General features: G+C 70.9%; 47 protein-coding genes (1 of these 47 only partly in view). 27 read left to right on the top strand and 20 right to left on the bottom strand.

Going from position 1 to position 49,923, the window contains the following annotated elements; genetic code table 11:
• Positions 1-191, top strand: a 191-nt coding sequence (locus G537_RS0110955) for a hypothetical protein (RefSeq protein WP_026870165.1), incomplete at its 5' end; no start/stop codon positions are given.
• Between the two features lie 220 nt (positions 192-411).
• Here the strand turns inward: G537_RS0110955 and G537_RS0110950 are convergent.
• Both G537_RS0110950 and G537_RS0110945 read right to left on the bottom strand, forming a co-directional pair.
• Entirely contained in the window at positions 412-1,323 is a 912-nt protein-coding gene (locus tag G537_RS0110950) for a dihydrodipicolinate synthase family protein (RefSeq protein WP_026870164.1), read from the bottom strand.
• A 24-nt stretch (positions 1,324-1,347) separates the two neighbouring features.
• Positions 1,348-3,054: an IlvD/Edd family dehydratase gene (locus G537_RS0110945; protein ID WP_026870163.1), complete on the bottom strand. Its 1,707-nt coding sequence runs from the start codon at positions 3,052-3,054 to the stop codon at positions 1,348-1,350.
• 156 nt (positions 3,055-3,210) lie between these two features.
• Here G537_RS0110945 and ftsH point away from each other — a divergent pair, with 156 nt between their 5' ends.
• Complete coding sequence (gene ftsH, locus G537_RS0110940; RefSeq protein WP_425402285.1) at positions 3,211-5,064, top strand: ATP-dependent zinc metalloprotease FtsH; 1,854 nt, start codon at positions 3,211-3,213, stop codon at positions 5,062-5,064.
• A 2-nt stretch (positions 5,065-5,066) separates the two neighbouring features.
• Here ftsH and G537_RS0110935 read toward each other — a convergent pair whose 3' ends face one another.
• Complete coding sequence (locus tag G537_RS0110935; RefSeq protein WP_026870161.1) at positions 5,067-6,026, bottom strand: helix-turn-helix transcriptional regulator; 960 nt, start codon at positions 6,024-6,026, stop codon at positions 5,067-5,069.
• A gap of 88 nt (positions 6,027-6,114) precedes the next feature.
• On the opposite strand from G537_RS0110935, the gene G537_RS0110930 reads away from it, so the two are divergent.
• The gene (locus G537_RS0110930; protein WP_051248291.1) at positions 6,115-6,648 is read left to right on the top strand and encodes a hypothetical protein; all 534 of its coding nucleotides are present in this window, start codon (positions 6,115-6,117) and stop codon (positions 6,646-6,648) included.
• On the opposite strand, the gene G537_RS0110925 is transcribed toward G537_RS0110930, so the two are convergent.
• A complete protein-coding gene (locus G537_RS0110925) occupies positions 6,620-7,423 on the bottom strand; it encodes a class I SAM-dependent methyltransferase (protein WP_211230351.1) in 804 nt (267 codons plus the stop codon). The genes G537_RS0110930 and G537_RS0110925 overlap by 29 nt on opposite strands.
• 142 nt (positions 7,424-7,565) lie before the next feature.
• Between G537_RS0110925 and G537_RS0110920 the strand changes: the two genes are divergently transcribed.
• Together G537_RS0110920 and G537_RS0110915 are read left to right on the top strand one after the other, a co-directional pair.
• Positions 7,566-8,060, top strand: a complete 495-nt coding sequence (locus tag G537_RS0110920; RefSeq protein ID WP_026870158.1) for a GNAT family N-acetyltransferase — start codon at positions 7,566-7,568, stop codon at positions 8,058-8,060.
• Positions 8,057-8,566 (top strand): GNAT family N-acetyltransferase, encoded by a 510-nt coding sequence (locus G537_RS0110915; RefSeq protein WP_026870157.1) that lies wholly within the window; start codon positions 8,057-8,059, stop codon positions 8,564-8,566. Before G537_RS0110920 ends, G537_RS0110915 begins: the two co-directional genes overlap by 4 nt.
• Here the strand turns inward: G537_RS0110915 and G537_RS0110910 are convergent.
• Positions 8,557-9,258 (bottom strand): glutathione S-transferase family protein, encoded by a 702-nt coding sequence (locus G537_RS0110910; protein WP_026870156.1) that lies wholly within the window; start codon positions 9,256-9,258, stop codon positions 8,557-8,559. The two genes, G537_RS0110915 and G537_RS0110910, sit on opposite strands and share 10 nt — an antisense overlap.
• 95 nt (positions 9,259-9,353) lie before the next feature.
• Between G537_RS0110910 and G537_RS0110905 the strand changes: the two genes are divergently transcribed.
• The 9 genes from G537_RS0110905 to G537_RS37390 all read left to right on the top strand — a co-directional run bounded on the left by G537_RS0110905 (position 9,354) and on the right by G537_RS37390 (position 20,676).
• A complete protein-coding gene (locus tag G537_RS0110905; RefSeq protein ID WP_026870155.1) occupies positions 9,354-9,935 on the top strand; it encodes a TetR/AcrR family transcriptional regulator in 582 nt (193 codons plus the stop codon).
• Between the two features lie 114 nt (positions 9,936-10,049).
• A complete protein-coding gene (locus G537_RS0110900) occupies positions 10,050-11,201 on the top strand; it encodes an ROK family transcriptional regulator (protein WP_026870154.1) in 1,152 nt (383 codons plus the stop codon).
• Positions 11,202-11,259: 58 nt separating this feature from the next.
• Positions 11,260-12,519, top strand: a complete 1,260-nt coding sequence (locus G537_RS0110895; RefSeq protein WP_026870153.1) for an ABC transporter substrate-binding protein — start codon at positions 11,260-11,262, stop codon at positions 12,517-12,519.
• Between the two features lie 4 nt (positions 12,520-12,523).
• Positions 12,524-13,447, top strand: coding sequence for a carbohydrate ABC transporter permease (locus tag G537_RS37395; RefSeq protein WP_051248290.1), 924 nt, complete (start codon positions 12,524-12,526; stop codon positions 13,445-13,447).
• Positions 13,444-14,280: a carbohydrate ABC transporter permease gene (locus G537_RS0110885; protein ID WP_051248289.1), complete on the top strand. Its 837-nt coding sequence runs from the start codon at positions 13,444-13,446 to the stop codon at positions 14,278-14,280. The genes G537_RS37395 and G537_RS0110885 overlap by 4 nt, the downstream gene beginning before the upstream one ends.
• Before the next feature lie 39 nt (positions 14,281-14,319).
• Complete coding sequence (locus tag G537_RS0110880; RefSeq protein ID WP_034851257.1) at positions 14,320-15,594, top strand: Gfo/Idh/MocA family protein; 1,275 nt, start codon at positions 14,320-14,322, stop codon at positions 15,592-15,594.
• Between the two features lie 10 nt (positions 15,595-15,604).
• Positions 15,605-16,786, top strand: coding sequence for an MFS transporter (locus G537_RS0110875; RefSeq protein WP_026870150.1), 1,182 nt, complete (start codon positions 15,605-15,607; stop codon positions 16,784-16,786).
• 95 nt (positions 16,787-16,881) lie between these two features.
• Entirely contained in the window at positions 16,882-19,506 is a 2,625-nt protein-coding gene (locus G537_RS0110870; protein ID WP_026870149.1) for an MMPL family transporter, read from the top strand.
• Positions 19,507-19,863: 357 nt separating this feature from the next.
• Positions 19,864-20,676, top strand: coding sequence for an MlaA family lipoprotein (locus G537_RS37390; RefSeq protein ID WP_051248288.1), 813 nt, complete (start codon positions 19,864-19,866; stop codon positions 20,674-20,676).
• A gap of 46 nt (positions 20,677-20,722) precedes the next feature.
• Here G537_RS37390 and G537_RS37385 read toward each other — a convergent pair whose 3' ends face one another.
• A complete protein-coding gene (locus tag G537_RS37385; protein WP_051248287.1) occupies positions 20,723-21,343 on the bottom strand; it encodes an ABC transporter substrate-binding protein in 621 nt (206 codons plus the stop codon).
• Between the two features lie 302 nt (positions 21,344-21,645).
• Here G537_RS37385 and ispH point away from each other — a divergent pair, with 302 nt between their 5' ends.
• Positions 21,646-22,584: a 4-hydroxy-3-methylbut-2-enyl diphosphate reductase gene (ispH, locus tag G537_RS0110855; protein ID WP_026870148.1), complete on the top strand. Its 939-nt coding sequence runs from the start codon at positions 21,646-21,648 to the stop codon at positions 22,582-22,584.
• A gap of 48 nt (positions 22,585-22,632) precedes the next feature.
• Positions 22,633-23,781 (top strand): adenosyl-hopene transferase HpnH, encoded by a 1,149-nt coding sequence (gene hpnH, locus G537_RS0110850; protein ID WP_026870147.1) that lies wholly within the window; start codon positions 22,633-22,635, stop codon positions 23,779-23,781.
• Here the strand turns inward: hpnH and G537_RS37380 are convergent.
• The 4 genes from G537_RS37380 to hpnA all read right to left on the bottom strand — a co-directional run bounded on the left by G537_RS37380 (position 23,734) and on the right by hpnA (position 28,806).
• Positions 23,734-24,390 (bottom strand): phosphorylase family protein, encoded by a 657-nt coding sequence (locus G537_RS37380; protein WP_051248286.1) that lies wholly within the window; start codon positions 24,388-24,390, stop codon positions 23,734-23,736. The two genes, hpnH and G537_RS37380, sit on opposite strands and share 48 nt — an antisense overlap.
• Positions 24,391-24,406: 16 nt before the next feature.
• On the bottom strand, positions 24,407-26,362 hold the full coding sequence (shc, locus tag G537_RS0110840; RefSeq protein ID WP_245578988.1) for a squalene--hopene cyclase: 1,956 nt from the start codon (positions 26,360-26,362) through the stop codon (positions 24,407-24,409).
• Entirely contained in the window at positions 26,359-27,534 is a 1,176-nt protein-coding gene (locus G537_RS37375; RefSeq protein ID WP_281171459.1) for a glycosyltransferase, read from the bottom strand. Before G537_RS37375 ends, shc begins: the two co-directional genes overlap by 4 nt.
• A gap of 276 nt (positions 27,535-27,810) precedes the next feature.
• Complete coding sequence (gene hpnA, locus G537_RS0110830; RefSeq protein WP_026870145.1) at positions 27,811-28,806, bottom strand: hopanoid-associated sugar epimerase; 996 nt, start codon at positions 28,804-28,806, stop codon at positions 27,811-27,813.
• A 240-nt stretch (positions 28,807-29,046) separates the two neighbouring features.
• Between hpnA and G537_RS42000 the strand changes: the two genes are divergently transcribed.
• Both G537_RS42000 and hpnE read left to right on the top strand, forming a co-directional pair.
• Positions 29,047-30,783: a squalene/phytoene synthase family protein gene (locus G537_RS42000; protein ID WP_051248285.1), complete on the top strand. Its 1,737-nt coding sequence runs from the start codon at positions 29,047-29,049 to the stop codon at positions 30,781-30,783.
• Positions 30,780-32,081, top strand: coding sequence for a hydroxysqualene dehydroxylase HpnE (gene hpnE, locus G537_RS37365; protein WP_051248284.1), 1,302 nt, complete (start codon positions 30,780-30,782; stop codon positions 32,079-32,081). The genes G537_RS42000 and hpnE overlap by 4 nt, the downstream gene beginning before the upstream one ends.
• 47 nt (positions 32,082-32,128) lie before the next feature.
• On the opposite strand, the gene G537_RS0110815 is transcribed toward hpnE, so the two are convergent.
• Complete coding sequence (locus tag G537_RS0110815) at positions 32,129-33,163, bottom strand: LLM class flavin-dependent oxidoreductase (protein ID WP_026870144.1); 1,035 nt, start codon at positions 33,161-33,163, stop codon at positions 32,129-32,131.
• A 135-nt stretch (positions 33,164-33,298) separates the two neighbouring features.
• On the bottom strand, positions 33,299-33,601 hold the full coding sequence (locus tag G537_RS0110810) for a nucleoside triphosphate pyrophosphohydrolase family protein (RefSeq protein WP_026870143.1): 303 nt from the start codon (positions 33,599-33,601) through the stop codon (positions 33,299-33,301).
• A 207-nt stretch (positions 33,602-33,808) separates the two neighbouring features.
• On the opposite strand from G537_RS0110810, the gene G537_RS0110805 reads away from it, so the two are divergent.
• A complete protein-coding gene (locus tag G537_RS0110805; protein ID WP_026870142.1) occupies positions 33,809-35,041 on the top strand; it encodes a PQQ-dependent sugar dehydrogenase in 1,233 nt (410 codons plus the stop codon).
• Entirely contained in the window at positions 35,031-35,612 is a 582-nt protein-coding gene (locus G537_RS0110800) for a c-type cytochrome (RefSeq protein WP_034851256.1), read from the top strand. Before G537_RS0110805 ends, G537_RS0110800 begins: the two co-directional genes overlap by 11 nt.
• 15 nt (positions 35,613-35,627) lie before the next feature.
• On the opposite strand, the gene G537_RS0110795 is transcribed toward G537_RS0110800, so the two are convergent.
• Together G537_RS0110795 and G537_RS0110790 are read right to left on the bottom strand one after the other, a co-directional pair.
• On the bottom strand, positions 35,628-36,422 hold the full coding sequence (locus G537_RS0110795; protein WP_051248283.1) for a phytanoyl-CoA dioxygenase family protein: 795 nt from the start codon (positions 36,420-36,422) through the stop codon (positions 35,628-35,630).
• 2 nt (positions 36,423-36,424) lie between these two features.
• Entirely contained in the window at positions 36,425-37,183 is a 759-nt protein-coding gene (locus tag G537_RS0110790) for a phosphocholine cytidylyltransferase family protein (protein WP_026870139.1), read from the bottom strand.
• A 111-nt stretch (positions 37,184-37,294) separates the two neighbouring features.
• On the opposite strand from G537_RS0110790, the gene aepX reads away from it, so the two are divergent.
• From aepX to G537_RS0110765, 5 genes are all read left to right on the top strand, one after another.
• Positions 37,295-38,989 (top strand): phosphoenolpyruvate mutase, encoded by a 1,695-nt coding sequence (aepX, locus tag G537_RS0110785; protein ID WP_245578987.1) that lies wholly within the window; start codon positions 37,295-37,297, stop codon positions 38,987-38,989.
• A gap of 77 nt (positions 38,990-39,066) precedes the next feature.
• A complete protein-coding gene (gene aepY / locus G537_RS0110780) occupies positions 39,067-40,239 on the top strand; it encodes a phosphonopyruvate decarboxylase (RefSeq protein WP_026870137.1) in 1,173 nt (390 codons plus the stop codon).
• A complete protein-coding gene (locus G537_RS37360) occupies positions 40,236-41,246 on the top strand; it encodes a flippase-like domain-containing protein (RefSeq protein ID WP_051248282.1) in 1,011 nt (336 codons plus the stop codon). Before aepY ends, G537_RS37360 begins: the two co-directional genes overlap by 4 nt.
• The gene (locus G537_RS0110770) at positions 41,243-42,349 is read left to right on the top strand and encodes a 2-aminoethylphosphonate--pyruvate transaminase (protein WP_026870136.1); all 1,107 of its coding nucleotides are present in this window, start codon (positions 41,243-41,245) and stop codon (positions 42,347-42,349) included. Before G537_RS37360 ends, G537_RS0110770 begins: the two co-directional genes overlap by 4 nt.
• On the top strand, positions 42,346-42,774 hold the full coding sequence (locus tag G537_RS0110765; protein WP_064742104.1) for a DUF2141 domain-containing protein: 429 nt from the start codon (positions 42,346-42,348) through the stop codon (positions 42,772-42,774). Before G537_RS0110770 ends, G537_RS0110765 begins: the two co-directional genes overlap by 4 nt.
• On the opposite strand, the gene G537_RS0110760 is transcribed toward G537_RS0110765, so the two are convergent.
• Positions 42,765-43,367 carry a CDP-alcohol phosphatidyltransferase family protein gene (locus G537_RS0110760; RefSeq protein WP_026870134.1) on the bottom strand — a complete coding sequence of 201 codons (603 nt, stop codon included), beginning with the start codon at positions 43,365-43,367 and terminating at the stop codon, positions 42,765-42,767. The genes G537_RS0110765 and G537_RS0110760 overlap by 10 nt on opposite strands.
• Before the next feature lie 210 nt (positions 43,368-43,577).
• Here G537_RS0110760 and G537_RS37355 point away from each other — a divergent pair, with 210 nt between their 5' ends.
• Complete coding sequence (locus tag G537_RS37355; RefSeq protein WP_051248281.1) at positions 43,578-44,174, top strand: YcbK family protein; 597 nt, start codon at positions 43,578-43,580, stop codon at positions 44,172-44,174.
• Between the two features lie 163 nt (positions 44,175-44,337).
• Positions 44,338-45,102: a tetratricopeptide repeat protein gene (locus G537_RS45395; RefSeq protein WP_026870133.1), complete on the top strand. Its 765-nt coding sequence runs from the start codon at positions 44,338-44,340 to the stop codon at positions 45,100-45,102.
• Between the two features lie 19 nt (positions 45,103-45,121).
• Here the strand turns inward: G537_RS45395 and G537_RS37350 are convergent, their stop codons facing one another.
• The 5 genes in view from G537_RS37350 to G537_RS0110725 are tightly spaced (at most 8 nt apart) and all read right to left on the bottom strand, a layout consistent with a single transcriptional unit that may run on beyond the window.
• Entirely contained in the window at positions 45,122-45,805 is a 684-nt protein-coding gene (locus tag G537_RS37350) for a CpaD family pilus assembly lipoprotein (protein ID WP_034851255.1), read from the bottom strand.
• An 8-nt stretch (positions 45,806-45,813) separates the two neighbouring features.
• Positions 45,814-47,427, bottom strand: coding sequence for a type II and III secretion system protein family protein (locus tag G537_RS37345; RefSeq protein ID WP_081688732.1), 1,614 nt, complete (start codon positions 47,425-47,427; stop codon positions 45,814-45,816).
• An 8-nt stretch (positions 47,428-47,435) separates the two neighbouring features.
• Positions 47,436-49,526 carry a type III secretion system export apparatus subunit SctV gene (gene sctV / locus G537_RS0110735; protein WP_051248279.1) on the bottom strand — a complete coding sequence of 697 codons (2,091 nt, stop codon included), beginning with the start codon at positions 49,524-49,526 and terminating at the stop codon, positions 47,436-47,438.
• Positions 49,523-49,864: a hypothetical protein gene (locus tag G537_RS0110730; RefSeq protein WP_026870131.1), complete on the bottom strand. Its 342-nt coding sequence runs from the start codon at positions 49,862-49,864 to the stop codon at positions 49,523-49,525. Before G537_RS0110730 ends, sctV begins: the two co-directional genes overlap by 4 nt.
• 5 nt (positions 49,865-49,869) lie before the next feature.
• Positions 49,870-49,923: the 3' portion of a hypothetical protein gene (locus G537_RS0110725; RefSeq protein ID WP_026870130.1), read on the bottom strand. 318 nt of this gene lie beyond the right edge of the window; the window shows 54 of its 372 coding nt (coding positions 319-372); its start codon lies beyond the right edge, outside the window — the gene reads right to left on this strand; the stop codon is at positions 49,870-49,872.

The following is a 49,923-nucleotide window of genomic DNA, read 5'->3' as shown; positions in this document are numbered from 1 at the left end:
CGATCCGGCTGTCGATCGCGATGGCCGAGCGGATCCGCGGCGACTACCTGCACCGCCGGGCCGAGGGCGAGGAGTCGGGGGCGCTGGAGCGCCGCCGCCGGCGGCGGGAGCAGGCGGCCAAGGCGGTGGTCGAGGCGGTCGCGGCCGCTGAGGCCGCCGGACCCAGCTCACCCTCGGGCGGCAATCCCTAGGGCTGTGTACGGTCTCGGCGGCCCAGGCTGGGGGTCCGGGTCCCCCGCCTGGGCTCAGCTTCTCACAAACCTCATCAGACAAGGGAAGTGTGTCGAGGCCAGGGCCGGCCCTCACCCGGTCTCGCTCCGCGAGCCCGACCTCTCCCGCCAGGCGGGAGAGGTCACGCGACAACCGTACCGGGAATGACGGCCGAGAGGATGAAAAAGCCCCCTCCCCGCCTCACCGCCCGAACAGCCGCGGATACTCCGTCTTCGCCAGCGCCTCGCGCAGCGTCTCCCGCTCCGCCTCGGTCAGGGGGCGCAGCGGCGGATGGGTCCGGCGCCAGGCCGGGTCGCCGTGGATCTCGGCCAGCGTGTCCTTCACCGCCGCCACCAGCGTGACCGTGCTCAGTGCCGCGCGCACCGCCCCGGCGGCGGCGACCGCCTGCTCCGCCTCCGGGCTGCCGGCTTGGTGGAAGGCGGTCCGCGCCAGCGGGCCGGTGACGTTGGTGGTGGCCGAGATGCAGCCGGCGAAGCCGCGCTCCTTCGCCAGGCCCAGCGTGGCCTCGGAGCTGGGGAACACCGCGATGCCCGGCACCCGCTTCGCCAGCTCGGTCGAATAGGCGATGTCGCCGGAGGAATCCTTCAACCCCAGGAGTGTGCCCGGATGCCGCTCCGCCAGCCGCGCCACCACCTCGATCGGCCACGGCACGCCTGTGTTCTGCGGGATGTGGTAGAGGTAGAGGCCCAGCCCCTCGGCCCCCACCTGCCCGATCACCGTGTCGACGTAAGCCGCCAGGCTCTCGTCATCGATGCCCTTGTAGTAGAAGGGCGGCAGCAGCAGCACCCCGGCGAAGCCGAACGCCTTCGCCGCCAGGGTCAGCCGCACCGCATCCTCCAGCGCCGAGGCGCCGGTGCCGACCATGAAGCGGTCCATAGGCAGGCCAGCTTCGGCCACGGCCCGCATCGCCGCCAAGCGCTGCTCGACCGAGAAGGAGGTCGCCTCGCCGGTGGTGCCGAGCAGGTTGACCCCGTCGCAGCCGCCGTCGCCCAGCAGCCAACGGCAATGCGCCACCAGCCTTCCGTGGTCGATCGAGAGGTCGTCGCGCAGCGGCGTGGCGGCGGCGGCGATGACGCCGGTCAGTCTCGGCATGGGGGAAGTCCTCCGTCGGTCGGCTCAGCCGGCCTTGCGGCCCGGCACCAGGAAGTCGAAGTCGCAGCCCTCGTCGGCCTGCAGCACGCTGTCGTGGAACAGCCGGGCATAGCCGCGGTCCGGCGCCGGCTTCGGCGGCGGCGCCTCGGCCGCACGGCGGGCCAGCTCAGCCTCGTCGACCAGCAGGTCGAGGCGCCGGCCGGCGACGTCGAGCCGGATGCGGTCGCCGGTCCGCACCAGGGCCAGCGGCCCGCCGGCCGCGGATTCCGGCGCGATGTGCAGCACGATGGTGCCGAAGGCGGTGCCGCTCATCCGCGCGTCGGACAGGCGGACCATGTCCTTCACCCCCTGCTGCGCCAGCTTGCGCGGGATCGGCAGGTAGCCGGCCTCCGGCATGCCGGGCGCGCCCTTCGGCCCGGCGCTGCGCAGCACCAGCACGTCCTCGGCCGCGACGTCGAGCTCCGGGTCGTCGATCCGCGCCGCCATGTCCTCGACCGACTCGAACACCACCGCCCGGCCCGTGTGCTGCAGCAGGGAAGGCGTCGCCGCCGACTGCTTGATCACCGCACCGCGGGGGCAGAGATTGCCCTGCAGCACCGCCATCGCGCCCTGGGCCTTCAGCGGGTTGGCGCGCGGCCGGATCACGGTCTCGTCCCGCCATTCGCCCGCTTTCGGCAGCGTCTCGGCCAGCGGGACGCCGGCCACGGTCGGCACGGTCGGGTCCAAGAGGTCGCGCAGTTCCGCCAGCAGATGCGGCACGCCGCCGGCATGGTGGAAATGCTCCATGTAATGCGCACCGGAGGGCTTGAGATCGACCAGCACCGGCGTCTCGCGCCCGATCCGGTCGAACTCGGCATAGTCGATAGCCTGGCCGACCCGGCCGGCGATGGCGGCGAGATGGACGAGACCGTTGGTCGATCCGCCCACCGCCTGCAGCGCCACCAGGGCGTTGCGGAAGGCGCCGGGCCGCAGGATCTCGGACGGGCGCGGCCCGCCGGACACCGCCAGCCGCGCCGCCGCCTGCCCCGTGGCCTCGGCGCAGCGGATGCGGTCGGCATGCGTCGCCGGAATCGCGGCGGCGCCGGGCAGCGACAGGCCCAGCGTCTCGGCCAGGATCGCCATGGTGCTGGCGGTGCCCATCACCATGCAGGTGCCGACCGACGGCGCCAGGCGGCCGTTCACCGCCTCGATCTCCTGCTCGTCGATCTCGCCGGCCCGGTGGCGGCCCCACAGCCGCCGGCAGTCGGTGCAGGCGCCGAGCACCTCGCCCCGGTGATGGCCGACCACCATCGGCCCGGTCGGCAGCACGATCGCCGGCAGGTCGGCGCTGGCCGCGGCCATCATCTGGGCCGGCAGGGTCTTGTCGCAGCCGCCGATCAGCACCACCGCATCCATCGGCTGGGCGCGGATCATCTCCTCCGTGTCCATCGCCATCAGGTTGCGCAGGAACATGCTGGTCGGATGGGCGAAGGACTCGTGGATCGAGATGGTCGGGAACGCCATCGGCATGCCGCCGGCCAGCATCACCCCGCGCTTCACCGCCTCGACCAGCGCCGGCACGTTGCCGTGGCAGGGGTTGAAGTCGCTGCGGGTGTCGACGATGCCGATGATCGGGCGGTCCAGCGCGTCGTCGGAATAGCCCATGGCCTTGATGAAGGCCTTGCGCAGGAACAGCGAGAATCCGGCGTCGCCGTAGCTGGTCAGCCCCTTCCGCAGGCCGCGCTTGTCCATGGGAAACCTTCCGGGATGACGGTCGCGGCGGAACCGCCGCACGACCGCGGCACCCTAGGCCGCGGCCTTCGATTGTTCAACGATCCCGCCGCCCTGACGGACCATTCGGGGCCGCGGGAGTGTTCTACAGGCGTGAGCCCGCGGGAGACGCCGCCGATGCCACAGATGCCACGGAAGAACACCAAGACCCGGTTCCACATCTGGTACTGGATCGCCGCGTTCTTCGGCATCCTGCTGCTGCAGTACCTGATCACCACCGGGCAGCAGGTCGCGCCGATTCCCTACAGCGAGTTCGAGCAGTATCTGCGAGACGGCAGGGTGGCCGAGGTCGCCGTCTCCGACCGCTACATCCAGGGCACGCTGAAGCAGCCTCTGGAGAGCGGCCAGGACCGGTTCGTCACCACCCGGGTCGACCCGAACTTCGCCGAGGAGCTGCAGCGCTACGGCGTGCGCTTCACCGGCCAGGTCGAGAGCACCTTCCTGCGCGACCTGCTGTCCTGGGTCCTGCCGGTGCTGCTGTTCTTCGGCCTGTGGGGCTTCCTCCTGCGCCGCATGGGCGGCATGGGCGGCGGGCTGATGCAGATCGGCCGCAGCAAGGCCAAGATCTATGTCGAGGCCGACACCGGCGTCCATTTCGACGACGTCGCCGGGGTCGACGAGGCGAAGGCCGAGCTGCAGGAGATCGTCACCTTCCTCAAGGACCCGAAGGAATACGGCAGGCTCGGCGGGCGCATGCCCAAGGGCGTGCTGCTGGTCGGCCCGCCCGGCACCGGCAAGACCCTGCTGGCCAAGGCGGTGGCCGGCGAGGCCAAGGTGCCGTTCTTCTCGATCTCCGGCTCGGAATTCGTCGAGATGTTCGTCGGCGTCGGCGCGGCCCGGGTGCGCGACCTGTTCGAGCAGGCCCGGGGCCGGGCCCCGGCGATCATCTTCATCGACGAGCTCGACGCGCTGGGCCGCGCCCGCGGCATCGGCCCCTTCGGCGGCGGCCATGACGAGAAGGAGCAGACGCTGAACCAGCTGCTGGCCGAGCTCGACGGCTTCGACTCCTCGACCGGCCTGGTGCTGCTGGCCGCCACCAACCGGCCGGAGATCCTGGACCCCGCCCTCCTCCGCGCCGGCCGCTTCGACCGGCAGGTCCTGGTCGACCGCCCCGACAGGCTGGGCCGCATCCAGATCCTGAAGGTGCATCTGCGCAAGGCGAAGCTGGCGCCGGATGTGGATCCGGAGAAGATCGCCGGGCTGACCCCCGGCTTCACCGGCGCCGACCTCGCCAACCTGGTCAACGAGGCGACGCTGCTGGCGACCCGGCGCGGCGCCGAGGCGGTGACGATGGAGGACTTCAGCAATGCGGTGGAGCGGATCGTCGCCGGTCTCGAGAAGCGCAACCGGCTGCTCAATCCGCGCGAGCGGGAGATCGTCGCCTATCATGAGATGGGCCATGCCCTGGTCGCCATGGCCCTGCCCGGCACCGATGCGGTGCACAAGGTCTCGATCATCCCGCGCGGGGTCGGCGCCCTCGGCTACACCATCCAGCGCCCGACCGAGGATCGCTTCCTGATGACGCAGGCGGAGCTCGAGACCAAGATGGCGGTGCTGCTGGGCGGCCGGGCGGCGGAGTGGATCGTGTTCCGCCATCTCTCCACCGGCGCCGCCGACGACCTGGCCAAGGTCACCGACATCGCCCGCGCCATGGTCACCCGCTACGGCATGTCGAAGACGCTGGGCCACGTCGCTCTGGAGAAGGACCAGCGCTCCTTCCTCAGCCCCAACCCGCTGACCGACGGGCCGCGCGAGCGCGACTTCTCGGACGAGACCGCGTCCGCGGTCGACGCCGAGGTGCGGCGGATCGTCGACGCCGCCTTCGACCGCAGCGTCGCCCTGCTGACCGAGCGCCGCGCCCTGCTCGACCGCACCGCCAGGCGCCTCTTGGAGAAGGAGACGCTCGACGCCGCCGAGCTCGCCACCCTGACCGGCGCCGAGGCCACCGCGAAGACGGGGACGGGGGGCTGACGCTAATCTCGATACAGCGCCGCCACCCGCCGCGCGCCCTCCACCAGGGCTTGGCGCAGCTCCGGCGGGTCCAGCACCTCGATCGTGTCGGTGAAGCCGAGCAGCAGCCGGGCGGCATGGCCGACGCCCTCGATCGGCACCGACGCCTGCCGCAAGCCGGCCGCATCCGGCTGCGCCTGCCGGATCGCATCCGCCGCATCGGCGCCGAGCCGGTCGAGCAGCGGCAGCGCCTCCGGCGACACGCGCAGCACCGCCTCGCCCCGGCGCAGCTCCTGCGCGAAGCGCTGCAGCGACTCCCGCCACTGTGCCGCCAGATCGAAGCCGGCAGGGTAGTCGAAGGTGTCGGGCAGGATGTCGAGGTCCAGCACCTTGGCGACCTTGTAGGTGCGGATGTCCGCCCCGATCCGGGCCATCAGGTACCAGGCGCCGGCTTTGAGCACGAGGCCGAGCGGGTCGACCGTGCGCCGCACCATGGCCGACCAGCTCTCGTAGCGGATCACCAGCCGCCGCTGGCCCCACACCGCCCGCGCGATCGCCGGCAGGTGCAGGGGCGGCTCGGCTCGCCGATACCAGTCGACCGGGTCGAGGTGGAAGCGGTCGCCGACCCGGGCCGCCCCCTCCCCCGCCGCCGCGGGCACCGCCGCCAGCAGCTTCAGCCGCGCCGTGGCCAGCGGCTCCGCCAGGCCGAGATCGGCCGCCGGCCCGGGCAGCCCGGCCAGCAGCAGGGTCTCGGCCTCGCCGGCGGTCAGCCCGGTCAGCCGGGTGCGGTAGCCGTCCAGCAGCGCGAAGCCGCCGCCCGGCCCGCGATCGGCATAGACCGGTACGCCGGCGGCGGAGAGCTCGTCGATGTCGCGATAGATGGTGCGCACCGAGACCTCGAACTCCGCCGCCAGCGCCTGCGCGGTTATCCGGCCGCGGGACTGCAGCAGCAGCAGGATCGACAGCAGGCGGTTGGCGCGCATGAAGCGAGCATAGCCGAAATCCTGACAGCGGGTGTCAGTCGGACGCCGGCAGCATCCGTCTCATCGCCATTTCACCCTGGAGAGACCGATGCCCGCGCTGTTCGCCAAGCCCGCCCCCGGCACCGACCCGAGCGTCCCCGACTCGCCGCGCGACGGCCGCGACGACTTCGGGCCCCTGTTCGGCCGCTGGCGGGTGTCGCACCGCCGGCTGCGCCGGCGCCTGGCCGGCGACACCCATTGGGACGAGTTCGCCGGCGCCTCGGAGATGCGCCCGCTGATCGGCGGCCTCGGCACGATCGACGACAACGTCATCGAGCTACCGTCCGGCCCCTATCGCGCCGCCACGCTGCGCCTGTTCGACGTGGAAACGAAGCTCTGGTCGATCTGGTGGTTCGACGGCCGCAGCCTGCACATGGACGAGGCGCCGCTGCGCGGCCGCTTCGAGGACGGCGTGGGCACCTTCTTCGCCGACGACGTCTGGGAGGGCACGCCGATCCGGGTGCGCTTCATCTGGTCGGAGATCACCGGGCAATCGGCGCGCTGGGAGCAGGCCTTCTCCACCGATGGCGGCGAGAGCTGGGAGACCAACTGGATCATGCGCTTCGAGCGGACCGGGCCGTGACGGCCCAGGCCCGCGCGCCGAGACGGACGGGGCCGTCGGTCCCGAGCATCCCGGCCAGCTGCGCCTTCAGGGCGGCACGATGATCTTCGGACAGGCCAACGCAGTAGCTCGGCGCCGGCCCCGCGCCGAGCGTGAAGGGCTGCCAGAACGCCTCGAAATCCGGGAAGACGGTCTCGATCTCGATCGGCTCGACCGTTACCGATCCGAAGCCCGCCTCGCGGCACAGCGCGGCCAGCCCTTCCCGGGTGCAGAACGGGAACCGCTGGCCCTCGTCCGGGGCGCCGCTCTGCAGCCCCAGCTCGGCGACCGCCTTCCAGAAGACGTCGATGAAGCCCATCCCGCCGCCGGGATAGTCCCAGACGTAGAAGGCCAGCAGCCCGTCCGGCCGCAGCACCCGCCGCATCTCGGCCAGGGCCGCCGGCCGATCCGGGATGAAGTTCAGCACCAGGGCCGAGGCGACGACGTCGACGCTCGCCTCCGCCGCGGGCAGGCTCCGGGCGTCCGCTACCGCGAAGCGGACACGCGGGTCGTCGATCGTCGAGCGGGCATGGGCGACGAAGTCGGCCGACGGATCGATCGCCAGGATCGACCGCGGCGCGGCGTCGGCCAGGACGGTCGCGGTCAGGGCCCCGGTGCCGCAGCCGATCTCCAGCCAGTCCGCGTCCCGCGGCAGCGCCAGCCGGGCGACGAACCTCGCCGCGACCCGCCGGCTCCAGCGGCCCATATACTGCTCGTAGCTCTGCCCCGCCCGCCACGCATCGGATCCGGCGGCCATGACCATCCTCCACCCCGGTTCGGCAGAGATCGCCGCGTCCAGCATAGTCCCGAACCGGCCCGCCGGACATCCGCAGAGCCGCGCCCGTTGCGCTCTCCCGCCATCCGTGGTCTGGTCCGCGACCGATCAGCGGAGGCGCGAGATGATCAGGGACCAGCGGCCCGAAGACGATGCGGCGGTGCTGCGGCTCGTCGGGGACGCCTTCCGCGACCGCCCGTACAGCGACGGGCGCGAGCCGGCGATCCTCGACGCCCTGCGCCGGGCCGGCGCCCTGACCCTGGCGCTCGTCGCCGAGGAGGACGGCGAGATCCTCGGCCAGGTCGCCTTCTCGCCCGTCACCATCGATGGCGTGTTCCGGGACTGGTATGGGCTCGGCCCCGTCGCCGTCCGTCCCGACCGGCAGGGCCGGGGCATCGGCCAGGCTCTGATCCGCGCCGGTCTCGACCGTCTGCGCGCCCTCCGAGCCCAGGGCTGCGTCCTGGCCGGCGCGGCCGGTTACTACAACCGCTTCGGCTTCGCCGCCGATCCGCGCCTCCGCTCGCCGGGCATCCCGCCCGAACACTTCCTGGTCCTGCCCTTCGGCGCCGAGGTGCCGAGAGGATCAGTGGAGTTCCACCAAGCCTTCGAGTCGGAATGACCATCCTGCACACGCCCCGCCTGCGGCTCGAGCCCTATGCGGAGCGGCACTTCGACGGACTGCTGGCGCTGAACTCGGACCCGGCGGTGATGCGCTATGTCGGCGGCGTCACCGACAGCGCCGAGGACGTCCGCACCGGCATCGCCCGGGTCCAGGCGCGCTGGGCCTCCCAGGGCTTCTCCTGGTGGGCGATCCTGTTGGCCGGAACGGACGAGGTGGTCGGCGCCGGCTGCATCCAGCACATCGAGAACGACCCGGCCCAGCCGCTGGAGATCGGCTGGCGGCTGCGGCCAGATCATTGGGGCCGGGGGCTGGCGACCGAGGCGGCGCGGGCGATGGCCGATTTCGCCTTCACCACCCTCGACGCGCCCTGCCTCTACGGCGTGGCCGATCCCGGCAACGCCGCCTCAATCCGGGTGATGCAGCGGCTCGGCATGCGCAGCCTCGGCCTGCGCCGGCACTACGGCACCGAGTGCGCGGTCTGGCGGCTGGAGGTTCAGCCTTGAGCGCAGGGTGCCGACCGGGCCATGCCGCCGAAGGCGTCGAGCAGCCGGTCGCGCCAGGCGAAGACCGGGTCGTCCGGCTGCAACAACTCGACCGGGCTGGTGCAGCGGGCCCACATGAACATGCCGAACACGCAGTAATCGGCGTAGGCGGGCTGCGGCCCGGAGAGGAACGGATCCTGCGCCAGCGCCTTGCGCAGCGGCGCCAGCGCCTGCTTCAGCGCCGCCATATGGGCCGGCCGGTCGGCCACCACCTCTTCCAGCCGCTGTCCGAAGCGCTGCTCGCGCGACGTCCGGAAGTACTCGCGATCGCGCTCGTCCAGGCAGTTGGGGATGTCCGTCAGGATGACTCGGACGATGGCCGGCAGCAGCGCGGTGTCCGCCCAGCTGTTGACGAAGCGCGCCAGCGGCACGGAAGCGGCGCCGCCGAACAGCGACGGCCGGTCGGGGAAGCGCTCTTCCAGATGCAGCGCGATGCGCCAGGAATCGCAGACCGTCTCGCCGTCATGCACCAGCACCGGCACCAGCCCCTGGCCGGAGAAGGCGATCGCTTCCTTCTCGGTGAAGCGCCAGGGCACGCGGTCCGCCTCCAGCCCCTTATGGGCCAGCGCCATGCGGGTCTTCCAGCAATGTGGACTGAAGCGCAGCGCGGCATCGGCGCCGGCCAGCTCGTAGAGGGTGAGGGTGTCGGGCATCGTCTGTTCGCGGCCTGGGCATGAGGGAATCGAGCCGCTATCTTTGACATCGGCGTCAAGTTTGACAACCCCGTCAAGAATGATCCGGAGCGGCCATGGCCGGTGTGAGGCGGTTCGACGAGGCAGCGGTGCTGGCCGAGGCGCTGGAGGTGTTCCGGCGCAAGGGCCTGAGCGCCGCCACCATGCAGGACATCGCGCAGGCGACCGGTGTGCTGCGCGGCTCGCTCTACAACGCCTATGGCGGCAAGGAGGAGATCTTCCTGCTGGCCTTCGACGCCTATATCGGCCGCTTTCTGGCCGGCGCGCGCAGGGCCTTGGAGTCGACGTCCGATCCGCAGCAGGCGCTGCAGGCCCTGTTCGACGCCGCCATCGCCAGCATGACCAGCGGCTCGCCGCCGCGCGGTTGCCTGAGCACCAGGACGGCGACGGAGGCCGTGGCCCTTGAGGATCCACGGCTGCAGGCGCGGCTGCGCGGCATGCTGGACGAGCTGCGCCGCATCGTCCTGGCCGCGCTGTCGACCGATGCCTCCCGCGCCCGGCTGGCGGTGACGCCGGACGAGGCGGCGGAGCTGGTCGTCACCTTCACTCGCGGCCTGGCGGTGATGGAGCGGGTCTACCAGGACCCGGCCCAGTTGGAACGGATCGCGGCGGCGCTGGTGCGGACGCTGTTCCGGTAAGTCCAGACTTATTTCTGAAACAGAAATTATACGGCTTGCCCGCCTCGACGTCCTGAAATATGAGTCCCATAAGGCGCTGCCCTCGCAAACGAAGGGCCGCGCAGCGGGGGCAGGATGGCGCGAGACACGGGAGAGCTGGATCTGCGCGGGCGCTGGGGCGACGCCTCGGAGCTGCTGCGCCTGATCCATCGCCGCGGCGGCGCCAGCCGGATCGAGGCGGCGCGAGAGCTCGGGCTCAGCGCCTCGGCCGTGACTCCCCTGGTCCGCAGCCTGATTGGCCACGGCCTCTTGCGCGAGACCGGCGCCAAGGCATCCGGCGGCGGCCGGCCCCGAGTGATGCTGGACCTCAACCCGGATTACGGCACCCTGCTGGGCCTGCATCTCGGCGCCGACGCGGCGCAGCTCGTCATCGCCGACCTGGCCGGCGCGCCGAAGCAGAGCCCGATCCCCCTGCCCGCCCCGGCCAATGACGACCCGTCGCCGCTGGTCGACGCGCTGGACCGCCTCCGCCGCAAGGGCGGTCCGGGCTGGGACACCCTCGCCGCCGGCGGCGTGGTGCTGGGCGAGGTCGGACCGCGCCGGGCCGAGATGGCCGGCGCCGGCCAGCGCCTGACCGCGGCGCTGCAGGACGCCTTCGGCATCGGCGTCGCGGCCGAGACCCCGTCCAACGCCATCGTCGTGGCCGAGCGCATGCTGGGCCTGGCCCGGGCCTATGAGAACTACGCCGTGGTCAGCCTGCAGAACGAGATCGGCTCCGGCATCTCGATCAACGGCGACGTCTATCGCGGCAAGGGCCAGGCCGGCGAGATCGGCCATCTGTCGCTGGCCCCCTATTCCGGCGCCGCCTGCCGCTGCGGCAAATGCGGCTGCCTGGCCTCGCTCGCCTCGCTCTCCGCCATCTCGCGCCAGGCGCTGAAGCGCGGCCTGTCCGACGACATCGCGGTGCTGGCGCAGATCGCGTCGCAGGGCGATCCGGAGGCGATCGAGATCTTCGACTGCGCCGGCCGCTGGATCGGCCAGGCCCTGGCCCAGGTGGCCAACCTGTTCGACCTGGAGGCGATCGTGTTCCGGGCGCCGCAGCCGGCGCTGAACATCTACCTGCTGAAGGCGCTGAACGAGAGCTTCCGCGCCCATGGCTACAATTTCGACGAATGCCGCACCGGCCTCGTCATCAGCCCCGACGAGGGCGACGGCTATCTGCGCGGCGCGGTCGGCCTGGCGCTGGACCTGCTGCTGCGCCGAGGCGGAATGAGACGCCCGCCCTGATCCCTTGCCGGGGATCGGGGCGTCGCCAAGCAACACCAGCCAGCCACGGGAGGCTAACATGAACCTGCGCAGCATGCGGCTCGGGCCGAGCCCCCTTACCTCTTTCTTGGGCATCCTTGCCCTGGCAGCCGGCCTCGCCGGCCCGGCCCTGGCCGAGACCACCGAGATCCGCTTCTTCATCCCCGGCGCCAGCGACGAGGTCAGCCAGAAGACCCTGCCCGCCTTCATCGCCGATTTCGAGGCGAAGAATCCCGACATCAAGGTGAAGGTCGAGGGCGTGGGCTGGGACGAGGCGTTCCAGAAGCTGTCGACCGACTTCATCGCCGGCCGCGCCGCCGACGTCGTCTATATCGGCACCCGCAACGTCGCCGAATTCTCGATGATGGGCGCGATCCAGCCGGTCGACGGCCTGGTCGACGCCGCGACGCTGGCGCGGATCCCGGAGACGCTGCGAGCCGCGGCGCAGTTCGGCGGCAAGCAGATGGCCGTGCCGATGGCGTTCTCGACCCAGGCCCTCTACTACCGCACCGACCTGATCCCGACCCCGCCCAAGACGTGGGACGAGCTGGTGGCGACCGCCAAGGCGGTGATGGAGAAGAACCCCGGCATGTACGGCTACGCCACCTCGGCGGCCGCCCATGTCACCCTGGTCAGCCAGTTCCTGAACTTCGTCTACCAGAACGGTGGCGAAGCCTTTGATTCCTCAGGCGAAACGAAGCTCAACAGCCCGGAGGCGGTGGGCGCGCTGCAGTTCTATGTCGACCTGTTTCAGAAGGACAAGATCGTGCCCAACCCGCTGGAGCTGAACCGCGAGCAGCACCCGCCGCTGTTCGCCCAGGGCAAGATCGCGATGATGGTCAGCGGCCCTTGGGGCCGGTCGATCATGGGGCTCGACCCCGACAACAAGACCGCGCCCTACGCCGTCGCCCCGCTGCCCTGCGGCAAGGTGTGCAAGGGCGAGCAGGTCTCCGACAGCCTCGCCATCTCGGCCAAGAGCCAGCATCCCGAGGCGGCAGGCAAGTTCGTCGCCTATCTGCTGCAGCCCGACGTCCACGCCAAATGGGACGACCAGCGCGGGCTGGTGCCGCTGCTGGCGGAGGAAGAGCAGCTCGACACCTTCAAGACACCGTTCTGGCAGACCTTCATCACCATGAAGGCGAACGGCTTCGCCCAGCCGACGCCGAAGGCTTGGCAGCCCTTCGAGAAGATCCTGGTCGAGGCGGTGCAGTCGGCGATCCTGGGCAAGGCGACGCCGCAGGAGGCGCTGGACGCGGCGGCGGAGAAGATCCGCAAGGCCCGCATCGAACCGCGCGCCTGAGCCCGTGGTCGCGCTCACCACCACCGTGCCGCGCCGGGCGCCCCGCGCCCGGCCCTGGTCGCCGGACAAGGCGCCCTGGCCCTACCTGGTGCTGCCGCTGCTGCTGATCATCGCATTGCTCGGCCTGCCGGTGCTGCGCATCTTCTGGCAGTCGGTGCACCATGTGGTGCTGACCGCGCCCTGGGAGGGCAACGACTTCATCGGCGCCGAGAACTTCCTGGCGCTGGTGCAGGAGCCGGCCTTCCTGCGGACGCTGCAGCTGACGGTCATCTGGACCGCCTGCTCGGTGGGGGTGAAGCTGCTGGTCGGCCTGGGCGGGGCGTTGCTGCTGCACCGCCCCTTCCCCGGCCGCAAGGTCTATCTGGCGCTGCTGCTCCTGCCCTGGGTGACGCCGGCCGTGATCGCCGCCGTCTCCTGGCGCTGGGTGCTGGACGGCCAGTCCGGCTGGATCAATGCCGCGCTGCTGGTCACCGGCGCGATCCGCGAGCCGATCTCCTTCTTGGGCCAGGAGACCACGGCCTTCATCGCCACCGTGGTGGTCGACGCCTGGCTCGGCATCCCCTTCATGGTGGTGACGCTGATGGCCGGGCTGCAGCGCATCCCCGACGACACTATCGAGGCGGCGCGGATCGACGGCGCCCGCCCGGTCCAGATCTTCCGCCGCATCACCCTGCCGCTGCTGCGGCCGGTGCTGATGACCTGCGTGCTGCTGTCGACGGTCTGGACCTTCAACTCCTTCCAGGTGATCTGGCCGCTGACCAAGGGCGGTCCGGCCGGCGCCACCGCCACCCTGCCGATCCAGATCTACGAGACCGCCTTCGGCAGCTTCGACTTCGGCACCTCCTCCGCCATGGCCGTGGTGGTCTTCGCCATCCTGATGGCCGTCTCGCTGCTGTACTGGCGCGTGCTGAAGGGAGGCGAGGAATGACGGCCCGGCGCCTCCTGCCCGAAGCCGGACGGCACGGAGCCCTGATCCTGCTGCTGGGCTTCCTTCTGTTGCCGGTCTGGGTGATGGTGAAGACCTCCTTCACCCCTTACGAGCGGCTCTACGTCTGGCCGCCGGAGTTCCTGCCGACCAGCCTGGACCTCGGCAACTACGCCCGCGCTTTGTTCGGCCAGTACCGGGTGATCGAGGCGCTGGGCAACAGCCTGATCATCGCCGGGGCGACCGCCGCGATCTCCACCAGCTTCGGATTCCTCGGCGCCTACGGCCTGGCGCGGTTCCGCTTCACCGGCCGGACCACGCTGCTGTTCCTGGTGCTGGCGACACAGATGCTGTCGCCGGTCGTCATCGTCATCCCGCTCTATGAGGCCATGATCGCGGCCGGGCTGCTGGACACCCACCTGTCGGTGATCCTGTGCGACACCGCTTTGGCCACGCCGATCGCGATCTGGCTGCTGCACGGCTTCCTGCTGGGCATCCCGCGCGAGCTGGAGGAAGCGGCGATGGTCGACGGCTGCTCACGCCTGAAGAGCCTGTGGCATATCATCCTGCCGGTGGTGCGGCCGGGCCTGGCGATGACCGCGATCTACACCTTCATCCATGCCTGGAGCGACCTGATCTTCCCGCTGGTGATGCTGACCGACGACGGCAAATGGCCGGTCACCCTGGCCCTGACCCGCTTCGTCGGCGAGAACGTGATCCGCTGGGACAGCCTGATGGCCGCCGGCGTGGTCACCACCCTGCCCGCCGCGATCCTGTTCGCCCTGGTCCAGAAACACTTCACCCGCGGCCTCGTCGCCGGCGCGGTGAAGGGCTAGCCTCCCACCTCCATCGTTCGAGCCTGAAAGCCAAGACCGATGTCCAAATCCCTGAAATCCCAGCAGATCCGCGTCGGTGTGATCGGCGCCGGCAACCGCGGCATCGAGGCCTATGGCGACTATATCCGCCGCCGGCCCGACATGGCCCGGATCGTCGCCATCGCCGACCCGCGGGCCGACCGGCTGCAGGACGCCGCCGCCCGGCACGGTCTCGGCTCGGAGCACCTCTATGCCGACTGGCGCGACCTGCTGGAGCGGGAAACGGAGCTGGATGCGGTGCTGATCACCACCCCGGACGCGCTGCATCTGGAGCCGGCGCTGGCCGCGATCCGCCGCGGCCTCGGCATCCTGCTGGAGAAGCCGATCTCGCCGACCGAGGAGGAGACGCGCATCCTGGCAGAGGCGGCGCGGGAGACCGGGGCAGACGTCACCATCGCCCATGTGCTGCGCTATACCGCCTTCTTCTCGCGCATCAAGGAGATCCTGGACCGCGGCGTGATCGGCCGGCTGGTGACGCTGCGCCAGACCGAGCATATCGGCTACTGGCACTTCGCCCACAGCTTCGTGCGCGGCAACTGGCGGCGCGAGGAGGAGTCCAGCCCGCTGATCCTGGCCAAGACGTGCCACGACCTGGACATCATCCGCTGGCTGGCCGGGGCGCCCTGCCTCGAGGTCTCCTCCTACGGGTCGCTGGCCCATTTCCGGCGCGAGAATGCGCCCGACGGATCGACCGACCGCTGCGACGAGGGCTGCAAGGTCGAGCGCGTCTGCCCCTATTCCGCCCAGCGCATCTATCTCGAGAAGTTCAAGCCGGCCGACGCTTGGCCGCACAAGGTGCTGAGCCTCGACACCTCGCCGGACGGCATCCGCGAGGCGCTGCGCGAAGGCCCCTACGGCCGCTGCGTTTACCGCTGCGACAACGACGTGGTCGACAACCAGGTGGTGGCGATGCGCTTCGCCAACGGCGTCAGCGCCACGCTGAACGTCAGCGCCTTCACCGCCGAGAACACCCGGACGTTGCATCTGATGGGCACCCATGGCGAGATCGCCGGGCATCTGGAGAAGAACGAGATCACGGTGATCGACTTCCGCACCGACGACGTCACCACGATCCGCCTGACCGTGCCCGAGGACAGCGGCCATGGCGGCGGCGACGACCGGCTGATGGCGGAGTTCCTGGGCCGGCAGGTCCAGCGCCGCGGCCGCAGCCAGGTGAATGTCGCCCTGACCTCGCTGGAGGAATCGCTGGACAGTCACTTCATGGCCTTCGCCGCCGAACGCTCACGCCGCACCGGCACCGTCGTTCGGCTGTGACGGGACGGCCTTGAGCGACGGCGCAACGGGCGAGGCCGAAGCACGGCCGGACCACGGCCGGCTGCGCGCGATCGCCGCCCTGTCGGCGCATTACGGGGTCAGCGGTATCCTGACCCCCTACCTGCCGGTGTGGCTGGCGGCCAGCGGCCTCGCCGCCGACGCCGTCGGCTGGACCGTGGCCGCCGGCTTCGCTCTGCGCGCCGTCTGCATTCTCGGCTTCGGCATGATCGCGACCCTGCTGCTGCCGGCCGGCGGCCTGTCCGCCGGCGCCGCCCTGGCCGCCGGGGCGGTGCTGATCGCGGCGGCGCTGATCGGCGATCCCGGCGCCGCCGGCTTGCTGTCGGTGCTGGCGGTCGGTCTCGTCTACGGTTCGATCCCGCTGATCGAGAGCTTCGCCAACACCGTGGCGCTGCGCGGCAGCCATGGCTACGGCCGGATGCGGGCCTGGGGGTCCTTCGCCTTCCTGGTCGGCAATGTCGGCATGGGCGCGCTGCTGGTGCTGCCGGACGGCGTCGGGCTGCTGCCCTATATCACCGCCGGGCTGCTGATCTGCCTGTCCCTGTCGGTGCTCGGTCCGTCCTGGCAGCCGCCGGCGCCGCGCCTCGACCCGCGCGCCGCCGCCGCGGCGCTGGCGGTGGCGGCGCCGCTTCTGATTCCGGCCCTGCTGCTGCAGGCGTCGCATGCCTTCTACTACTCCTTCGGCACGATCTGGTGGATCGACCACGGCGTGGACAAGGGCAGCACCGGCCTCGTCTGGGGCGCCGCCGTGGCCGCCGAGGTCCTGGTCTACCGCTATGCCGCGCGGCGGCTGGAGCGGGTCCCGCCCGCGGCGCTGCTCGCCGCCTGCTGCCTCGTCGCGATCGGCCGCTGGCTGCTGCTGGCGCTCGACCCGCCGCTGCCCCTGATCATCCTCAGCCAGTTCGGCCACGCCATGACCTTCGGCGGCGCCTATCTGGTGGCCCAGACCGTGATCCGCACGCGGATCCGGCCGGAGCTGCACTACATGGCCCAGGCCGGCTATGCCTTCCTGACCACCTTCGTCGGCCTGGCCGGGACCACGGCGCTGATCCCCTGGGCGCTGCGGATCACCGGCGCCGATCCCTGGCTGCTGATGGCCACGATCGCGACGGCGGCGCTCGCCTGGCTGGGGCTCGCCCGCCTCATCGGGCCCCGCCAGGTCCCTGCACCCTGAAATCGCCCCGAAGCATCGGATGGCTTTCTCCCATCGGTGAAGCAGGCTAAAACACCGCCCGCCTGCCGATCCTTCAACATCGCAAAGCGGACCGCGTGGCTTCTGATCCCAATCCGTCCCTGACCGTCGCCCTGATCCGTCTCGGCGCCTTCTGCCAGCGCCGTGCCCTGTGGGTGATCGGCGCCGCCGTGGTCCTGTCGGTCTGCGCCGTGCTGGCGGTGACCCGATACCTGTCGATCAACACCGATACCGACGCGCTGCTCGACCCGAACCTGCCGTGGCAGCAGGACAATGCCGCGTTGGACCGCGCCTTTCCGCAGAACATCGATGTGCTGGCGATCGTCGTCGACGGTCAGACGCCGGAGCTGGCGGACTCCGCGGCGGCGCAGCTGGCCACGGCGCTGGCGGCGGAGCCGTCGCTGTTCAAGAGCGTCCGCCGGCCGGACGGCGGTCCGTACTTCGACCGCAACGGCATCCTGTTCCTCTCCGTGGACGAGCTGCGCCAGACGGCGGAGGACGTCATCGCCGCCCAGCCGCTGCTCGGCGGCCTCGCCGCCGATCCGAGCCTGCGCGGGCTGCTCGGCGTGGTCGACCTGGCCCTGCAGGGGGTGCAGACCGGCCAGGCGGAGCGGTCGCGGATGCAGCCGGCCTTCACCCGGATGGCGGCGACGATCGACGCCAACCTGGCTTCCGACCACGTCGTACAGCCGCTGTCCTGGCAGTCGCTCCTGTCCTCCGCCCCGCCGTCGCCGCGGGCCCTGCGCCGTTTCGTGCTGGCCCAGCCGGTGCTGGACTACGGCGCGCTCGAGCCCGGGAAGAAGGCCACCGACTTCGTCCGCGCAACGGCGGAGCGGCTGCACCTGACCCCGGACTACGGCGTCCGGGTGCGGCAGACCGGCAACATCCCGCTGAACGACGACCAGTTTTCCACGGTCAGCGAGGGCATCGGCCTGTCGACCACGCTCTCGGTCATCCTGGTCCTGGGCCTGCTGCTGCTCGGCCTGCGCTCGCTCACCATGACCGGGGCGATCATGATCACGATGCTGGTCGGCCTCCTGGTGACCGCCGCCTTCGCGGCGCTGACCGTGGGCGCCCTGAACCTGATCTCGGTCGCCTTCGCCGTCCTGTTCGTCGGCATCGCCGTCGATTTCGGCGTCCAGCTCTGCGTCGCGGTGCGGGCCAAACGCGTCACGACCCCCGGTATCCAGACGGCCACCGCCGCCGCCATCCGCCGGATGGGCGGCGCCCTGGTGCTGGCCGCGCTGGCCGCCGCCAGCGGCTTCTTCGCCTTCCTGCCGACCGCCTATCGCGGCGTATCCGAGCTCGGGCTGGTCGCCGGCGCCGGCATGCTGATCGCGGTGGCGCTGAACCTGACCCTGCTGCCGGCCCTGCTCGCGGTGCTGCCGGTCCGGGCCGAGCGGGAGGAGGTCGGCTGGAAGGCGCTGGCGCCCGTCGACCGCTTCCTGCTGGTGCGCCGGCGCTGGGTGCTGGCCGGCGCCGGGGTGCTGGCGCTGGGGGCGCTGGCACTGATGCCGCGCCTGAGCTTCGATTTCAATCCGCTGAACCTGATGGATCCGCGCACCGAGTCGGTCTCGACCATGCTTGAGCTGATGCGCGATCCGCTGACCACCGCGAACACCATCGAGATCCTGACTTCCTCGGTGGAGGAGGCGGCAGCGCTGACGCCGAAGCTGGAGGCGCTGCCGGAGGTCGGCACCGTGCTGTCGCTGAACAGCTTCGTGCCGACGGACCAGGAGGCGAAGCTGGCGATCCTGTCCGACCTCGCCCTGCTGGTCGGCCCGACCCTGGACGTGCCGGAAACCGAGAACCCGCCGCCGGACGACGCGGTGCGCGCCGCGGCCGCCCGAACCGCGGCGACGCTGCGCCAGATCGCGCCCGAACCGGACAGCCCCGAGCGCCGCCTCGCGGACGGGCTGGAGCGGCTGTCCAAGGCCGATGCCGCGACCCTGGCGCGGGTGAGCGAGGCGCTGCTGGCATCGCTGCCGGCGACGCTGGACCGGCTGCGGTTGATGCTTTCGGCCCAGCCGGTGACCCAGGCCGACCTGCCGCAGGAGCTGCGGGAGAGCTGGGTCGCCCCGAGCGGCCAGGCCAGGCTGCAGGTGTTCCCGTCCGGCGACGCCACCGACAACACGGTGATGGAGCGCTTCGTCGACGCCGTCCGCAAGGTGGCGCCGCACGCCACCGGCACCGCGGTGACGATCCAGGAATCGAGCCGCACCATCGTCGGCGCCTTCATCACCGCCGGCATCCTGGCGACGATCATGATCGCAGTGCTGCTGGCCGTCACCCTGCGCCGGCTGATCGACGTCGTGATGGCGCTGGTGCCGCTGCTTCTGGCCGGGCTGCTGACCCTGGCCGCCACCGTCGTCATCGGCCTGCCGATCAACTTCGCCAACATCATCGCCCTGCCGCTGCTGCTCGGCGTCGGCGTCGCTTTCGACATCTATTTCGTGGTGAACTGGCGCGCCAGGCGCGGCGAGCCGCTGCAGTCCAGCACCACCCGCGCCGTCGTGTTCAGCGCGCTCACCACCGGCTCGGCCTTCGGCGCCCTGTGGCTGTCGCCCCATCCCGGCACGGCGGGCATGGGCGAGCTGCTGACGATCGAGCTGCTGTTCACCCTGTTCGCCGTGCTGGTGTTCATGCCGGCATTGCTCGGCCCGCCTGCGCCATTGCAGCGCCGTCATCCGGCCCGATCGTGAAGCAGGCTTCACGGAGCGTCCGGCTCAGGATCGGTGACGGTCCGGCCGGATGCGGCTAGTCTCACCCGGCCGCAACGGTGCGGCCCCGGTCGGCGCCCGGGTCCGGCGCCCAATACGATGCGGCCTGACGGAAGGGGAACAAAGTTTTTCGTCAGGTGGTTGTTGCCGCACAGGCCGCAGGATAATGTTCGCATTCTGACTTTCTTCTCCGCCGCGGTTCGGATCGAACCCAACCGTGCCGGGAACGTGCCAAGCCGCCGATCTCCGGCGGGCCAAGATCACAGACTTTCGGTTTTACGGATCGGACCGGACATGCCGTTGCGCTCACGTGGATCCTTTCGCCCTCTCGCCCTCGGCATGGCTGCGCTTCTCGCCGCCACCGCACTGAGCGGATGCGCCACGCCGCCGACCGACCCGGCGCAGCGGGCCGAGTTCGACCGGATCAACGATCCGCTCGAGCCGATGAACCGGGCGATCTTCGACTTCAACCAGGCCGTCGACAAGAATGCGATCCGCCCGGTGGCGCTCGCCTATCGCGACGTCGTGCCCGAATTCGCCCGCGACGGCCTGCACAACGCGCTGCAGAACTTCGGCGAGCCGGTGATCTTCCTGAACAAGGTGCTGCAGGGCGAACCGATCGCCGCGATCAAGACGCTGCTGCGCTTCATGGCGAACTCGACCTTCGGCCTCGGCGGCTTCTTCGACGTGGCCACGCCGCGCGGCGTGGTCCGGCAGCAGGCCGGCGACTTCGGCGCGACCCTGTACAAGTGGGGGATCGGCGAAGGCCCGTACCTGATGCTGCCCCTGCTCGGCCCTTCCAACCCCCGCGACACGGTCGGCTTCGCGGTCGACACGGTCAGCAGCCCGTGGGGCTACATCGTCGACATCCCGACCGAGGCCAGCGTCGGCATGTTCGTGTTCAGGGGTGTCGACGTGCGGTCGCGCACGGTCGACGCCACGGACGAGCTGGAGCGCAACTCGGTCGACTATTACGCGACGCTGCGCAGCGTGTTCCGGCAGTACCGGCAGGCCGAACTCAGCGGCGGCCAAGCTCCGTCGGGCGGCGATCTCTATACCGACCCCGCCGCGGCCGGTCCGGCCGGCGCCGCCGCGCCGACCCCAGGGGCCGCTGGCGACATCCCGGAGTCGCAGCTGCCGGATATTCCCTGAGATCGGCCGGCCGGCGGTGGCGATGCCTCCGCCGGCCGTCCCGTGACTACCGGCGCGGCGTCAGCTCGGCGATCTTGCCTTCGATCAGCTTGATCAGCGCGTCGCCGCCGCCGTTGCGCAGGGTCGCGCCGAACTCGGACCGGTAGTTGGCGAGCTGGCTGATCGTGCCGTTCAGATAGACGTCGATGATCTGCCAGTTCCCACCGGCAGCCCGCAGCCGGTAGTTCAGCAGCACCGGGGCCCCGCTGGGCCGCACCAGCGTGGTGTTGACCACCTGGTCGCCGCCACTGACCGGCTTGGCGTTCTCGGCCTGGAAGCTTTCGCCGCCGTAGCCGTCGAAGCGGGCGGCGTAGGTGGTGATGCTGAAGCGGCGGAAGGCGTCCGTCACCTTCTGCTGCTGGCTCGCGTTCAGCGTCGACCAGTCCGGGCCGACGGCGATGCGCGCCATCAAAGGCAGATTGAACACCCGGTCGAGCACCGGCTCGAGCTTCTGGTAACGCCCGCGGAAGCCCAGCGAATCGGCGTTCTTCATGACGTCGAGAAGGGCGGCGTCGAGCGTCTCGACGACCTGGCGCGGCTCGGCCGCGGACGCGGCCGTCGTGACGAAAGGCAACGGCAGCAGCAGCGCCAGGGTCAGGACAAGGCGGTGAAAGGCAGGCGAGCGCATGATGTCTCTTCCGATTCGGAACATTGGGTCGTCGCCGTTCGGCTCCGCGACGCGGCGTGGTCTCCCCATGATGGCTTCAACCCGTCCCTTTGCCGAGAGGTTCCGCACGACCGGGCTGCGGAAATCCTCGGGCGGGCAAGCATATCCGCCGATGCATACAATTTGATAAATATCAGGAACCTGTTGTGACACAGATCACTGCGGTCACCTTAGTGACACGCAAAGTTGTCGCGTTGTATGGTCCAAATTGAGAGTGATTCACTCTGGCGACCGCCAGCGCTCAGCCAGAACAAAGGTGCGGAATGCGGATCATCTTGGCCCAGCCGCGAGGCTTTTGCGCCGGCGTCGAGCGGGCGATCGAGATCGTCGAGCGGGCGTTGGAGATTTTTGGCCCTCCCGTCTATGTGCGGCACGAGATCGTGCACAACCGGCACGTGGTCGAGAGCCTGCGGGCGAAGGGCGCGAAATTCGTCGACGAGCTGGACGAGGTGCCGCCGGGCAGCATCACGATCTTCAGCGCGCATGGTGTCGCCCGATCGGTCGAGGAGGATGCGGAGCAGCGCGGCCTGCAGGTGATCGACGCGACCTGCCCGCTGGTGTCGAAGGTGCATATCGAGGGGCGCAAATACGCGGCCCAGGACCGTACGGTCATCCTGATCGGCCATGCCGGCCATGCCGAGGTCGAGGGCACCACCGGCCAGATCCCGGGCGGCGTCACCCTGATCTCGACGGTGGAGGACGTCGCGACGCTCGAAGTGCCGGATCCGGAGCGCGTGTCCTACATCACCCAGACCACGCTCAGCGTCGACGACACCAAGGCGGTGATCGATGCGCTGAAGGCCAGGTTCCCGGCCATCGTCGGCCCGGACACCAAGGACATCTGCTACGCCACCCAGAATCGCCAGCGCGCGGTGCGGGAGCTGGCGCAGGTCGTCGACGTCATCCTTGTCGTCGGCGCCAAGAACAGCTCGAACTCGAACCGGCTGCGCGAGATCGGGGCCGAGCTCGGCGTGCCGAGCTACCTGATCGACGACGCCTCGGCGCTGGACCCGACCTGGCTCGAGGGCAAGCAGGCGGTCGGCATCACCGCCGGCGCCTCCGCCCCCGACAGCCTGGTGCAGGAGCTGGTCGAGGCCCTGCGACGTTATGGCGAGGTCGAGGTCTCGACCCTGCAGGGCGTCGATGAGAATATCCGCTTCCGCCTTCCCTCCCAATTGACCGCGCCGGTGCCAGCCGAGTAGCAAGCACCGTTTGGCTCGGTTTTCGGCCGACAGTCACGTGAAGGTCCCATGGGTATCCCGCTTCAACAGCAGATCCGTATCGGCGCTTACCTCCTGAAGAACCATCTGATGGGGACCAAGCGGTACCCGATGGTGCTCATGCTGGAACCGCTGTTCCGCTGCAACCTGGCCTGCGCCGGATGCGGCAAGATCGACTACCCGGACGAGATCCTGAACCAGCGCCTGTCAGTCGCCGAGTGCCTGCAGGCGGTGGACGATTGCGGCGCGCCGGTGGTCTCGATCGCCGGCGGCGAGCCGCTGCTGCACAAGGAGATGGCGGAGGTGGTGCAGGGCATCATCGCCCGCAAGAAATACGTCTACCTGTGCACCAACGCGCTGCTGATGGAGAAGAAGCTCGATCAGTACAAGCCGAATCCCTACTTCATCTGGTCCGTCCATCTCGACGGCGACCGCGAGGACCACGACCGGTCGGTGTGCCAGACCGGCGTCTACGACCGCGCGGTCAAGGCGATCAAGGCGGCCAAGGATCGCGGCTTCCGCGTCAACATCAACTGCACGCTGTTCAACAACGCCGATCCGGAGCGCGTCGCGAGGTTCTTCGACGACGTCAAGGCGATGGGCGTCGACGCCATTACGGTGTCGCCCGGCTACGCCTATGAGCGCGCGCCGGACCAGCAGCACTTCCTGACCCGCCAGACGACGAAGCAGCTGTTCCGCGAGATCTTCAGGCGCGGCGACAAGGGCCGGCGCTGGTCGTTCAGCCAGTCGACGATGTTTCTCGACTTCCTGGCCGGCAACCAGCAGTACCACTGCACCCCCTGGGGCAACCCGACCCGCACCTATTTCGGCTGGCAGCGTCCCTGCTACCTCCTCGGCGAAGGCTACGCCCAGAGCTTCAAGGAGCTGATGGAGGAGACGGACTGGGACAAGTACGGCACCGGCAACTATGAGAAGTGCGCCGACTGCATGGTCCATTCCGGCTATGAGGCCAGCGCGGTGAAGGACATGTTCCGCAACCCGCTGAAGGCCTTCCTGGTCGGCCTGCGCGGCATCCGCACCGACGGGCCGATGGCGCCGGAGATCCCGCTCGACCGGCAGCGCCCGGCCGAGTACGTGTTCTCCTCCCATGTCCAGAAGGCGCTGGAGAAGCTACGCCACACTCCCAAGGTCGCCAAGGCGGCCGGCGGCGGCAAGTAGCGCCTTCATCGCCGCGCCGCTCTGCCGGCCCAGGCGGATCAGCGCGGGAAGCTGACCCGGGCTGCGGGCCAAGGCCCGCAGCACCGGCCCGATCGCCGGCCGGCCCTCGGCATCGAGGCCGACCAGCGCCGCCGGCGGCAGGCCGTGCCCCGCCGGGTCGGCCACGGCGCGCAGCACGCCGAAGGGCAGCCCCGCCTCCGCCGCGGCGATCGCGACCGCGGCGCTCTCCAGATCGACGATGACGGCGCCGCTGTCGCGGTGCAGCCGCGCCTTGGCCGCGGCGGTGTCGACGATGATGTCGCCGCCCCAGACGTTCCCGCGCAGGGCATCGGGCAGGACCACCCCCAGCCGGACCGCCAGATCCTCGTCGCAGGGATAAGCCACCGAGCCGGTCCGGACGGCAGTGCCGATCACCAGCCGTCCCGTCGACAGCTCGGGCGCCAGCCCGCCGCCGATGCCGAAGCTGAGCAGGATGGTGGCGCCCCGGCCGATCAGATCGCGCGCCAGAGCGTCGGCCCGGGCCGGATCGCTGGCCGAGCAGGCGACGAGCGGCGAGATCCGCCGCGCGATCTCCGCCTCCCTGGCGAGGCCGGTCAGGATGCCGAGCACGGGCCGGCGCCGCCCCTCACATCCCGGCCTCGACCCGGCCGCTGTTACTGTCGCGCAGGCGGCGGTAGCGGGACAGCGCCCAGGTCGGGAAGAAAGCCGGGTAGCCGTGGTAGCGCAGGTAGAACACGCGCGGGAAGCCGACGGCGGTGAAGCTCGGCTCGTCCCACAGCCCGTCCTCGCGCTGATGCGAGGACAGCCAGGCGATGCCGCGGGCGACCGCCGGGTGCTTGGCCTCGCCCGCCGCCATCAGCGCCAGCACGGCCCAGGCGGTCTGCGACGCCGTGCTGGTGGCCGGCGTCATCTCCGGCTTGCCTTCATAGTAGCTGTCGCCGGACTCGCCCCAGCCGCCATCCTCGCGCTGCTGCGACACCAGCCAGTCGACGGCGCGGCGGATCATCGGCTCCTGCGGGTCGATCTCGATGGCGTTGAGGGCGCACAGCACCGACCAGGTGCCGTAGATGTAGTTGGTGCCCCAGCGCCCGAACCAGGAGCCGTCGGCCTCCTGTTCCTTGCGCAGGAACTCCACCGCCCGCGCCACCGCCGGGTCGTCGATGCGCCGGCCCAGCTGGCCCAGCATGCTGACGCAGCGCGCCGTCACGTCCGAGGTCGGCGGGTCCAGCAGCGCGCCGTGGTCGGCGAAGGGGATGTGGTTGAGGTAGTGATAGGTGTTGTCGACCTCGAAGGCCGCCCAGCCGCCATTGCTGCTCTGCAGCCCCAGGATCCATTCCACCCCGCGGTCGATCGCCTCGCGGTAGCGGGCCGGGTCGGCGCGGTGCATGGCCATGACCACGACCGCGGTGTCATCGAGGTCCGGATAGTGCGGGTTGGCGTATTGGAAGGCCCAGCCGCCCGGGCGGACGTCCGGCCGGCGCACGGCCCAGTCGCCCTTGACGTCCAGCACCTGGCGCGGGACCAGCCAGTCGAGGCCGCGCTTGGCCCGCTCCACCGCCTCCGGCTCGTCGGATTCGAGCAGCGCGTGCGCGGTCAGCGCCGTGTCCCAGACGGGCGACAGGCAGGGCTGGGCGTAGGTGACGCCGCCCACCGTGTCGACCAGCTTCTCGACCGAGGCCCAGGCGATCTGCAGATCCGGATGGTCGTCCGGATAGCCCAGGCATTTGAACATCATCACGGCATTGGCCATGGCCGGGTAGATGGCGCCGAGGCCGTCCTCGCCGTTCAGCCGCTCGGTGACGAACTCTACCGCCTTGCGGATCGACTTCTGCCGCCGCGGGAAGAACGGCTCGACCGGCCGCAGCACCCCGTCCAGCCGGCGGAAGAAGCGGCCCCAGAAGGTGCCGTCGACATGGACATGCCAGTTCTTCACCTGCTCCGGCGGCTCGACCATCAGCTCCTGGATCGACAGCGCCCCCGGATTCGCCGGCCGCGGCTTCTTCGCCATGATCACCAGCAGCGGCACGATCACCGTGCGGCTCCAGTACGACACCTTGTCCAGGTGGAACGGGAACCAGGAGGGCAGCACCATGATCTGCATCGGCATCACCGGCACGGCGCGCCACGGCACCTGCTCGAACAGCGCCAGCAGGATGCGGGTGAAGACGTTGGACCGCGCGGCGCCGCCGGCGGCCAGGATGGCGGCGCGGGCGCGGGCCATGTGCGGCGCGTCCGGGTCGTCGCCCGCCGCCTTCAGCGCGAAATAGGCCTTCACGCTGGCGCTGATGTTGAACGGCCCGTCATGCCACAGCGGCCAACCGCCATGCGTGTCCGACTGGATGCTGCGGATGTAGTCGGCCAGCTTCGCCTCCTTCTCCCGGTCGACAACGCCGAGGAAGTGCTTCAGCAGGATGTATTCGGCCGGGATCGTGGCATCGGCTTCGAGGATGAAGGCCCAGTGGCCGTCTTCCCGCTGCAGGCAGAGCAGCCCGCCGACGCCGCGGCCGATCGCCTCGTCGAGGCTGGCACGGGAGGGCGCGGCGAGGTCGTCGGTATCGAGGGAAGCGCTGGACATGCTCATCGGGACGGGGTCCGGGTCTGACGGGACAGGTCGGGCGCGGCGCCGGGCTGGTCGTAGACGCGGCCCTTCCAGGCCCCGCCGACGCCGGCCCAGTGGCGCCGCGCCGAATCGATCGTGGCGCCGAGATACACCAGCGCCGCGAGCGGCAGGAAGGGCGCCCAGAGCGGCGAGCGCCGATAGAAGCGCAGCATGGGCACATAGCAGCCGCTCATGATCGCCCAGGCGGCCAGGCCGACATATCGCGCCGCCCCCTGCCCCAGGATCGTCAGAGCCGGCGGTGCGATGTAGGTGACGATCAGCCCGGCGACGGTGCCGAGCAGCAGCCAGGGCGAATAGCGCAGCTGGGTGAAGGCGGTGCGGGCCACCATGCGCCAGATCTCGCCGACATGGCCGTAGACGCGCAGGCTCTCCGCCTCGTCGGTGAGGTCGAGCCGGATCCGGCCGTGCCGCTTCAGCGCCGCCGCGAGGGTGCAATCGTCGATCAGCGCATCGCGGATCGCGGCGATGCCGCCGACCCGGGCCAAAGCCTCGCGCCGCACCAGCATGCAGCCGCCGGCCGCGCCGGCCGTGGCCTTGTCCGTCCGGTTCACCCACGCGAAGGGGTACAGCATCTTGAAGAAGAACACGAAGGGCGGGATCAGCCAGCGCTCGGCGAAGTCGACGCAGCGCAGGCGCACCATCAGCGATACGAGGTCCAGCCCGTCGGCCTCGCCCCGCGCCACCAACTGCGCGACGTTGTTCGGCCGGTGGACGATGTCACCGTCGGTCAGCAGGATCCAGCGCGCTTCCGGGTCGGCCTGCTCCGCCGCCGCGGCGCCCTGCGACACCGCCCACATCTTGCCGACCCAGCCGGGCTGCAGCGGCGCGCCGGAAACAACGGTCAGGCGGTCGGTGGCGCTCGCGTCCGCCGCGGCGGCGCGGGCGATGTCGGCGGTGTCGTCGGTCGACTGGTCGTCGACCACCACCACCCGCAGCCGGCCGGGATAGGCCTGCCGCAGCAGCGAGCCGACCGCGGCGCCGATGCCCTCGGCCTCGTTGCGCGCCGGGATCACCACGGCGACGCCCGGCCATTCGGCCGGCGGCGGCGCCTCAGGAGCCGTCCTGGCCTCCCAGAACCGGCCCTGGAACAGCCACAGCTTGAGCCAGGCGGCGAGGCTGGCGAGCGCGAGGATTAGCCCGGCTATCTCACACCCCCTACGACCTGCGTCGTCTTGCGGTGAGTCGGATGCGGGGGCGGGGCGCGAAATGCGTATAGGGACATACGGTTGAGCGGCCCGCCTCCGCAGGCGGCCGCCGCAAGACGACCCTTCGGGCCGGTTGAAAATGCCGACAGGGTGCGTCGAACGGCTTGCCCGATGCATAAGCATCGCGCTGCGCCGCTCTCCTGCCCCGTCGGCATTTTGAACCGGCGCAGGACGCAGGGGTGTGAGATAGCCGGGCTGAGCCGATCATTTCAGGTAACCGTTGGCCTGGAACCACTCGAGCGCATCGACCAGGGCCTGGCGTGCCGGCCGCGGCCGGTAGTCCAGCGCGCCTTGGGCCTTGGCCGAGGAGAAGTACATGGTCTTGCGCGCCATGCGCAGCGCGTCGCGCGTCACCATCGGCTCCTTGCCGGTGAAGCGCGACACCGTCTCGGCCATCAACGCCACCGGCCAGATCGGCCCCAGCGGCAGCCGGATCTTCGGCGCCTTGCGGCCGACCAGGCCGGCGATCTCGGCCAGGATGGCGGACAGGGCGAAGTCCTCGCCACCCAGGATGTAGCGCTCGCCCGGCACGCCGCGGGCGAAGGCGGCGAGATGGCCCCGGGCGACGTCGTCGACATGGACGAGGTTCAACCCGGTGTCGACGAAGGCCGGTATGCGGCCGGTCGCGGCCTCGACGATGATCCGTCCGGTCGGGGTCGGCTTGACGTCGCGCGGCCCGATCGGCGTCGAGGGGTTGACGATCACCACCGGCAGGCCCGTCTCGGCCGCCGCCGCGCGGGCCGCATCCTCGGCCAGGAACTTCGAGCGCTTGTAGAGGCCGATCATCTGGCCTTCGGTCGCGACCGTGGTCTCGTCCGCCGGCCGGCCGTCCGGATGGTGGCCGAGGGTCGCGACGCTCGAGGTGTAGACGGCGCGCGAGACCCCGGCCGCGGCGGCGGCGCGCAGGATCGCGGCCGTGCCCTCGACATTGGTGCGCAGCATCGCCTGCGGCACGGGGACCCACAGGCGGTAATCGGCCGCGACGTGGAACAGCGCGGTGCAGCCCTTCAGCGCCGGGATCAGAGAGGCCTGGTCGTCGAGGTCGCCCGTCACCGGCTCGGCATCGAGGCCGGCCAGGTTGCGGCGGTCGCTGTTCGGGCGCACCAGCGCCTTGACCCGATGGCCTTCGGCCAGCAGCGCGCGGGCCACGGCCGAGCCGACGAAGCCGGTGGCCCCGGTGACGAGGGCGATCTCGCTCATCCTTCCCCGCGGCTGTCGTCCCGGCCTCGGGAATATCCCGTACTCGGTCGCATCATGGCGGCGAGACTGTCGGACCGGGCCGTCGACCGCAACATCAATTACCGTAAGCCTGCATGCCATCGGCGTTTGCCTTGACAATTCAGGGGGGTCTGCGATGTGGTGGCCCGGTCCAGGGCCGCGCGGCGGGACCGCCGCTGCGCCTCGTTCCGGATAGCCCTGGCCGAGACAAGACAGGCGACCATGACCGTGCCGGCCGACCGAGCCATCGTCGACTCTTCCCCGCCCGCCGGCGCGCCGTCCCCCCGGGCGGACGCCGTCGAGCTGCCGGCGACGAAGACGTCGAGCCAGGAGAACTTCCCGGTCGGATCCTGGCTGCTGCCCAAGCGCCTCAGGCCGCACGTCGCCGCCTTCTACCGCTTCGCCCGCGCCGCCGACGACATCGGCGACGACCCGGACCTGCCGACGGCGGAGAAGCTGGCCCGGCTGGACGCGCTGAAGGCCGGGCTGACCGCCCCCGGGCCGGAGGCGACCGCCGGGATCCGCGCCTCGATCGCCGCCACCGGCGTCGGCCTCGTCGACTGTCGCGACCTGCTGGTCGCCTTCCGCCGCGATTCCGAGAATCGCAGCTGCCGGACCTGGGACGACCTGATCGACTATTGCCGCTATTCGGCCAACCCGGTCGGGCGCTACCTGCTGCGGCTGCACGGCCAGTCCGAATCGACCTTCCCGGCCGGCGACGCGCTGTGCACGGTGCTGCAGATCCTGAACCATCTGCAGGATTGCGGCGACGACTGGCGCAAGCTGCGCCGGATCTATGTGCCGACGGACTGGATTGAGGCCGCCGGCGGGATCGACCGTTTCTTCGCCCCGGACGAGGCCTCCGCCCGGATCCGCCGGCCGGTGATCGACCGCTGCCTCGACATCGTCGACGCCATGCTCGACACCGCCTGCACCCTGCCCGGGCAGCTGACCTCGCGGCCGCTGGCGGCCGAGGTCAGCGTCATGCTGTGGCTGGCCCGGCGCCTGGCGGCGCGGCTGCGCCAGGGCGACCCGATCCTGACCCGGGTGGCGCTGAGCAAGGCGGATTTCGCAAGGGCGCTACGGCCCGGCCTGTCCGTCATGGCCTTCGGCGCCAAACCCCTGGACGACGCCGCGCTGGTGCGGATGGCGGTGTTCCGGGCCAAATCCTCCTTCGCCGCCGGCATGCGCATCCTGCCCGCCGAGGGCCGCCGCGCCATCTACGCCGTCTACGGCTTCTGCCGGCAGGTCGACGACATCGCCGATTCCGCCGCCGCGGTCGAGGAGAAGACCGTCGCCCTCCAGGCGTGGCGGCAGCGGCTGGACCGGATCTTCGCCGGCCGCGGCGAGGATCCGCTGGACCGCGAGCTGATCTGGGCGATCCGCCGCTTCGGCCTGCCGCGCGCCGAGTTCGAGAGCATGCTGGACGGCATGACCATCGACGCCGCGGCCGAGGTGCGGATCGCCGACCGCGCCGGGCTGGCGCATTACGCCCGCTGCGTCGCCGGCACGGTCGGCGTGATGGCGGTGAAGATCTTCGGCTGCCCGGACCAGGCCAGCGAGGCCTTCGCCGTGGCCCAGGGCGAGGCGCTGCAGCTGACCAACATCCTGCGCGACGTCGACGAGGACGCGACGCTCGGGCGGCTGTACCTGCCGGAGAGTTGGCTGCGGGAAGCCGGCATCCCGACCGAGCGGCCGATCCCGGAGATCGTCGCCGATCCCCGCATCGCCGCGGTCTGCGCCCGGCTGGCGGCCGAGATCCAGCCCCTCTACGCCGCCCTGCCCGGGCTGATGCCCGCCGGGACGGAGAAACGGATGAAGGCCGCGCTGATCATGCAGCACAGCTATCGCCGCATCTTCGAGAAGCTGCAGGCCCGGGGCTATACCGACCGGTCGGTCCGGCCGCGCCTGTCGAAGCGCGAGCGGATCGGCATCCTGCTGTCGGCGCTGCTGCGATGACCGCGCATGTGATCGGCGGCGGGCTGTCCGGCCTCGCCGCCGCGGTGGAGCTCGCCCGGACGGGGACGCCTGCGGTGGTCTACGAGGCCACGGCGCGGCCCGGTGGCCGCTGCCGCGCCTTCCATGAGCCTGCGCTGGACCGGGTGATCGACAACGGCAACCACTTGGTCCTGTCGGGCAACCGCAACGTGCGGCGCTATCTCGAGCTGATCGGCGCCGCCGATCGGCTGGCCGCGCCGGCGCGGCCCGGCTTCCGCTTCGTCGACCTGGAGCGTGGCCGCGAATTCACCCTGCGGCCGAACCGCGGCCGGCTGCCCTGGTGGATCCTGCGCGCCGGCCGCCGGGTGCCGGGGACCCGGCCGCGCGACTATCTGGCGCTGCGCCGCCTGGCCAAGGCCGGGCCGGGGGACACCGTGGCCGGCATGGTGCCGCAGGGTGAGCTGTATCGCTGCCTGATCGAGCCGCTCGCCGTCTCCGCCCTCAACACCCCGGCCGACGAGGCCTCGGCCCGCAGCCTGTGGGCGGTGGTGGAGCAGACTCTGGCCAAGGGCGGCGCCCAGACCATCCCGCTGATCGCCCGCACCGACCTGGCCGACACCTTCATCAACCCGGCGCTGGACTTCCTGCACCGCCACCGCGTGACGGTCCGGACCGGGATGCGGATCAAGACCCTGGAGATCGACGAGGGTCGCATCACGGCGCTGGAGCTGGACCAGGGCACCCTGCCCCTGGCGCCGGACGACCAGGTGATTCTGGCGGTGCCGCCGGCGATCGCGGCGCGGCTGGCGCCGGGGCTGACGCCGCCGGAGGTGGACGAGCCGATCGTCAACGGCCATTTCGCCATCCCGCTGCGCGAGGAACCGCACGACATCGCCGGCATCGTCGGCGGCACCGCCCATTGGGTGTTCCGCCGCCCGGGCATCGCAAGCACGACGGTCAGCGCCGCCCGCGGCTTGGTGGACGAGCCGGCGGAGCAGCTGGCCCCGCGCCTGTGGGCCGATGTGGTGCGGGCCTTCCCCGACCTGGCCGGCCCCCTGCCCGCCCACCGCATCATCAAGGAGAAGCGGGCGACGATCCGCCAGAGCCCGGCCGACGAGGCCCGGCGCCCGCCCTGCCCCACGCCCTACGCCAATCTCTGGCTGGCCGGCGACTGGACCGCGACCGGGTTGCCGGCGACCATCGAGGGCAGCCTCTTGTCAGGCTTCCGCGCCGCCGACCATGTGCGGTCAACCGGAACGGTGACGGCGTCGGCGCGTCGCCGGGGACGCCGCGGCCGGGCCGGGTCAGAGCCCGTCTGAGAGACCGTCACCGGACGGCCGCGCCGGTAGCCCTGTCGGGCGGGCTCTCAGGCCATCATCTCGCGGACGAGCGGCATGACCTTTCTGCCGTAGAGCTCGATGCTGCGCATCAGCCTGGCGTGCGGCAGCGGCCCGGCGCTGTACTTCAGCTGGAAGCGCGAGGCGCCGAGGGCGGTGACGGTCGAGACGATCTTGCGTGCCACGGTCTCGGGCGAGCCGACATAGAGCGAGCCGTGCTCGGCCTCGCGCTCGAACTCGCCCTGCCCCATCGGCGGCCAGCCGCGCTCCGCCCCGATCCTGTCGCGCATCTTCTTGTAGTCGGCGAACAACTCCTCCCGCGCCTGGTCGTCGCTGTCGGCGACATAGCCGGGGGAATGGACGCCGACCGGTTTCACCGGCCGGCCCAGCTGCTCGAAGGCGCGGTGGTAGAGGTCGACATAGGGGCGGAAGCGCTTCGGGTCGCCGCCGATGATGGCCAGCATCAGCGGCAGGTCGTAGCGGGCGGCGCGGATCACCGATTCCGGGCTGCCGCCGACGCCGATCCAGGTGGTCAGCCGGCGGTCGCCCTCGACCGGCGGAAAGACGCTCTGGTTGCGCAGCGGCGGGCGGGTGCTGCCGCGCCAGGTCACCGGCTCCTGCCGCAGCAGCGCCGCGAACAGGTCCAGCTTCTCCTCGAACAGCGTCTCGTAGTCGCTGAGCTCGTAGCCGAACAGCGGGAAGGATTCGGTGAAGGAGCCGCGGCCGAGGATGACCTCCGCCCGGCCGTTCGAGACCGCGTCCAGGGTCGAGAAGCGCTGGAACACGCGGATCGGGTCGTCGGAGCTGAGCACCGTCACGGCCGAGCCGAGACGGATCCGGCTGGTCCGCCCCGCGATCGCCGCCAGCAGCACCTCGGGCGCGGAGACGGCGAAATCGGCGCGGTGATGCTCCCCGACGCCGAAGAAATCGAGGCCGAGCTGGTCGGCCAGCGCGGCCTCCTCGACCACATTGCGCAGCACCTGGGCGTGCGGCAGCGGGGCGCCGTCCGGCCCGGTGGTGACGTCGCCGAAGGTGTCGAGTCCGAATTCGAGGGGTTGGGCCATGCAAGTCTCTGGGTCGCGGGGTGCGTCACCGCACAGATGGCCACCGGCCGGGGCCGGTCAACTGCGTTGGACGGAAACAGACTGTCTCGCGGACGGACCCTCCGCTCCCGGCCCCGGCTGGCCAACGCTCGGCGGTCACTCCGGCCGGAAGCGCCATTTCCGCTCGACCGCGGCGGCCAGGTCGATCCCGTTCGCCCGGGCGAACAGCAGGATGTGGCCCAGCATGTCCGCGGTCTCGTCGGCCAGCGCCTGCCGCAGCTCCTCCTCGGAGCGGCCCCGAGTCCGGCCGCGACCGGTCAGCTTGTTCCAGACCTGGGTCAGCTCACCCAGCTCCTCGTGCAGCTTCAGGAGGAACCAGTCGGGGTCGCGCCGCAGCCCGTTGGCCTCGGCATAGACGCAGGACACGTCCTCGAACTGGTCCTTCAGGCGATCGAGCATTGGCGGCCTCGGGCAGAGATTCGGCTCCCGCAGGTTACCGGGAGGCCGGAACGGCGGGATAGCTTCGGCAGAGGATAGGCATTTCGGCCTACCCGACAGTCGGCCGATACGTCATACTTATGCGCAGCGGATACGAAATACAGAATATCCGTTCATCCGGAACGACGACCGGCCTCGAACAGCCGGCGCAGAGAGAGGAGGACGCTCATGAGCACATGGAGGGCCATGTCCGGCGTGGTCGCCGGCCTGTTCACCGTCTTCGCGGCCGGCGTGTCACCCGCCCAGCAGCCCCCGGCGCAGCCCGCCGCGCAGGGCGAGGACGAATCCTGGGCGGCCGGACGGCCGCGCAGCGACGCCGCGGTCGCCCTGGCGCCGGTCGGGGCGCCGCCGATCCCGACGCCGGCGGCGCGGCTGCCGGTGGCGAAGATGAAGGTGCCGGATGGCTTCAAGGTCGAGGTCTGGGCGGCCGGCGTCGCCAATGCCCGGTCGATGGCCGTCGGCGACAAGGGCACCGTCTTCGTCGGCACCCGGCAGCTCGGCAACGTCTATGCCGTCACCGACAGCGGCGGGAAGCGCACGGTGAAGACGATCGCGAAGGGGCTGCACCGGCCGAACGGCGTCGCCTTCAAGGACGGCGCGCTCTATGTCGCCGAGCTGTCGCGGATCCTGCGCTACGACGACATCGAGCAGCATCTCGACGCCCCGCCCGAGCCCAAGGTGGTCTATGACGACCTGCCGAAGGACGAGCCGCACGGCTGGAAGTTCATCGCGATCGGGCCGGACGACAAGCTCTATGTCCCGATCGGCGCGCCCTGCAACATCTGCGAGCCGCCGGAGACGCATGCCCAGATCCGCCGTATCGCCCTCGATGGATCGGGGGCCGAGGTGGTAGCGCGCGGCGTGCGCAACACGGTCGGCTTCGACTTCGACCCGAAGACCGGCGACCTCTGGTTCACCGACAACGGCCGCGACTGGATGTCCGAGGACATCCCAAATGACGAGCTGAACCACCTGACGCAGCCGGGCCAGGAGCATTTCGGCTATCCGTTCTGCCACCAGGGCAGCATCCGCGATCCCGAGTTCGGCTGGGGCAAGTCCTGCGAGGAGACCACCGCCCCCGCGGCGCTGCTGGGGCCGCATATCGCGGCGCTGGGGATGGAGTTCTACACCGGCAGCATGTTCCCGGAGGCCTATCGCGGCGCGATCTTCATCGCCCGTCACGGCCCGTGGAACCGGACCGAGAAGATCGGTGCCGATATCGCCGTCGCCACTCTGGACGCCGACGGCCGCGTCACCAGGGTCGAGCCGTTCCTGACCGGCCTGATCGAGAACAACGGCTATCTCGGGCGGCCGGTCGATGTGGAGACGCTGCCCGACGGCTCGCTGCTCGTCTCCGACGACCACAACGGCGCGATCTATCGTGTCAGCTATGGCGGCTGAGAGAGGTCTTCGTTGGCTGCTCGCCGGCGGCCTCGTCCTGGCGGCGGCCGCCGCGGCGGCGCAGAGCCTGGAGGAGCGGCTGCCGGCCTGCGCCGCCTGCCACGGCGAGGCCGGTGTCTCGCCGATGGAGGCCACGCCCTCCCTGGCGGCGCAGCCCTCGGCCTATTCGGTCGTGCAGCTCTACATGTTCCGCGAAGGCCTGCGGCCCGGCACGCCGATGACCGACGTCGCCAAGGACCTGACCGACGAGGACCTGCAGGCCTTCGCCGATCATTTCGCGGCCCTGGCGCCCCCTGTCCCCGCGACGGACGGCGATTCGGGGCGGATCGAGCGGGGCCGCGCTTTGGCGCAGACCCATCGCTGCGGCGTCTGCCACCGGCCCGACTTCTCGGGCCAGGGGCAGGTGCCGCGCCTCGCCGGGCAGCGTGAGGACTACCTGGCCAAGGCGCTGCGCGAGTACAAGAGCGGCGTCCGGCCCGGCTACGACCCGGCCATGGCCGAAGTCATGGCGTCGATCGGCGAGCCGGAGATCAACGACCTCGCCTATTTCCTGGCCCGGACGGGGAAGTGATCGCCGGGAAGGCCGTCACACCCGGAACCTGTACTCCTTGCCCGGCTGGCGCTCGATGTCGGGCGGGAAGCTGGCGCGCTTCTCGGCGAAGTACAGCTCGCGGTGGTCGCCATCGGCCAGGCGGTTGTAGGTCAGGTACAGGATCCGCCGCGCCTTGTCGGTCAGGTTCGGCTTCGAGGCGTGCGGGGCGTAGCTGTCGAAGAACAGCACGTCGCCCGGCTCGGTCGGCACAGGCACCAGCTGGAAGCTGGCCATCTGCTCGTCGGTCAGCGGCTTCCACTCCTCGCCGATCAGCCCGGTCAGGCGCGGCATGTCGGCCATCTCGAGGCAGCCGTTCTCGACCGTGGCGCGGTCGACCGAGACCATCACGGTCAGGAAGATCGGGGCATAGCGCGACCACCCGGCCTGCTGGTCCTGGTGCGGCTCGAAGCCGGCGCCGCCCGCCATCTTGAAGTTGATCTTCTCCTTGAACAGGCAGGACGGCGCGCCCAGCAGTTGCTCCACCGCCCGGAACAGCCGGCCGTGGCGGACCAGCCCGTCGAACTCGGCGTGGTACGGGCAGAAATTCTCGATCCGCTGCACCACCCGCTTGGTCGGGTCGAGCAGGCTGGGCTCGTAATAGACCATGTGCTTGCCCGGCTCCTCGGGCATCGCCACCAGCTCGTCGGTCCAGCGGCTGATGGCGGCGGCTTCGTCCGGGCTGAAGAAGCCGCGGGCGGCGACCCAGCCGGTGCGGGCATAGGCCGCGAGGTCCTCGACGGATAGCGGACCGGCGGCCGTAGCGTCGGCGGGGGTCACGGTATCGGGCATTCTCAATGCTCCAGTTGCGGCAGGATCTCCCGCTGCGCGCGGGTCACATCGACGTCGAAGTCGATCTCGGTCCAGGGCAGATCGCTGATGTCGGCGACGCCGAACCGGTGCGGATGCGCCAGGATCAGGTCCCGGATCGCCTCCTCGTATTCGACCGCGGTGATGCCCTGGCGGACATACCAGTCGGTGCGGTCGCCGAGCGCACGCGCCATGTCGGGCGAGAAGCGGAAGAAGCCGACCGACTCGCCGTGCCAGTCATGCGCGTGCTCGGGCTTCTTGCGGAAATCGACGATGGTGTCGCCGCGGAAGCAGATCTTCACCGGCTCGTCGCCCGGCTCGATCTCGCGGTCGACCAGCAGCGCGTTCTCCGGCTCCGCTTCCAGGAGGCGGCCGATCATCGGCTCGGGGTACAGCACGTCGCCGTCCATCAGCACCACCGGCTTGCCGGCGGCAAGGCGGTCGCGCTGGACCCAAAGCGAGACCAGGCTGCCCTCGCGGTAGCGCGGGTTCTCGACGAAGCCGATGCGGCCGCCGAGTCCGAGTCGGTCGATCTCGCGGCGGATCTGGTCGCCCTCATGCCCGATGGTGATCGAGATGTCGTCGATCCCGTTCGCGTGCAGCGCGGCGATATGCCGTTCCAGAAGCGACCGTCCACCGAACCGGAGCAGGATTTTCGGGCCGCCGGCGGCCGATCCGAGGCGCCGGCCGATGCCGGCCGCGAGGATGATCGCAGCGGCCGGCCGCCCATCGGGAAGTGACAATTCCGTGATGCTCCGGTTGCTTTTTTCTGAAGTGGCCTGAAGATACAGGCCGAAATGGCGGCCCGGCAAGGCGCTGGACGGCCGAGATTCCGCAACCCGGATATCCGGTTCATGACCAAGAATGCGATGAAGGCTCTCGACGACACCGCCCTGACGGGCCCGTCCGACGCCGGCTCTTCCACCCGGACCGACCGCCCGAAATCGGTCTTCGCGGCGCTGCGCGAGGAGATCTTCTCCCCGACCCTGTCCTTCCTGATGGAGGCCCATAACGGCCTCTCGGCCAAGATCGTGGAGGAGGCCGGGTTCCGCGGCATCTGGGCCTCGGGCCTGACCACCTCGGCCAGCCTGGGCCTGCGCGACAGCAACGAGGCGTCCTGGACGCAGGTGCTGGACGTGCTGGAATACATGGCCGATGCCTCGACGCTGCCGATCCTGGTCGACGGCGACACCGGCTACGGCAACTTCAACAACGTCCGCCGCCTGGTGCGGAAGCTGTGCGAGCGGCGCATCGCCGGGGTCTGCATCGAGGACAAGCTGTTCCCGAAGACCAACTCCTTCATCGGCGAGGACCAGCCTCTGGCCGAGATCGAGGAGTTCTGCGGCCGCATCAAGGCCGGCAAGGACAGCCAGCTGGACGACGACTTCGTGCTGGTGGCCCGGGTCGAGGCGCTGATCTCCGGCCGCGGCATGGAGGAGGCGCTGCGCCGGGCCGAGGCGTATCACGCCGCCGGGGCCGACGCGATCCTGATCCATTCCAAGAAGTCGACGGCGAACGAGATCTTCACCTTCGCCGAGCGCTGGGGGAACCGGGCGCCGCTGGTGATCGTGCCGACGATGTACTATGCCACCTCGACCGACCTGTTCCGCCAGGCCGGCATCTCGACGGTGATCTGGGCGAACCACCTGCTGCGGTCCTCGATGACGGCGATGCGCGAGACCGCCCGGCGGATCTTCGAGGACGAGTCGCTGCGCGAGGTCGAGGGCCGGGTGGCGAGCGTGCGCGACATCTTCGCCCTGGTCGGCAATGCCGAGCTGGAGGCTGCGGAGCGGCGGTACCTGCCGGGCAAGGCCGCGCCGAAGGCCGTGGTGCTGGCGGCGTCGCGCGGCGACCTGGGCGACGAGCTGACCCGCGACCAGCCGAAATGCATGATCGACGTGCGCGGCCAGTCGCTGCTGCAGCGCCTGGTCTCGACCCTCGGCGACAGCGGCCTGAAGGACGTCACCGTGGTCCGCGGCTACCGCAAGGAGGCGGTGGTGGTGCCGGGCATCAAGACGGTCGACAACGACCGCTATGACGAGACCGGCGAGGTCTATTCCCTGGCCCAGGCGCGCCAGGCGCTGGATGGCGAGGCGGTGGTGGTCTACGGCGACGTGCTGTTCCGCCGCTACATCCTGGACGGGCTGATGTCGAGCGAAGGCGACATCGTGCTGGCGGTGGACGCGATGAGCCTGTCGGTCAAGCAACCGAAGAAGACGCTGCGCGACCTGGTGGCCGCCGACCGGCCCTATTCCGGCAGCTATCTCGATGACACGCCGGTGCATCTGAAGTCGATCTCCGAGTCGATCCCGGCCGGCGAGGTCAGCGGCGAATGGATCGGCCTGGCCCGGTTCAGCGCCCAGGGGGCCGCCTGGCTGCGCGAGGAGATCGACCGGATCGAGGCCGAGGGCCTGCTGGAGACGGCGGACCTGCCGCTGCTGCTGACCCGGCTGGCGGCCCGGCATCCGGTGGTGGTGCAGTACTTCACCGCCCATTGGCTGGACGTCGACACGCTGAGCGACCTCGCCGACGCCCGGAACTTCACCTGAGGACACGCGGCGCGCGACCCTGCCATGCGTCCGCGCGCCGCTTCCCTCCGGCGTCATCGCGCTCTAGAAGGTCGGGCATGATCACCGCAGACGAGTTCATCGCGGCGGCGAAGGCGCGCGGCCACGACTTCTACACCGGGGTCCCGTGCAGCTTCCTGACGCCGCTGATCAACGGCGTGCTGTCGAGCAAGGCCCTGACATATGTCGGCGCCGCCAGCGAGGGCGAGGCGGTGGCGATCGCCGCCGGTGCCTGGCTGGCCGGGCGGAAGACGGTGGTCATGTGCCAGAACTCCGGCCTCGGCAACGCGGTCAACCCGCTGACCTCGCTGAACGCGCCGTTCCGCATCCCGACCCTGTTCGTCACCACCTGGCGCGGCCAGCCCGGCCTGCCGGACGAGCCGCAGCACGAGGTGATGGGCCGCATCACCCAGGACCTGCTGGCGCTGATGGAGATCCCGCAGTCTCCCTTCCCGGCCACGCCTGAGGCGCTGGGGCCGGCGCTGGACCAGGCCGCGGCCCGGATGGACGAGGCCGGCCTGCCCTATGCCTTCGTGATGAAGAAGGGCGATGTGCGGGACGAGGATCTGCAGGCCCCGCCCCTTCCCCTGCCCCGCCCGGGCCGCCGCGCCGACTGGCCCGAGGCCGGGCCGCGCCCGACCCGCGCCGCGGTGCTGGAGCGATTCCTGGCCCTGACCGACGACCGCACCGCGGTGGTGGCCACCACCGGCAAATGCGGCCGCGAGCTGTTCACCCTGGCCGACCGCAGGCAGCACATCTACCAGGTCGGGTCGATGGGCGGCGCCTCCGGCATGGCGCTGGGCGTGGCGCTGAACTCCCCGGCGCCGGTGGTGGTTCTGGATGGCGACGGCGCCGCGCTGATGAAGCTGGGCACCTTCGCCACCATCGGCGCCCAAGGGCCCGGCAACCTGATCCACATCCTGCTCGACAACGGCGTGCATGATTCGACCGGCGGCCAGGCCACGGTCTCCGCTTCCGTCGACTTCGCCGCGATCGCGCTGGCCTGCGGCTATCAGTTCACCGCCTTCTGCGCCAGCCTGGACGGGTTCGAGGCCGCGTTCCGCGCCGCGTCCGAAGCGCCGCGGCCGGCGCTGATCCATGTCCGCATCGCCCCCGGTTCGATGGAAAAGCTGGGGCGGCCGACCGTCGTCCCGGCCGATGTCGCCCGTCGCTTCCGAGACTTCCTCGCCGGCCTCCGCCCGGCCGCAACGGGTGCCGGCACCGCATCATGAAATGGCCCGCCTGCATCGGAATCGCCGTCGGCTTGGCGGTCGCGGTCGTGCTGGTCTGGCTGACCGGCGCCTCCGAGATCTGGGCCGCCCTGACCGGCGCCGGCTGGGGCATCCTGGCCGTGATCGCCCTGCACTTCCCGCAGTTCCTGTTCTCCTCGCTCGGCTGGCGGGTGCTGGTGCCGGAACGGCCGGTGCCAAGCCTGCTCTACTTCATCCGGCTGCGCTGGATCCGCGAGGCGATCAACGCGCTGCTGCCGGTGGCGCAGATCGGCGGCGAACTGATCACGGCCCGCCTGCTGGCGATGCGCGGCGTGCCGCTGAACCGCTCCGGCGCCGCCATCGTCGTCGACCTGACGACGCAGATGGCGAGCCAGGTGGTGTTCACCGTCTTCGGCCTGGGGCTTCTGCTGCTCGGCGCCCATGACGGTGCGATGACGCCGTGGATCATCGCCGGCGCCAGCGTCGGGCTGGTGCTGGTGGTCCTGTTCATCGGCGCCCAACGCTTCGGCATGTTCAAGGTGCTGGAGCGGGCGCTGATCCGGCTGGCCGACAAGTTCGGCTGGTCGTCGCTGGGCGAGGTCTCCGGCCTGCATGATTCGATCGTGTCGCTATACGATGACCATGCCCGCCGGGTCTGGGTGTCCGGCGGCCATCACCTGATTTCCTGGCTGCTCGGCTGTCTCGAGATCTGGGCGACGCTGTGGGCGCTGGGCCTCGACGCCGGGCTGCGCGAAGCGGTGATCATCGAGAGCCTGGCCCAGGCGGTCCGCGTCGCCGGCCTGCTGGTGCCGGGGGCGCTCGGCATCCAGGAGGGCGGCTTCATCGTCATCTGCGGCCTGCTCGGCATCCCGCCGCACAGCGCGGTGGCCATGGCGCTGATCCGCCGCATCCGCGACCTCGCGCTCGGCGTGCCGGGCCTGATGGCCTGGCAGGTGATGGAGGGCCGATACCTGGCCCGCCGCCGGGCCCTCGCGCGCGCCGCGGCGGCCTCGGAGGCATCCTCGTGACCCGCACTCCGGACGAGCCGGCCCTGCTGACCCCCGGTCCGCTGACCACGCGGATCGAGACCCGCCGCGCCATGCTGCGCGACTGGGGCTCGCGCGACCGCGCCTTCATCGCCCTGACGGCGGAGCTGCGGCGGCGGCTGCTGGCCGTCGCCCATGGCGAAGCCAGCCATGTGGCGGTCCCGCTGCAGGGCAGCGGGACCTTCATCGTCGAGGCGGCCATCGCCACGCTGGTGCCCCAGGCCGGCAAGCTGCTGGTGCTGGCCAACGGCGCCTATGGCGAGCGCATGATCGCGATCGCGAACCGCCTCGGCCGCGCCGTGGAAGCGCTGCGCTGGCCGGAAGACCAACCGGTGGAGCCGGAGCAGGTCGAACGGGCACTGGCGGCGGATCCCGCGATCACCCATGTCGCCCTCGTCCATTGCGAGACCACCTCGGGCCTCCTGAACCCGTTCGAGGCGGTGGCCGCCATCGTCGCCGCGCAGGGCCGGGCGCTGATCCTGGACGCCATGAGCAGCTTCGGCGCGCTGCCGATCGACCTCGCCACCACCCCGGCCGCGGCGGTGCTGGCCTCCAGCAACAAATGCCTGGAGGGCGTGCCCGGCATCGGCTTCGCCCTTGTCGAACGCCAGGCGATCGCGGCGGCGAAGGGCAACAGCCCGTCGGTCAGCCTCGACCTGCACGATCAGTGGCGCGGCTTCGAGGGCAACGGCCAGTGGCGCTTCACCCCGCCGGTGCAGGTGGCGGCGGCGCTGGTCGAGGCGCTGCGCCTCCTGGAGGCCGAAGGCGGTCCGGCCGCGCGGCTGCGCCGCTACCAGGACAATTTCGACACGCTGGCCGCGGGCATGCGGAATCTGGGCTTCCGCCTGTTCCTCGACCCGGCGGTGCAGGCGCCGATCATCGCCACCTTCCACCCGCTGGACGATCCGCGCTTCGCCTTCGACCGCTTCTACGAGGCGCTGGCCGCGCGCGGCTTCCTGATCTATCCGGGCAAGCTGACCCGGGCCGACAGCTTCCGCATCGGCTGCATCGGCGCCCTCGACCGCGACGACTTCCAGGCTCTGCTCGTTGTCATCGAGGACGCGCTGTCGGAGATGCGCCGATGAACATCCCCCTCCTGGCCGGAGCCGCCGCCGTCTGGCTCGGCCTGGGCGCCGCCGCGGCATCGGCGGCGACGGTCGAGATCATCGTCACCAACATCAGGGAAGCCAAGGGCACGATCCGGATGTCGCTGTGCCCGCAAGCCCAGTTCCTGAAGGACGACTGCCCCTACAGCGGCACGGCGCCGGCCGCGGTCCCCCAGGCGACCGTGGTGATACCGAACGTCGCCCCCGGCGTCTACGCCGCCCAGGGCTTCCAGGACGTCAACGACAACCACGAAGTCGACCGCACCCTGCTGGGCGTGCCCGAGGAGGGCGTCGCCTTCTCGCGCAACCCCTCCTACTTCTTCGCCCCGCCGGACTTCCAGGACGCGGCCTTCACCGTCAGCCCGCAAGGCACGCGGATCACCGTCCGGCTGCGTTACTTCTGAACCGCCGGCTTCGGCCGCCGCGACAGCACCCCGAGCCACAGCGCGCCCGCCGGCGTGATCACCGCCGCCGCGATCAGCATCGGCCAGGCCAGGCCGAGCCAGAGGAAGACCGGCACCAGGGCCAGCGCGTCGTCGGGGTCGACCACCACGCCGCGATGGCGCATGGCATAGCGCGACAGCTCGATCACCTTGGTGACGTTGAGCTGCCAGAACAGGACCCCGATCCCGAGGCCGGCGGCCGCGCCCAGCAGCACCGGGGCGATGCCGAGACCCGATCCGGCCAGGCCGACGCCGATGCCGATGAAGGTGACCGCGTCGCACAGGCAGTCGGTGACGAGGTCGTAGCGGTGGCCCCATGGGCTCATCTGCCCGGTCTGCCGGGCCAGCTCGCCGTCGGCCCGGTCGAACAGCATCGACAGCAGGAACACCACCCCGCCGAGATCGGCCCAGCCCCCGCCGGCCGCGAAGGCCGCCGCCGCCGCCAGGCCGGTGACCAAGCGCACGGTGGTCAGCTGATTCGGCGTGACGCCGGTCGGCGCGATCCGCCGGACCGCCGGCCGAACGATGCGATGGATCAGGGTATCGTGGCTCATCCGTTTCTGCTGTCTTCGCGCCCCGTCCCGAAGGCGCCCCGTCCCGGGGCTTCTACACCATCAGGACGGATCCAAGGCAACGGTCTCGCGACCCCTGCGTCGAATCGGCGATGCCTCCTGACACGAAGGCGCGATTGCAATCCGTCGCCGGCTCTGCGAAATGCTTATATCGTCGCGCTGGGTTTCGTCGCCTGTCGAGGCTGTTTTCGCATGACCGCGTTCATACCCTCCCGGCCTCCGGCTCCCACCCTCAACCGCCGCGCCGCGCTCGGCATCGTCGGCGGCATCGTCCTGGCCGGACCGGCGGCCTATGCCCTGCCCCCGGCGGCACGTCCGGGATCGCTGCTGGACGAGGTGCACAACCGGGTGCCGCCTTATCTGGAGCTGACCCACGCCCATACCGGTGAGAAATATACGGGCCAGTTCTACGGCCCGACTGGCTATGACGTGGCCGAGCTGCAGAAGCTCGACTGGTTCCTGCGCGACTGGCGCCAGGGTTTGACCGTGCAGATGGACCCGCGGCTGTTCTGGGCCCTGGCGGTGATCCGGGCCGTGACCCAGCGGGCCGGCTTCAGCGGCAAGGCGACGATCAATTCCGGCTACCGCACGCTGAAGACCAACTCCTCGCTCGAAGGCGCCGCCCGCAACTCGCTACACATGGCCGGCCGGGCGATCGACCTGACCTTCGACAAGGTGCCGCCGCACCAGCTGGTGGGCTGCGCCCTGGCGCTGCAGATCGGCGGCGTCGGCCAGTATCCCGGCTTCACCCACATCGATTCCGGCAATCTGCGCACCTGGGAAGGCTGACCGCCGCCCCGGGGAGCGTGGCCATGCGCCGGGCGGACGCGATTCCCAATCGCGGAGTCGACGCGGCGGCGCGATCATTCTATCCATGGTCCAGCCTGCGCCGCCGCGCAGGCACGCCGCCGGATAGCCCCGGACTCGCTGCTTCAAGGGAGAGCCCGCCGCCATGCCGTTCCCGTTCACCCGCGCCGCCATCATCGCCACGGCCCTGATCGTCGCGGGTTGCGGCGAGTCGGCGACGACCTCCCTGATTCGGATGGGCGACAACATCCGCGCCGCCGGCGATCCGGCGACCGCCATCACCTTCTATCAGCGCGCCGCGACCGAGGACCCCAACAATCCCCTGCCGATGATCAAGCTGGGCGATGCCATGGTGCAGTCCGGCGACACGGCGCGGGCGGCCAGCTACTACCACGCCGCCCTGGCGATCGAGCCGACCAATGTCGACGCCCTGCGCGGCCTGGGCAAGGTGCAGCTGGCCCAGGGCAAGCCGCAGGAGGCGATCGCGGTGCTCGACCAGGCGCTGGCCCGCAAGCCGGACGACGCGCAGACGGTGCTGGTCAAGGGCACCGCGCTGGCCCTGCTGGGCCAGCCGCGCGACGCGCAGGCGCTGTACCAGAGGGCCCTGGCGAAAGAGCCGGCCAATGTCAGCCTGAAGACCAACCTCGCCCTCTCCTACGCCCTGGCCGGCGACACCGGCGAGGCGGTGCGGGTGATGCGCGAAGCCGCCGCGGCGCCGGACGCCACCGCGGTGCAGCAGCGCAACCTGGCACTGGTCCTGGCGATGGACGGCAAGACCCAGGAGGCGCGCCGGGTGGCCGAAGCGGCCCTGCCGGCGAAGGAGGCGCGCAACCTGGTCAACGCCGCGCGCCGGATCCGCGGCATCAAGGACCCGGCGCGGCGGGCCCAGGCGATCGGCACGATCGGCTGAGCCCGTCGGCGTCCGGCCCCTACTGCGAGGGGCTGGTGGAGTTGGAGGTGAAGTCCGAGCCGGTCGCGGCCGGCGGCGGCAGGACCATGCCCGCCTGGCTGCGCTCGCCATGGGACTCGGTCTCGGCGCCGGTGCGGTCGTCGTCGTCGAGCTGCAGGTAGCGCTCGGCCGCCCGCACCGAGGGATTGGCGAAGGCCGGGCCCATCTGGCGGCCCTGGAACAGGTCGCTCTTGCGCTCCACCTGCAGCGCCAGGTTGAGGTCGTTGGCGCAGCCCAGCGGCAAATCCTCGGGCAGCGAGCCGTCCGGGTTCAGGCAGCGTTTCGGCCACAGCACCTGCTGCCCGGCCGCCGCCACCTGCACGGTGTCGGAGGCCGCGGGGTCGCTGACCAGCGAGATGTTGTAGCGGCCGGCGCTGCGCAGCGCCGCCGCCACCGCCTCCTGCCGCGCCGCCGCCCGCGGGCCGCCGGCGGCGACGGTGATGGAGGATCCGGGGGCCAGCCCCGCGCCGCGGACGAACTCGACCAGCCGGGCGCGCTCGGTCGCGCTCAGGCTCGAGGCCTGGGGCGCGAACAGCACCGGATGCGCCACCGGGGTCGACAGAGTGGTGTAGCCGTCCTCCGGCCAGTCCGGAAACTTGTGTTCGCAGGCGGCCAGGACGCCGGCCAGGGCGATGGCGGCGAGATGCTGGATCGGAAATCTCATGGCACGTCCTATTCGAGCACGAAGCCGGCGCTGCCGCCGGTCATGGAGGGGGACTGGCGCGCCCGCCGCACAGTCGGCTCGGTGCGCTGCGCCGGCGCCGCCACCGCCTTCGGCGACTCCGCCGGCTTCATCAGGAACGGGGTGATCAGGATCACCAGCTCCGTCTCGTTGCGCTTGTACCGGCTCGACTGGAACAGCTTGCCGAGGATCGGGATGTCGCCGAGCACCGGGATCTTGTCGGCCACGTTCGACATGTTGCGCTGGAACATGCCGGCCAGCGCGAAGGTCTGGCCCGAGGCCAGCTCGATCGTGGTCTCGGCCCGGCGCACGATCAGCGACGGGACCGAAACCCCGTCGCTCTCGACCCGCGCGTCGTCGCTGAGCTCGCTGACCTCCGGCTTCACCCGCATGGCGATGCGCTCGCCGGGCAGCACGGTCGGGACGAAGGACAGCGACACGCCGAACTGCTTGTATTCGATCGTCACCGTCTCGTTGCCCTGGGGCACCGGGATCGGGAACTCGCCGCCGGCCAGGAAGTTCGCGGTCTCGCCGCTGACCGCGGTCAGGGTCGGCTCGGCTAGGATGCTGACCAGCCCTTCGCGCTGCAGCGCGTCGATCACGGCATCGACGTTGTAGCCGCCGCTGTGGTAGCCGGCGGTGGCGGTGCCGGGCAGATTGATTGCCGAGGGCATGCCGCCGCTGACCAGGCCGATGTTGAACTTGCCGATCTCGAACATCGCCTGCCAGTTGATGCCGAGATTCTCCACCGCGTTGCGCTGGACCTCGGCGAAGCGGACACGGATGCCGACCTGCTGCGACCCCTGCAGGGTGTTCAGGTTCATCGCCCCGCCGCTGTTGCTGCCCAGCTGCTGGGCCAGGGCGTCGAGCTTCATGGCGCTGCCGAGATCGGCCACCGTGCCGGTGGTCACCGGGCGGTCCTGGATGTAGCCCATCTGGCCGCCGCTGGCCGGGGCCACCCGCATCAGCTCGCGCTGCGCCGCCGTCTCGTCCTGGCTGACCCGGACATTGGCCGCGGCCACCACCTGGTCGGCGCTGCTGAGCGCGAACAGGTTGGTGGTGCCCGAGGAGACGCCGTAGATATAGGCCGAGCGGGCGGACACCATCTCGACGTCCAGCACGTTCGGATTGGCCACCAGCACGGTCTGCACCGGCAGGGCGAAGGTCAGAAGGTTGCCCTGCCCGACCTTCATCTCGATCAGCGAGCGGCTGGGCGTCAGCGTCGGCTGCCGTGGCGGCGCCGGCGAGACCTGCATCATCGGCCCCTGCGGCGCGCCGGGGGCGGCCGGCTGGCCAGGCTGCGACGACGGCGGCGGCTGCATCGCCGGCGTCATCTGCGGCGGGTCGTCCGGCATCCCGGGCGGCACGGTCACGATCTTCGGCGCTGTGGCCGGCGCCCGCAGGGCGGTGACGTCCTCGGTCGGAGTCACCGGCGCGGCGGGCGCGGCCCCGGGCTCCTGCGCCTGGGTCGGCAGCGGCTGCACCGTCATGGCCCCGTCCGGCCCGGCCTGGGCCTGCGCACGCGGAACGCCGGCCGCGATGGCCGCGACCAGGACGGCCGTGGCGGCGAGGGAGCGGCGCAATCGGGATCGTGACTGGTCCATCTTCCCCCTCACTCCGCGGCGGCCCGGTCGGCCCCGGCATCCTGGCGGACGCGGCGGCCGGTCAGCCGGACCACCGCCACCGGCTGCACCGTGTAGTCCGAAGCGATCTCGGCGTAGGACAGCACCACCGCCTCGACCCGGTTCCGGGTCAGGGTCTGGCGCAGGAACCGGCGGGTGTCGAGCGCGGTCAGGATCACCGGCGGCCGGCCGCCGGCCACCACCCGGCCGAGATGGCCGCGAATGGTGTCGACCAGCTCCTCGGCCTGGCCTTCGGGCAAGGCGAGATAGGCGCCGACCGTGGTCTGCCGGATCGACTGGCGCAGCACATCCTCGGCGCTGCGGTCGAGGATCAGCGCGTGGATGACCTTCCGCTCGTCGGCATGGGCGTGGCAGATCTGCCGCTTCAGCCCGCCGCGGACATATTCGGTGAGCAGGATGACGTCCTGCTCCTTCTGCCCCCATTCGGCCAGCGTCTCCAGCACCAGCCGATGGTTGCGCAGCGAGATGCCCTCCTCCAGCAGACGGCGGAACACGTCGGCGAGCTGGTTGACCGACAGGTTGCGCTGCGCCTCGCGCACCAGGTCGCCGCGCGTCGCCTCGATGCCCTTGAGGAAGGCCATGGTCTCCTGGATGCCCAGGAAATGCGGGACGTAGCGGCGCAGCGCCCGGGTCAGCGCCTCGGCCACGATCTCCTCCGCCGTGGCGAAGCCGATCCCGGCCTCGGCCAGTGCCGCCTCGTGCCGGGCGTCGAGCCAGTGCTGGACCACCCCGCCCGGGCCTTCGCCGGCCTCGGCGGAGAGACCGAGGAGGTCGAGATGCATCGGGTCGTCGCGCAGCAGGATCCGGCCCGGCCGCGCCGTTCCGGCTTCGACCGGGACCCCGTCGACGTCGATCCGGAAGCCGTCCGGCGGCAGCGTGCCGCCGGGCCCGACCCGACCGGCCGGGAACGGCACGCCGAGCTCCTGCTCCAGCTCCGCCGCCGCGTCCCGCGCCAGCCGCTCGGCCACGGCGCGGCCCAGCCCGGCCGCCAGATCGGCGCCGAGATGCAGCGTCACCGTGTCGTCCTCCGCCGCCTCGGGCGCCGTCTCCTCCTGCGCGGCCGTCTCGGCGCTGCGCAGCATCCGGCGCCGGCGCAGCAGCACGCCGCCGGCCATGGTGGCGGCGATGGCGAGGAAGATCAGGGTCGGGAAGCCCGGGATGAAGCCGAGCAGCGCCACTACCCCCGCCGCCATCAGCAGCGCGCTGGAGTTGGCGCCCAGCTGGCGGGCGATGTCGGCGCCGAGATTGCGGCTTTCCGTCGTGGTTACGCGGGTGACGATGGTGCCGGAGGTGATGGCGACGAACAGCGCCGGGATCTGCGACACCAGCCCGTCGCCGATGGTCAGCAGCGAATAGACGTGCATCGCCTGGCCCAGCGACATGCCGTGCTGCAGCATGCCGATGGCGAGGCCGCCGATCAGGTTGACGGCGACGATGATCAGCCCGGCGATCGCATCGCCCTTCACGAACTTCATGGCGCCGTCCATGGCGCCGTAGAGCTGGCTCTCCTTCTCCAGCTCCTGCCGCCGGCGCGTCGCCTCGGCCAGGTCGATGTCGCCGGCGCGCAGCTCGCCGTCGATGCTCATCTGCTTGCCGGGCAGGGCGTCCAGGGTGAAGCGGGCCGCGACCTCGGCCACCCGCTCGGCGCCCTTCACCACCACCACGAACTGGACCACGGTGATGATCAGGAAGATCACGAGGCCGATCGCGAGGCTGCCACCGATGACGAACTCGCCGAAGGTCTGGATGATCGCCCCGGCATCGGCGTCCATCAGGATCAGGCGGGTGACGCCGATCGACAGCGCCAGGCGGAACACCGTCGCGATCAGGATCACCGACGGCAGCACCGACAGCTCGAGCGGGCTGCGCAGATAGACCGCCACCATCAGCAGCAGGACCGCGAAGGTCATGTTGCAGGCGATCAGCGCGTCGACCAGCAGCGTCGGCAGCGGCAGGATCATCAGGAGGATGGTCGCGACCAGCAGGGCCACGATCATCAGGTCCTGCCGCCCCGTGGCGGCGGACAGGGCCGATTGCCAGCTCCGGGCGCGCACGCTCATGCCGCCACCGCCATCCGTCCGTTGCGGGCGTCGAGATAGTCGCGAAAGGCGCGGCGGGCCGCCTCGATCTCGCCGAGCTGGTGCAGCGCCCGGCTGCGCAGCAGATGCCGCGTCGCGGCCGGCGGCTCGACCTGGTCGAGCCGGTCGAGGACCGCGAGCGCCTGGCCGGGCCGGCCGACCGCGAGCAGGGCGACGGCGAGAGCCCGCAGCGCCGCCGGATCGGCCTCGCCGTCGCGGGACGCCAGCAGCAGCGCCAGCGCCAGCGCCCGCCGGTTCTGGCCGTGCTGCAGATAGTCGAAGACGAGGCGATGCAGGGCGTCGCGCTGGGCTTGCGTCATCCGCGTCACCCGCCGATCAAATCGTTTAGCCGAGCGCGCAGCAGGTCGTGCTTGCGCAG

It is taken from the genome of Inquilinus limosus DSM 16000, from assembly GCF_000423185.1.
Lineage (GTDB): Bacteria > Pseudomonadota > Alphaproteobacteria > DSM-16000 > Inquilinaceae > Inquilinus > Inquilinus limosus.
The sequence above is the reverse complement of the archived record's forward strand: the minus strand, read 5'-3'. Positions and strand labels throughout refer to the sequence as shown.

Excerpts from the sequence above, each read along its gene's own strand:
- G537_RS37390 (WP_051248288.1), top strand. The coding sequence starts at position 19,864 with ATGGCTGCGCTTCTCGCCGCCACCGCACTGAGCGGATGCGCCACGCCG.
- shc (WP_245578988.1), bottom strand. The coding sequence starts at position 26,362 with ATGAGCATGTCCAGCGCTTCCCTCGATACCGACGACCTCGCCGCGCCC.
- G537_RS37355 (WP_051248281.1), top strand. The coding sequence starts at position 43,578 with ATGACCGCGTTCATACCCTCCCGGCCTCCGGCTCCCACCCTCAACCGC.
- hpnE (WP_051248284.1), top strand. The coding sequence starts at position 30,780 with ATGACCGCGCATGTGATCGGCGGCGGGCTGTCCGGCCTCGCCGCCGCG.
- G537_RS37345 (WP_081688732.1), bottom strand. The coding sequence starts at position 47,427 with ATGGACCAGTCACGATCCCGATTGCGCCGCTCCCTCGCCGCCACGGCC.
- G537_RS0110900 (WP_026870154.1), top strand. The coding sequence starts at position 10,050 with ATGGCGCGAGACACGGGAGAGCTGGATCTGCGCGGGCGCTGGGGCGAC.
- G537_RS37350 (WP_034851255.1), bottom strand. The coding sequence starts at position 45,805 with ATGAGATTTCCGATCCAGCATCTCGCCGCCATCGCCCTGGCCGGCGTC.
- G537_RS0110815 (WP_026870144.1), bottom strand. The coding sequence starts at position 33,163 with ATGGCCCAACCCCTCGAATTCGGACTCGACACCTTCGGCGACGTCACC.
- ftsH (WP_425402285.1), top strand. The coding sequence starts at position 3,211 with ATGCCACAGATGCCACGGAAGAACACCAAGACCCGGTTCCACATCTGG.
- G537_RS0110885 (WP_051248289.1), top strand. The coding sequence starts at position 13,444 with ATGACGGCCCGGCGCCTCCTGCCCGAAGCCGGACGGCACGGAGCCCTG.
- G537_RS0110730 (WP_026870131.1), bottom strand. The coding sequence starts at position 49,864 with ATGACGCAAGCCCAGCGCGACGCCCTGCATCGCCTCGTCTTCGACTAT.
- G537_RS0110795 (WP_051248283.1), bottom strand. The coding sequence starts at position 36,422 with ATGCCCGATACCGTGACCCCCGCCGACGCTACGGCCGCCGGTCCGCTA.
- G537_RS0110905 (WP_026870155.1), top strand. The coding sequence starts at position 9,354 with ATGGCCGGTGTGAGGCGGTTCGACGAGGCAGCGGTGCTGGCCGAGGCG.
- G537_RS0110800 (WP_034851256.1), top strand. The coding sequence starts at position 35,031 with ATGGCGGCTGAGAGAGGTCTTCGTTGGCTGCTCGCCGGCGGCCTCGTC.
- hpnH (WP_026870147.1), top strand. The coding sequence starts at position 22,633 with ATGGGTATCCCGCTTCAACAGCAGATCCGTATCGGCGCTTACCTCCTG.
- G537_RS37385 (WP_051248287.1), bottom strand. The coding sequence starts at position 21,343 with ATGCGCTCGCCTGCCTTTCACCGCCTTGTCCTGACCCTGGCGCTGCTG.
- G537_RS0110810 (WP_026870143.1), bottom strand. The coding sequence starts at position 33,601 with ATGCTCGATCGCCTGAAGGACCAGTTCGAGGACGTGTCCTGCGTCTAT.
- G537_RS45395 (WP_026870133.1), top strand. The coding sequence starts at position 44,338 with ATGCCGTTCCCGTTCACCCGCGCCGCCATCATCGCCACGGCCCTGATC.
- aepX (WP_245578987.1), top strand. The coding sequence starts at position 37,295 with ATGACCAAGAATGCGATGAAGGCTCTCGACGACACCGCCCTGACGGGC.
- G537_RS0110935 (WP_026870161.1), bottom strand. The coding sequence starts at position 6,026 with ATGCGCGCCAACCGCCTGCTGTCGATCCTGCTGCTGCTGCAGTCCCGC.
- G537_RS0110920 (WP_026870158.1), top strand. The coding sequence starts at position 7,566 with ATGATCAGGGACCAGCGGCCCGAAGACGATGCGGCGGTGCTGCGGCTC.
- G537_RS0110895 (WP_026870153.1), top strand. The coding sequence starts at position 11,260 with ATGAACCTGCGCAGCATGCGGCTCGGGCCGAGCCCCCTTACCTCTTTC.
- G537_RS0110805 (WP_026870142.1), top strand. The coding sequence starts at position 33,809 with ATGAGCACATGGAGGGCCATGTCCGGCGTGGTCGCCGGCCTGTTCACC.
- G537_RS0110915 (WP_026870157.1), top strand. The coding sequence starts at position 8,057 with ATGACCATCCTGCACACGCCCCGCCTGCGGCTCGAGCCCTATGCGGAG.
- G537_RS0110910 (WP_026870156.1), bottom strand. The coding sequence starts at position 9,258 with ATGCCCGACACCCTCACCCTCTACGAGCTGGCCGGCGCCGATGCCGCG.
- G537_RS42000 (WP_051248285.1), top strand. The coding sequence starts at position 29,047 with ATGACCGTGCCGGCCGACCGAGCCATCGTCGACTCTTCCCCGCCCGCC.
- ispH (WP_026870148.1), top strand. The coding sequence starts at position 21,646 with ATGCGGATCATCTTGGCCCAGCCGCGAGGCTTTTGCGCCGGCGTCGAG.
- G537_RS0110765 (WP_064742104.1), top strand. The coding sequence starts at position 42,346 with ATGAACATCCCCCTCCTGGCCGGAGCCGCCGCCGTCTGGCTCGGCCTG.
- G537_RS0110950 (WP_026870164.1), bottom strand. The coding sequence starts at position 1,323 with ATGCCGAGACTGACCGGCGTCATCGCCGCCGCCGCCACGCCGCTGCGC.
- G537_RS0110930 (WP_051248291.1), top strand. The coding sequence starts at position 6,115 with ATGCCCGCGCTGTTCGCCAAGCCCGCCCCCGGCACCGACCCGAGCGTC.
- G537_RS0110925 (WP_211230351.1), bottom strand. The coding sequence starts at position 7,423 with ATGGCCGCCGGATCCGATGCGTGGCGGGCGGGGCAGAGCTACGAGCAG.
- G537_RS0110880 (WP_034851257.1), top strand. The coding sequence starts at position 14,320 with ATGTCCAAATCCCTGAAATCCCAGCAGATCCGCGTCGGTGTGATCGGC.
- G537_RS0110945 (WP_026870163.1), bottom strand. The coding sequence starts at position 3,054 with ATGGACAAGCGCGGCCTGCGGAAGGGGCTGACCAGCTACGGCGACGCC.
- G537_RS37360 (WP_051248282.1), top strand. The coding sequence starts at position 40,236 with ATGAAATGGCCCGCCTGCATCGGAATCGCCGTCGGCTTGGCGGTCGCG.
- sctV (WP_051248279.1), bottom strand. The coding sequence starts at position 49,526 with ATGAGCGTGCGCGCCCGGAGCTGGCAATCGGCCCTGTCCGCCGCCACG.
- G537_RS0110760 (WP_026870134.1), bottom strand. The coding sequence starts at position 43,367 with ATGAGCCACGATACCCTGATCCATCGCATCGTTCGGCCGGCGGTCCGG.
- aepY (WP_026870137.1), top strand. The coding sequence starts at position 39,067 with ATGATCACCGCAGACGAGTTCATCGCGGCGGCGAAGGCGCGCGGCCAC.
- hpnA (WP_026870145.1), bottom strand. The coding sequence starts at position 28,806 with ATGAGCGAGATCGCCCTCGTCACCGGGGCCACCGGCTTCGTCGGCTCG.